Origin of the sequence: Trinickia diaoshuihuensis (genome assembly GCF_003390925.1) — a bacterium.
GTDB classification, from domain to species: domain Bacteria; phylum Pseudomonadota; class Gammaproteobacteria; order Burkholderiales; family Burkholderiaceae; genus Trinickia; species Trinickia diaoshuihuensis.
Window position 1 is genome coordinate 1 of record NZ_QUBS01000023.1, and the last position, 57469, is coordinate 57469.

The 57469-nt window shown below is 63.5% G+C and carries 53 protein-coding genes (1 of these 53 cut by a window edge); 37 read left to right on the top strand and 16 right to left on the bottom strand.

Annotated elements, in window-relative coordinates; genetic code table 11:
* A partial coding sequence (gene lpdA / locus DXT59_RS05430; RefSeq protein WP_116135909.1) for a dihydrolipoyl dehydrogenase occupies positions 1–1481 on the top strand: 1481 nt, incomplete at its 5' end.
* Positions 1482–1637: 156 nt separating this feature from the next.
* Here the strand turns inward: lpdA and DXT59_RS05435 are convergent.
* A complete protein-coding gene (locus tag DXT59_RS05435) occupies positions 1638–2219 on the bottom strand; it encodes a phasin family protein (RefSeq protein WP_116135910.1) in 582 nt (193 codons plus the stop codon).
* A gap of 628 nt (positions 2220–2847) precedes the next feature.
* Here DXT59_RS05435 and pbpG point away from each other — a divergent pair.
* A complete protein-coding gene (gene pbpG, locus DXT59_RS05440; protein WP_116135911.1) occupies positions 2848–3972 on the top strand; it encodes a D-alanyl-D-alanine endopeptidase in 1125 nt (374 codons plus the stop codon).
* A gap of 103 nt (positions 3973–4075) precedes the next feature.
* Here pbpG and DXT59_RS05445 read toward each other — a convergent pair whose 3' ends face one another.
* Positions 4076–4891 carry an IclR family transcriptional regulator gene (locus DXT59_RS05445; protein ID WP_116135912.1) on the bottom strand — a complete coding sequence of 272 codons (816 nt, stop codon included), beginning with the start codon at positions 4889–4891 and terminating at the stop codon, positions 4076–4078.
* Between the two features lie 177 nt (positions 4892–5068).
* Here DXT59_RS05445 and DXT59_RS05450 point away from each other — a divergent pair, with 177 nt between their 5' ends.
* From DXT59_RS05450 to iscX, 12 genes are all read left to right on the top strand, one after another.
* Positions 5069–5797 (top strand): (Fe-S)-binding protein, encoded by a 729-nt coding sequence (locus tag DXT59_RS05450; protein ID WP_116135913.1) that lies wholly within the window; start codon positions 5069–5071, stop codon positions 5795–5797.
* Between the two features lie 41 nt (positions 5798–5838).
* Complete coding sequence (locus tag DXT59_RS05455) at positions 5839–7251, top strand: lactate utilization protein B (RefSeq protein WP_116135914.1); 1413 nt, start codon at positions 5839–5841, stop codon at positions 7249–7251.
* 152 nt (positions 7252–7403) lie between these two features.
* On the top strand, positions 7404–7652 hold the full coding sequence (locus DXT59_RS05460; protein WP_162877958.1) for a hypothetical protein: 249 nt from the start codon (positions 7404–7406) through the stop codon (positions 7650–7652).
* A gap of 103 nt (positions 7653–7755) precedes the next feature.
* A complete protein-coding gene (locus DXT59_RS05465; protein WP_116135916.1) occupies positions 7756–8241 on the top strand; it encodes a low molecular weight protein-tyrosine-phosphatase in 486 nt (161 codons plus the stop codon).
* 118 nt (positions 8242–8359) lie between these two features.
* Positions 8360–8890 (top strand): Fe-S cluster assembly transcriptional regulator IscR, encoded by a 531-nt coding sequence (gene iscR / locus DXT59_RS05470; protein ID WP_116135917.1) that lies wholly within the window; start codon positions 8360–8362, stop codon positions 8888–8890.
* 57 nt (positions 8891–8947) lie between these two features.
* On the top strand, positions 8948–10171 hold the full coding sequence (locus DXT59_RS05475) for an IscS subfamily cysteine desulfurase (RefSeq protein ID WP_116135918.1): 1224 nt from the start codon (positions 8948–8950) through the stop codon (positions 10169–10171).
* Positions 10172–10214: 43 nt separating this feature from the next.
* Positions 10215–10631, top strand: coding sequence for a Fe-S cluster assembly scaffold IscU (gene iscU / locus DXT59_RS05480; protein ID WP_116135919.1), 417 nt, complete (start codon positions 10215–10217; stop codon positions 10629–10631).
* 18 nt (positions 10632–10649) lie between these two features.
* Positions 10650–10973 carry an iron-sulfur cluster assembly protein IscA gene (iscA, locus tag DXT59_RS05485; RefSeq protein ID WP_116135920.1) on the top strand — a complete coding sequence of 108 codons (324 nt, stop codon included), beginning with the start codon at positions 10650–10652 and terminating at the stop codon, positions 10971–10973.
* Positions 10974–11067: 94 nt separating this feature from the next.
* Positions 11068–11595, top strand: a complete 528-nt coding sequence (gene hscB, locus DXT59_RS05490; RefSeq protein ID WP_116135921.1) for a Fe-S protein assembly co-chaperone HscB — start codon at positions 11068–11070, stop codon at positions 11593–11595.
* A 120-nt stretch (positions 11596–11715) separates the two neighbouring features.
* Complete coding sequence (hscA, locus tag DXT59_RS05495) at positions 11716–13581, top strand: Fe-S protein assembly chaperone HscA (RefSeq protein WP_116135922.1); 1866 nt, start codon at positions 11716–11718, stop codon at positions 13579–13581.
* Between the two features lie 78 nt (positions 13582–13659).
* Positions 13660–14001, top strand: a complete 342-nt coding sequence (fdx, locus tag DXT59_RS05500) for an ISC system 2Fe-2S type ferredoxin (protein WP_116135923.1) — start codon at positions 13660–13662, stop codon at positions 13999–14001.
* Positions 14002–14065: 64 nt separating this feature from the next.
* Positions 14066–14263: a Fe-S cluster assembly protein IscX gene (gene iscX, locus DXT59_RS05505; RefSeq protein ID WP_116135924.1), complete on the top strand. Its 198-nt coding sequence runs from the start codon at positions 14066–14068 to the stop codon at positions 14261–14263.
* 134 nt (positions 14264–14397) lie between these two features.
* Here iscX and DXT59_RS05510 read toward each other — a convergent pair whose 3' ends face one another.
* The 5 genes from DXT59_RS05510 to DXT59_RS05530 all read right to left on the bottom strand — a co-directional run bounded on the left by DXT59_RS05510 (position 14398) and on the right by DXT59_RS05530 (position 21009).
* A complete protein-coding gene (locus DXT59_RS05510; RefSeq protein WP_116135925.1) occupies positions 14398–15132 on the bottom strand; it encodes an outer membrane lipoprotein in 735 nt (244 codons plus the stop codon).
* A gap of 247 nt (positions 15133–15379) precedes the next feature.
* Complete coding sequence (gene lysS / locus DXT59_RS05515) at positions 15380–16906, bottom strand: lysine--tRNA ligase (RefSeq protein ID WP_116135926.1); 1527 nt, start codon at positions 16904–16906, stop codon at positions 15380–15382.
* Between the two features lie 16 nt (positions 16907–16922).
* Positions 16923–18027 (bottom strand): peptide chain release factor 2 gene (gene prfB, locus DXT59_RS05520; protein ID WP_116135927.1). Its coding sequence is split into 2 segments (ribosomal slippage): positions 16923–17945 and positions 17947–18027, totalling 1104 coding nucleotides; the frame shifts between segments, so codons are not numbered across the junction.
* Positions 18028–18131: 104 nt separating this feature from the next.
* Complete coding sequence (recJ, locus tag DXT59_RS05525) at positions 18132–19838, bottom strand: single-stranded-DNA-specific exonuclease RecJ (RefSeq protein ID WP_116135928.1); 1707 nt, start codon at positions 19836–19838, stop codon at positions 18132–18134.
* Between the two features lie 91 nt (positions 19839–19929).
* A complete protein-coding gene (locus DXT59_RS05530; protein ID WP_116136000.1) occupies positions 19930–21009 on the bottom strand; it encodes a regulator in 1080 nt (359 codons plus the stop codon).
* A 129-nt stretch (positions 21010–21138) separates the two neighbouring features.
* Here DXT59_RS05530 and DXT59_RS05535 point away from each other — a divergent pair, with 129 nt between their 5' ends.
* The 9 genes from DXT59_RS05535 to ftsB all read left to right on the top strand — a co-directional run bounded on the left by DXT59_RS05535 (position 21139) and on the right by ftsB (position 31914).
* Positions 21139–22392 (top strand): lipoprotein-releasing ABC transporter permease subunit, encoded by a 1254-nt coding sequence (locus tag DXT59_RS05535; RefSeq protein ID WP_116135929.1) that lies wholly within the window; start codon positions 21139–21141, stop codon positions 22390–22392.
* Positions 22385–23134 carry a lipoprotein-releasing ABC transporter ATP-binding protein LolD gene (lolD, locus tag DXT59_RS05540; protein WP_116135930.1) on the top strand — a complete coding sequence of 250 codons (750 nt, stop codon included), beginning with the start codon at positions 22385–22387 and terminating at the stop codon, positions 23132–23134. The genes DXT59_RS05535 and lolD overlap by 8 nt, the downstream gene beginning before the upstream one ends.
* A gap of 31 nt (positions 23135–23165) precedes the next feature.
* Positions 23166–23954 (top strand): TatD family hydrolase, encoded by a 789-nt coding sequence (locus DXT59_RS05545; protein ID WP_116135931.1) that lies wholly within the window; start codon positions 23166–23168, stop codon positions 23952–23954.
* A 92-nt stretch (positions 23955–24046) separates the two neighbouring features.
* On the top strand, positions 24047–26575 hold the full coding sequence (locus tag DXT59_RS05550) for a DNA internalization-related competence protein ComEC/Rec2 (RefSeq protein WP_116135932.1): 2529 nt from the start codon (positions 24047–24049) through the stop codon (positions 26573–26575).
* 29 nt (positions 26576–26604) lie between these two features.
* Positions 26605–27408, top strand: coding sequence for an alpha/beta fold hydrolase (locus DXT59_RS05555; RefSeq protein WP_116135933.1), 804 nt, complete (start codon positions 26605–26607; stop codon positions 27406–27408).
* Between the two features lie 126 nt (positions 27409–27534).
* Complete coding sequence (locus tag DXT59_RS05560; RefSeq protein ID WP_116135934.1) at positions 27535–29193, top strand: CTP synthase; 1659 nt, start codon at positions 27535–27537, stop codon at positions 29191–29193.
* Positions 29190–30044: a 3-deoxy-8-phosphooctulonate synthase gene (kdsA, locus tag DXT59_RS05565; RefSeq protein WP_116135935.1), complete on the top strand. Its 855-nt coding sequence runs from the start codon at positions 29190–29192 to the stop codon at positions 30042–30044. Before DXT59_RS05560 ends, kdsA begins: the two co-directional genes overlap by 4 nt.
* Before the next feature lie 46 nt (positions 30045–30090).
* Entirely contained in the window at positions 30091–31374 is a 1284-nt protein-coding gene (eno, locus tag DXT59_RS05570) for a phosphopyruvate hydratase (protein ID WP_102611888.1), read from the top strand.
* A gap of 90 nt (positions 31375–31464) precedes the next feature.
* Positions 31465–31914: a cell division protein FtsB gene (ftsB, locus tag DXT59_RS05575; RefSeq protein ID WP_116135936.1), complete on the top strand. Its 450-nt coding sequence runs from the start codon at positions 31465–31467 to the stop codon at positions 31912–31914.
* Between the two features lie 10 nt (positions 31915–31924).
* On the opposite strand, the gene DXT59_RS05580 is transcribed toward ftsB, so the two are convergent.
* The 3 genes from DXT59_RS05580 to DXT59_RS05590 all read right to left on the bottom strand — a co-directional run bounded on the left by DXT59_RS05580 (position 31925) and on the right by DXT59_RS05590 (position 33927).
* The gene (locus DXT59_RS05580; RefSeq protein WP_116136001.1) at positions 31925–32275 is read right to left on the bottom strand and encodes a hypothetical protein; all 351 of its coding nucleotides are present in this window, start codon (positions 32273–32275) and stop codon (positions 31925–31927) included.
* A 118-nt stretch (positions 32276–32393) separates the two neighbouring features.
* Positions 32394–33344, bottom strand: a complete 951-nt coding sequence (hslO, locus tag DXT59_RS05585) for an Hsp33 family molecular chaperone HslO (RefSeq protein WP_116135937.1) — start codon at positions 33342–33344, stop codon at positions 32394–32396.
* Positions 33345–33402: 58 nt separating this feature from the next.
* Positions 33403–33927 (bottom strand): gamma carbonic anhydrase family protein, encoded by a 525-nt coding sequence (locus DXT59_RS05590; RefSeq protein WP_116136002.1) that lies wholly within the window; start codon positions 33925–33927, stop codon positions 33403–33405.
* A 178-nt stretch (positions 33928–34105) separates the two neighbouring features.
* On the opposite strand from DXT59_RS05590, the gene DXT59_RS05595 reads away from it, so the two are divergent.
* The 10 genes from DXT59_RS05595 (at position 34106) to DXT59_RS05640 (ending at position 43155) form a co-directional block, all read left to right on the top strand.
* Complete coding sequence (locus DXT59_RS05595) at positions 34106–34963, top strand: ferritin-like domain-containing protein (RefSeq protein WP_116136003.1); 858 nt, start codon at positions 34106–34108, stop codon at positions 34961–34963.
* Between the two features lie 61 nt (positions 34964–35024).
* Positions 35025–35909: an alpha/beta fold hydrolase gene (locus DXT59_RS05600; protein WP_116135938.1), complete on the top strand. Its 885-nt coding sequence runs from the start codon at positions 35025–35027 to the stop codon at positions 35907–35909.
* A 115-nt stretch (positions 35910–36024) separates the two neighbouring features.
* Positions 36025–36855: a 3',5'-nucleoside bisphosphate phosphatase gene (locus DXT59_RS05605; protein WP_116135939.1), complete on the top strand. Its 831-nt coding sequence runs from the start codon at positions 36025–36027 to the stop codon at positions 36853–36855.
* 105 nt (positions 36856–36960) lie between these two features.
* Positions 36961–37593, top strand: a complete 633-nt coding sequence (locus DXT59_RS05610; RefSeq protein WP_116135940.1) for an L-threonylcarbamoyladenylate synthase — start codon at positions 36961–36963, stop codon at positions 37591–37593.
* A gap of 41 nt (positions 37594–37634) precedes the next feature.
* Positions 37635–38300: a site-2 protease family protein gene (locus tag DXT59_RS05615; RefSeq protein ID WP_116135941.1), complete on the top strand. Its 666-nt coding sequence runs from the start codon at positions 37635–37637 to the stop codon at positions 38298–38300.
* Positions 38301–38304: 4 nt separating this feature from the next.
* Entirely contained in the window at positions 38305–39507 is a 1203-nt protein-coding gene (locus DXT59_RS05620; RefSeq protein WP_116135942.1) for a tryptophan--tRNA ligase, read from the top strand.
* Between the two features lie 37 nt (positions 39508–39544).
* Positions 39545–40153: a class I SAM-dependent methyltransferase gene (locus DXT59_RS05625; RefSeq protein WP_240324409.1), complete on the top strand. Its 609-nt coding sequence runs from the start codon at positions 39545–39547 to the stop codon at positions 40151–40153.
* A gap of 42 nt (positions 40154–40195) precedes the next feature.
* Positions 40196–41113 carry a 4-hydroxy-tetrahydrodipicolinate synthase gene (dapA, locus tag DXT59_RS05630; protein WP_116135944.1) on the top strand — a complete coding sequence of 306 codons (918 nt, stop codon included), beginning with the start codon at positions 40196–40198 and terminating at the stop codon, positions 41111–41113.
* Between the two features lie 113 nt (positions 41114–41226).
* Positions 41227–42363 carry an outer membrane protein assembly factor BamC gene (bamC, locus tag DXT59_RS05635; RefSeq protein ID WP_116136004.1) on the top strand — a complete coding sequence of 379 codons (1137 nt, stop codon included), beginning with the start codon at positions 41227–41229 and terminating at the stop codon, positions 42361–42363.
* A gap of 9 nt (positions 42364–42372) precedes the next feature.
* The gene (locus DXT59_RS05640) at positions 42373–43155 is read left to right on the top strand and encodes an MBL fold metallo-hydrolase (protein ID WP_116135945.1); all 783 of its coding nucleotides are present in this window, start codon (positions 42373–42375) and stop codon (positions 43153–43155) included.
* A gap of 114 nt (positions 43156–43269) precedes the next feature.
* On the opposite strand, the gene DXT59_RS31075 is transcribed toward DXT59_RS05640, so the two are convergent.
* Together DXT59_RS31075 and DXT59_RS05655 are read right to left on the bottom strand one after the other, a co-directional pair.
* Positions 43270–43545, bottom strand: a complete 276-nt coding sequence (locus DXT59_RS31075) for a hypothetical protein (protein ID WP_116135946.1) — start codon at positions 43543–43545, stop codon at positions 43270–43272.
* A gap of 229 nt (positions 43546–43774) precedes the next feature.
* Positions 43775–45016: a cupin domain-containing protein gene (locus tag DXT59_RS05655; RefSeq protein ID WP_116135947.1), complete on the bottom strand. Its 1242-nt coding sequence runs from the start codon at positions 45014–45016 to the stop codon at positions 43775–43777.
* A gap of 31 nt (positions 45017–45047) precedes the next feature.
* Here DXT59_RS05655 and DXT59_RS05660 point away from each other — a divergent pair, with 31 nt between their 5' ends.
* Positions 45048–45590, top strand: a complete 543-nt coding sequence (locus DXT59_RS05660) for an FKBP-type peptidyl-prolyl cis-trans isomerase (RefSeq protein WP_116135948.1) — start codon at positions 45048–45050, stop codon at positions 45588–45590.
* Here the strand turns inward: DXT59_RS05660 and DXT59_RS05665 are convergent.
* Positions 45567–46877 carry a hypothetical protein gene (locus DXT59_RS05665; protein WP_162877959.1) on the bottom strand — a complete coding sequence of 437 codons (1311 nt, stop codon included), beginning with the start codon at positions 46875–46877 and terminating at the stop codon, positions 45567–45569. The genes DXT59_RS05660 and DXT59_RS05665 overlap by 24 nt on opposite strands.
* A gap of 35 nt (positions 46878–46912) precedes the next feature.
* Positions 46913–49612: a DNA mismatch repair protein MutS gene (gene mutS / locus DXT59_RS05670; RefSeq protein ID WP_116135950.1), complete on the bottom strand. Its 2700-nt coding sequence runs from the start codon at positions 49610–49612 to the stop codon at positions 46913–46915.
* Between the two features lie 178 nt (positions 49613–49790).
* Here mutS and DXT59_RS05675 point away from each other — a divergent pair, with 178 nt between their 5' ends.
* Both DXT59_RS05675 and DXT59_RS05680 read left to right on the top strand, forming a co-directional pair.
* A complete protein-coding gene (locus tag DXT59_RS05675) occupies positions 49791–50174 on the top strand; it encodes a hypothetical protein (protein WP_162877960.1) in 384 nt (127 codons plus the stop codon).
* Positions 50175–50252: 78 nt separating this feature from the next.
* Positions 50253–50468: a hypothetical protein gene (locus tag DXT59_RS05680; protein ID WP_116135952.1), complete on the top strand. Its 216-nt coding sequence runs from the start codon at positions 50253–50255 to the stop codon at positions 50466–50468.
* A gap of 577 nt (positions 50469–51045) precedes the next feature.
* On the opposite strand, the gene DXT59_RS05690 is transcribed toward DXT59_RS05680, so the two are convergent.
* Complete coding sequence (locus DXT59_RS05690) at positions 51046–52176, bottom strand: DUF3800 domain-containing protein (protein ID WP_116135954.1); 1131 nt, start codon at positions 52174–52176, stop codon at positions 51046–51048.
* A gap of 1280 nt (positions 52177–53456) precedes the next feature.
* The gene (locus tag DXT59_RS05705; protein WP_116135957.1) at positions 53457–55580 is read right to left on the bottom strand and encodes a DUF262 domain-containing protein; all 2124 of its coding nucleotides are present in this window, start codon (positions 55578–55580) and stop codon (positions 53457–53459) included.
* 165 nt (positions 55581–55745) lie between these two features.
* Between DXT59_RS05705 and DXT59_RS05710 the strand changes: the two genes are divergently transcribed.
* Positions 55746–57469: the 5' portion of an AAA family ATPase gene (locus DXT59_RS05710; protein WP_116135958.1), read on the top strand. Its footprint extends 934 nt past the window's final position; only the first 1724 of its 2658 coding nucleotides appear in the window; it begins with the start codon at positions 55746–55748; its stop codon lies beyond the right edge, outside the window.

Consider the following 57469-nt stretch of genomic DNA (forward strand, 5'->3'; position numbering starts at 1 on the left):
CCGCGGCTGCGGCGCCGCAACCGGCTGCGCCCGCTGCCGCGCCGCAAGCCGGAAGCTTTTCCGGCTCGGCCGATATCGAGTGCGACATGCTCGTGCTCGGCGCAGGCCCCGGCGGTTACTCGGCGGCGTTCCGCGCGGCGGACCTCGGCATGAAGACAGTGCTCGTCGAACGTTATTCGACGCTCGGCGGCGTGTGCTTAAACGTCGGCTGCATCCCGTCCAAGGCATTGCTGCATACCGCGCTGATCACGGACGAAGTCGCGGCGCTGGCCGAGCACGGCATCACGTTCGGCAAGCCGCAGATCGATCTCGATAAGCTGCGCGCGTTCAAGTCGGGCGTCGTCAAGAAGTTGACGACGGGGCTTGCCGGCATGGCCAAGGCGCGCAAGGTCGAAGTCGTGACCGGTGTCGGCGCGTTCGTCGATCCCTATCACATGGAAGTGCAGGGCGAGGGCGGCAAGAAGATCGTGAAGTTCAAGCAAGCGATCATCGCGGCCGGCTCGCAGGCCGTGAAGCTGCCGTTCATGCCCGAAGATCCGCGCGTGGTCGATTCGACCGGCGCGCTCGAGCTGCGCCAGATTCCGCAGCGCATGCTCGTCATCGGCGGCGGCATCATCGGGCTTGAAATGGCGACGGTGTATGCGACGCTCGGCGCGAAGATCGATGTCGTCGAAATGCTCGACGGTTTGATGATGGGCGCCGACCGCGATCTCGTGAAGGTGTGGCAAAAATACAGCGCCAAGCATTTCGCGAACGTCATGCTGCGCACGAAGACGGCGGCGGCCGAAGCGAAATCGGACGGCATCTACGTCAAGTTCGAGGGCGAGCAAGCGCCGGCCGAGCCGCAGCGTTACGACCTCGTGCTCGTCGCTGTGGGCCGCAGCCCGAACGGCAAGAAGATCGGCGCCGAGAAGGCGGGCGTGGCCGTGACCGACCGCGGTTTTATCGAGGTCGATAAGCAGATGCGCACGAACGTCCCGCACATCTTCGCAATCGGCGATATCGTCGGCCAGCCGATGCTGGCGCACAAGGCGGTCCACGAAGGCCATGTGGCAGCCGAAGCCGCGCACGGCGAGAAGGCGTTCTTCGATGCGTTGCAGATCCCGTCGGTGGCGTACACCGACCCCGAAGTCGCTTGGGCGGGCAAGACGGAAGATCAGTGCAAGGCCGAAGGCATCAAGTACGGCAAGGCCGTATTCCCGTGGGCGGCGTCGGGCCGTGCAATCGCGAACGGCCGCGACGAGGGTTTCACGAAGCTGATCTTCGACGAAGAGACGCATCGCGTGATCGGCGGCGGCATCGTGGGGTTGAACGCGGGCGATCTGATCAGCGAAGTGTGTCTGGCCATCGAAATGGGCGCCGACGCAACCGACATCGGTCGCACGATCCATCCGCATCCGACGCTCGGCGAGTCGATCGGCATGGCGGCGGAACTGTACGAAGGTGTCTGTACCGATCTGCCGCCGCAGCGCAAGAAGTGATGCGTGAGGGCGCCGCTTAGCCCGCGTGGCGAGCGGCGCTTCGAATCCCGCCGTCGAATGGTCCAGCGTCGTCCGGCGCTCAATACAAAAACGGCGCGCTCCCGTGGGAGCGCGCCGTTTTCTTAATACGTCGGCGCGGAGCGGCTGCCGGACGTATTACGCTGCCGTCTTCTTCGTCGCCGCGGCGCGCGAAGCTTGCGAGGCGGCTTGTTGAGCGGCCTTTTGCGCAGCCGTGGCAGCGGCGTTGAAGTTGCTTTCAGCGATTTCGACGGCTTGCTTGGTTGCCTTGTGCACCGTTTCGTACGTCGTGTTCGCCGCCGTGATCGCCGACTTCATGACGGCGACAGCCGTTTCCGAACCGGCCGGTGCGTTCTTCGCGACGTTTTCGACGAGCGCTTGCACCTTGCGGTTCTGCTCTTCGTACTGGGCTTCCGCGACACGGGCGAACTCGGCTTGCGTGGCGGATGCGATTTCATACAGATGGCGGCCGTACGACAGAACCTTTTCGGCCACCGGCTGCGTCAGGCTGGCTTGCAGCGCGACGAACTCTTGCGCATCCTTGACCGACAGCGCACGTTGTGCGTTTTCCTGGCTTTCCGCGAGCGTCGACTTCACAACTTGCAGGTTCAGCTCGACGAGCTTTTCAATCCCTTCGAAGGCCTTGTTCGTCAAACCGAACAACGCTTCGAGGTTCGCTTTCTGGGCTGCGGCAAATTGCTCAGGTGTCAGCAGAGTCATGTTTTCGCTCCTGAATATCGACCCGGTCACGCGGGCCGAAGTGGTGGAATGGCTAAACTTGCGAGGCGCTTCTTAAGGTCAAACGTGTTTTGTGCGTCGCAGCAACGGTTCCCATTTTAGGACGGCTTGCACAAAAGTCAAGCACCTTTTGTGCATCGCACCATATCGAGAATTTCTCGATAAAACAATGCATTGCAGGTTTTTGGGGTCACCTCGAAGGAACCGTTTCCAGTGTTCTCGCTGCACCGCCGGAGGGCACCCGATCGTCTTTTTCGGCCAACAGTCAGCTTCTGTTCGCCAGCGCGCGGTGTGATGGGGGAAAACGCTGTAAACCAAACGCGGGGCTGGCGCGTTATGCCGGATCGAGCACTGCGCTCAGCGGGGCACGCCGTGAGAGGTCTGAGCGCTTGGCGCGCGAACCAATTCGCTCAAGTTTGGACAAACATCGCCGTTATGCGGTTATGGCCCTACAGGCGACGCTTCGGCTTGCGCAAGAATTGTGCACGTTCCGGGCTTCCCCAATTTACAAATTGGTTCAAGGACGGCCGATAAGTGCTTAATATTGCGAAATTTTCGCGGCTTTACTACACTTGCCGACAACCGTCTGCCACTCCTGTTTCAGAACTTCATGAAAATCGCTCTGTTTTCGTCGCTCAACGTGATTAGAGGCGTGGCGCTCGGCACGATCGTGTCCGGCCTCGCCGTGGCGACGGTTGCGACCCCCATCGACGCGTTCGCCGCTACAGACACCACGCCGGCGCATCACGTCCATAAAAAGCACGCCAAGAAAGCGGTGTCCGCCGACCAGCCGGACAAGACGGCCGCGGCCGATGCTCCGGCGAAGGCCGGTAAGCACGAGCGCGTGCGCTATACGATGCACGGACATGGCCGGCACTCCGTCATGCACCGCGTCGCCTTCGAGCCGCGTTCGCCCACGGCGGGGCAGGCCTTCGGACTGCAGGAGACGCCCGAGGGCGTCGCGTTGCGTTCGAACGTCGCGTTCGTCGTCGATCAAAACACCTCCGAAGTGCTTTTCGACAAAAACTCGACGTCCGTCGTGCCGATCGCCTCGATTTCGAAGCTGATGACGGCGATGGTCGTGCTCGACTCGAAGGAACCGCTGACCGAGCAGATCGAGGTGACCGACGAAGACCGCGATTACATCAAGCACACGAGCTCGCGCTTGCGCGTAGGCTCGGTGCTCTCGCGCGAGGATATGTTGCATATCGCGCTGATGGCCTCGGAAAACCGAGCGGCGGCCGCGCTGTCGCGCTACTACCCGGGCGGCCGTCCCGCATTCATCGCGGCGATGAATGCGAAGGCCAAAGCGCTCGGTATGAACGACACGCACTTCGAAAGCCCGACGGGACTGACGAGCGAGAATGTCTCGACGGCGCGCGATCTGGTGAAGATGATCGATGCCGCCTATCAGTATCCACTGATCCGCAAGTTCTCGACGGACCGCAGCTACGACGTGTATCCGGGTAGGGGCGTGCTGGCCTACAACAGCACGAATGCGCTCGTGCGCAACCCGAGCTGGGATATCGGTCTGCAAAAGACGGGCTTCATCAACGAAGCCGGCGAGTGCCTCGTGATGCAAGCCACGATCCATGGCCGTCCGATGGCGATCGTGCTGCTCGATTCGACGGGTAAGTATTCGCGCTTTGCCGACGCGACGCGTCTGCGCAAGTGGCTCGACGACTTTGGCGGCCAGCGCATTACCAGCGCGGATGCCGGCGGACGCGGGACCTGATCGCCTATGAGCCGGCGGCGCGCCCCATGAGGCGCCGCGCAAAGATAAAGCCCCGCCTAGGCGGGGCTTTTTGCTGGCCGCGCGGTCAACTCGCCCGCGCCGCTCAGTGCGCGTTCGATTTGCGTTGGGCTTCCGCGGCGGCGGCCGCTTCCGGGTGGTAACCGAGCGATTCGGAAATGACGAGCGCCGTTTGGCTCAATTGACCCAGCCATGAGTCTTGCAGGCGATCGGCCGGTGCGGAAAGCGACAAGCCGGCGACGAGTTTGCCCGTATCATCGTAAATGCCCGCGGCGATACACCGCACGCCAAGCTCCAACTCCTCGTTATCGCGCGCGCAAGCTTGCTGCCGGACTTGGCTCAGTTCGCGTTCGAGCCGCGCGATGTCGGTGATGCTGTTTTGCGTGTGACCGGAAAGGCCTGTGCGCATCGCATAGGCGCGTACGCGGGCTGCTTCGTCGGCGGCCAGAAAAAGCTTACCCACCGAGGTCAAATGCAGCGGCGCGCGTCCGCCGATGGCCCGCACGACCTGCATGCCCGAGCGCTCGGAGTAGGCGCGTTCGATATAGACGATCTCATCGCCTTGCCGAACCGAGAGATTGACCGTCTGCCCCGTCGCGCGGTGCAACTCGCGCATCGGCGCGAGCGCGGCGTCGCGCACCGAAAGGCGCGCTTTGACGAGGTTGCCGAGTTCGAGCAGCCGCATACCGAGCCGGTAGGTGCCAGGATCGGAGCGGTCGACCAAACGGCAGGTGACCATATCGTTCAAGATGCGGTGGGCCGTCGACGGGTGCAGCTCGGTGCGCAGCGCGAGCTCCTTCAAGCTGACCGGATCGGTGTGGGCAGCCAGGGCGTCGAGCAGGCGCATCATACGTTCGATCACCTGGATCGACGTTTTGGAGTCCTGATTCGTCTCGCTCATTGGAAATCGATTGACGCGGCAATTAATAATGAACTCATTGTATCTCGTATCGTGAAAAAAGCGAACGCTGTTCGAATGCTCCCTCGGATGACGGTCGCGCACATTTTTCGACGTTTTCCGTGGCCGGGCGGCATAAACGTCGGATAATCGACCTCGTTTCGTTCACTTGTGCCCACTATGCGAGTCGGACTGTTCGTTACTTGTCTCATCGATCTGATGCGTCCCGAGATCGGATTTTCGGTCATCAAGCTGCTCGAGCAGGCCGGCTACGAAGTCATCGTGCCGCCGGCCCAAACCTGCTGCGGGCAACCGGCCTACAACTCGGGCGAGCGGCGTATCGCGCGCGATCTCGCGGAAAAGATGCTGCGCGAGTTCGAGCAGTTCGATTACGTCGTGGTTCCCTCGGGCTCGTGCGGGGGCATGATCGTCGCGCACTACGGCGATTTGCTGCGCGACGATCCCGAGCTGATGGGCCGGTACGAACGGCTCCGTGCAAAAGTCTATGAATTGACCGATTTTCTCGTCAATGTCGCGAAGGTGCGCTTCTCGCCCGGCTCGTTCGAGGGACCTGTCACTTATCACGATTCATGTTCGGGTCTGCGCGAGCTCGGTGTCAAAGCGCAGCCGCGCGCATTGCTCGCGCAGCGCGGCGTGGCCGTTACCGAGATGAAGGACTGCGAGCACTGTTGCGGTTTCGGCGGCACGTTCGCCGTGAAATACGGCAACATTTCGACGGCGATCGTCGACGAGAAGTGCGCGAACGTTCAGGCGAGCGGCACGGGCTGCGTGGTGCTCGGCGATCTCGGCTGCATGCTGAACATCGAAGGCCGGCTGCGTCGTTCGGGCGACTCGGCCACGCGCGTGCTGCACATCGCCCAGGTGCTAGCCGGCGATGCCGAGCGCTAAGCTGACCATACAGTTCAACGAACGAACCGATCGAGCCCTCCATGCAAGTTCAATCGATGCATTTCAAAGCGCGCGCGAAGGACAGCCTGGCCAATGCACGCTTGCAGCAGAACCTGAAAAAGCTATCGACGAAGTTCGTCTCGGCGCCGGCGGCCGCCATGCACGCGATCGATTTTCCGGCCACGCGCTCGGAGTTGAAAGCGCGCCGTAACCGGGCGCTCGAAAACCTCGATGTGTGGCTGGAAACGTTCGAGCGCGAGGCCGCGCGCCGCGGCACGACGGTCTTGTACGCGGAAACCACGGCCGAGGCCGCGCGCCTCGTGGCCGACATCGCGCGCAAGCACGACGTGAAGAAGGTCATCAAGACGAAATCGATGGTCTCCGAGGAGATGCGCCTGAACGCCGTGCTCGGCGAGATGGGCGTGCAGTCGATCGAGACGGACCTCGGCGAATACATTCTCCAGATCAACGGCAACGAGCCGCCGAGCCATATCATCGCGCCCGTCGTCCACAAGGACAAAGAGGAGATCGCCGACTTGTTCGCGGCGACGCATGGGCGCACGCGCCTTACCGAGATTCCGGACATGACGCGCGAAGCGCGCGAGGTGCTGCGTCCGCACTTCCTATCGGCCGACATGGGCGTGACGGGTGGGAACTTCCTCATCGCCGAGACGGGCTCGGTCGCGCTCGTGACCAACGAGGGCAACGAAGGGATGTGCACGGTCATGCCGCGCGTGCACGTGGCGATAACCGGCATCGAAAAAGTGTTGCCCACGCTCGAGGACCTGGCGTTGGCGATGCGGCTGTTGCCGCGCAGCGCGACGGGGCAGGTCACCGCCAATTACTTTTCGCTGCTGACGGGGCCGCGCGCCGAGGGCGACCTCGACGGGCCGGAGCACATGTACGTGGTGCTCGTCGACGGCGGCCGCACGGGGCTCATCGGCGGGGCTTTCCAAGAGATGCTGCGCTGCATCCGCTGCGGCGCGTGCATGAATCACTGTCCGGTCTACCAGAAAGTCGGAGGCCACGCCTATGGCTGGGTCTATCCTGGGCCGATGGGATCGGTCCTGACGCCGAGCTATGCCGGTCTCGACAAGGCGGTCGATTTGCCGCAGGCGGCTACGCTCTGCGGCGAATGCAACGCGGTCTGTCCCGTCGGCATTCCGATCTCCGATTTGTTGCGCAAGCTGCGCGAAAAGCAGGTCGAGCGGCGCTTGCGGCCGTTTTCGGAGCGTGCGGCGCTGGCCGTTTGGGGATTCGTCGCGATGCGCCCGGCCTTGTATGCGCTCCTAGCCAAATTCTCGGTGCGCGTGCTCGAGCGCGCGGGCGGCAGCCGGCGTTCGATCGCGTATCTGCCGTTCGGCCAGGGGTGGACGGCTACGCGTGAAATGCCGGCGCCTGTCGGGCGGACATTTCGTGAGCTTTACGCGGCCCAACGCAGCCATCAAGGGTGAGCCTTATCGTCGCTCTTTCATTGTTTATGGGAACGCAACGCTGAATTCGCTATTCCCATCTTTGTCTCGATAGATAGCCTTTATAGAATACGTGCCATGGATGAGTGCGGGTGCGCGATCGGCGCGGACCCGCCGCGAAAAGGGGCACGGATATGAGAACGACAAGAACGGGCTATCTCTCTCAGTATTGGCCGGTCGCGCTGGCTATTGCGCTGGTCGTTCTGGCTATCCTTCGTGCATACGGCGGCGCCGGTGCGGCGCGCGAACCGCTCGGCGCGGATCAGGTGACCGCGGAGTTGGCGCGCACGGTGTCCTACGGTTTGATCGATGCGCGGGCGGAGCGAACCGCGTCCTCGGTGCGCCAAGTCGTCGCGCCGGCGGCCGCTGCCCAGGCATCGTGAACGGTGCGGCCCGATATAATGCCCGCTTCGGTCTGGGCCGCCGCGCGGTCCGGGGCCGCACGCCGGAGCCTAGGCTGCGGCGCCCTCGCAGCGTGATTGATTGATGAAAACAGTCTCCATTTGCTTCATCTGCCTCGGAAACATCTGCCGTTCGCCCACGGCCGAGGCGGTCATGCGAGCCCAGGTCGAAGCGGCTGGGCTCGCCGGGCGCATCGAAATCGATTCCGCCGGCACGGGCAACTGGCACATCGGCAAGGCACCCGACGAACGCGCGCAGCAAGCCGGACGCACGCGCGGCTATGACTTGTCGCCGCTGCGCGCCCGGCAGATCGCCGCGGCCGATTTCGATCGCTTCGACCTGCTGCTGGCGATGGACGAGGCCAACGTCGGCAATTTGCTGCGCGTGTGCCCGCCGGGGCGTCGCGAGCGGGTGCGTTTGCTGATGGAGTTCGCCCCCGCGGCCGCGGAGCGCGAAGTCGCCGATCCTTATTTCGGCGGCGGCGAAGGCTTCGAGCGCGTCCTCGATCAAGTCGAAGCAGCGTGCGCGGGGCTGCTGGCGCATTTGCGCGAGCGGCTCGCGCAGGCATAGACGGCGCTCATGCACCATCCGGCACCAATACCCTGTTCAATACAGGGGGATACTTGACTAAAAACGTCATGTATTTATACTTGACCAAAATCGTCGAGAATTCTGGTTTTCCGTCCCTATGAGACTCACCACTAAAGGCCGTTTCGCCGTCACGGCGATGATCGACCTGGCCCTGCGCCAGGAGCAGGGTCCGGTGACGCTAGCCGGCATCAGCCAGCGCCAGCGGATCTCGCTGTCTTACCTCGAACAACTGTTCGGGAAGCTGCGTCGCCACGAGATCGTCGAATCGGTGCGGGGGCCGGGTGGTGGTTACAACCTGGCTCGCCGCGCGCAGGACGTGACGGTGGCCGACATCATCATCGCCGTCGACGAGCCGCTCGATGCCACGCAATGCGGGGGCAAGGGTTCGTGCGAGGGCACGAAACAGCACGACGGGCACTGTATGACCCACGAGCTGTGGTCGACGCTGAACCAGAAAATGGTCGAGTACCTCGATTCCGTATCGCTGCAAGATTTGGTCGATCAGCAGCGGGCACGGGAAGGGTCGCCCGCCGTATTGCGCGACCGGCGCACCGAAAGCCCGGCCGTCGAAGCGGCGCGCGTCGTGCCGAAAGGGCCCAATTCCGTATTCAATATCGCGAGTTCGTGAGCCGGTCATCGAAGCAACGAACACGAGAAGACATAACGATTTCCCCCGGAGCCATTGATGAGTAACGAGATGCCCCACCTGCCCATTTACATGGACTACAGCGCGACGACGCCGGTCGATCCGCGCGTGGTGGACAAAATGATTCCGTATCTGCGCGAGCAGTTCGGCAACCCCGCATCGCGCAGCCACTCGTACGGCTGGGACGCGGAGCGGGCCGTCGAGCAGGCGCGCGAGGAAGTCGCCGCGCTCGTGAACGCCGATCCGCGCGAAATCATTTGGACCTCCGGTGCGACGGAATCGGACAACCTGGCGATCAAGGGTGCCGCGCACTTTTACAAGAGCAAGGGCAAGCACGTCATCACCGTGAAAACGGAGCACAAGGCCGTGCTCGATACGTGCCGCGAGCTCGAGCGCGAAGGCTTCGAAGTGACCTATCTCGACGTCAAGAGCGATGGGCTGATCGACCTCGACGTCTTCAAGGCCGCCTTGCGGCCCGACACGATTCTCGTCTCCGTCATGTCGGTGAACAACGAGATCGGCGTCATTCAGGACATCGAAACGATCGGCGAGATCTGCCGTGAAAAGGGCATCGTGTTCCATGTCGATGCCGCGCAGGCAACGGGCAAGGTCGAAATCGATCTGAGCCGCCTGAAGGTCGACTTGATGTCGTTCTCGGCGCACAAAACCTATGGCCCGAAGGGTATCGGCGCGCTGTACGTTCGCCGCAAGCCGCGCGTGCGCATCGAGGCGCAGATGCACGGCGGCGGTCACGAGCGCGGAATGCGTTCGGGCACGCTGGCCACGCATCAGATCGTGGGCATGGGCGAAGCGTTCCGCATCGCGCGTGAGGAAATGGCGACGGAAAACGAACGCATCCGCATGCTGCGCGACCGTTTGTTGCATGGCCTCACGCAGATGGAAGAAGTGTACGTGAACGGCGATATGGAGCGTCGCGTACCGCACAACCTGAACATCAGCTTCAATTTCGTCGAAGGCGAATCGTTGATCATGGCGATCAAGGATGTGGCCGTTTCGTCGGGCTCCGCCTGCACGTCGGCTTCGCTCGAACCCTCGTACGTATTGCGCGCCCTCGGCCGCAACGACGAACTCGCGCACAGCTCGATCCGCTTCACGGTCGGCCGCTTCACGACGGAACAAGACGTCGATTACGTCATCAACCTGCTCAAGAACAAGATCGCGAAGCTGCGCGACTTGTCGCCGCTGTGGGAAATGCATCAAGACGGCATCGACCTGTCGACGATCAAGTGGGCCGCGCACTGAGCGCCTGCGAACGCACACGCCAAACGAATCCAGGAGTTTGATCATGTCTTACAGCAACAAAGTTCTCGATCATTACGAAAACCCGCGTAACGTCGGCTCGTTCGCAAAGGACGACGATGCGGTCGGCACCGGCATGGTGGGCGCGCCGGCCTGCGGCGACGTCATGAAGCTGCAGATTCGCGTGGGCGCGGACGGCGTGATCGAAGACGCCAAGTTCAAGACGTACGGCTGCGGCTCGGCCATCGCTTCGAGTTCGCTCGTCACCGAATGGGTGAAGGGCAAGACGCTCGACGAAGCGCTCTCGATCAAGAACACGCAGATCGCCGAAGAGTTGGCGTTGCCGCCGGTCAAGATCCACTGCTCGATCCTCGCGGAAGACGCGATCAAGGCGGCGGTGGCCGATTACAAGCAGCGTCACGGCGTCGCGCAAGCGGCCGACGAGGCGGGGCAAGTCGCATAAGCGCATCGAAGAAGCATTATGGCGATCACTTTGACCGAAAAAGCCGCGCAGCACGTGCAAAAGTATCTTGTCCGTCGCGGCAAGGGGCTCGGGCTGCGCCTCGGCGTACGCACGACGGGATGCTCCGGCCTCGCTTACAAGCTCGAGTATGTGGACGAGCTCGAACCCGAAGATCAGGTGTTCGAGTGCAACGGCGTGAAGGTCGTCGTCGATCCGAAGAGTCTCGCGTATATCGACGGCACCGAGCTCGACTTCGCGCGCGAGGGGTTGAACGAAGGCTTCAAGTTCAACAATCCGAACGTCAAGGACGAATGCGGCTGCGGCGAGTCGTTCCGCGTATGACGCACCCGAGCCCTCCGCTCGGGCAAGAAGGCGGCGGTGGCCGCCTTTTTGTTTCTAGGCCGCGCGCGGCGCGCTATTTCGGCGATTGACTCCAATGTCCTCGATCCAAGACAGTCACTTCGATCTGTTCCACCTGCCGGCGCGCTTCGCGCTCGATTTGCAGGCGCTCGAACATGCCTACCGGACGGTACAGGCTCAAGTCCACCCGGACCGCTTCGCCGCGGCCGGCGAAGCGCAAAAACGTATCGCGATGCAGTGGGCCACGCGCGCGAACGAGGCATATCAGACCCTGCGCGATCCGCTCAAGCGTGCGACCTATCTGCTCTCGCTGCGCGCGATCGATGTCGGCGCGTCGGAAAACACGGCGATGGAGCCGGCGTTCCTGATGCAGCAGATGGAATGGCGAGAACGCGTGGAAGACGCGGGGCAGGCGCGCAACGTCACGGCGTTGATGGCCTTGCTGGACGAGTTGCGCGAAGACGAGCGCGTTCGCTTCGAGCGGCTCGGAGTGTTGCTCGATACGGGCGCCGATCAGCCGGCTGCCGAGGCCGTTCGGCAACTGATGTTCCTCGAACGGCTCGCCGGCGAGATCGCTCACCAGATCGAGCGGCTCGAGCACTGAAGCGGGACGCTGCCGCCCGATACTCGATGAGCGGCATGGGCCCAGCGCCGAGCGCGCGCAGGCAGGATAATAGAGGTTCTCGTCGCACAGGCGACGATGAACGAACCCATATAGATCAGAATGGCCTTACTGCAAATCTCCGAACCGGGCATGGCGCCCGCGCCGCATCAACGGCGGCTGGCCGTCGGCATCGACCTCGGCACGACGAATTCGCTCGTGGCCGCCGTCCGCAATAGCATCCCCGAGGCGCTGCCGGACGAGGAGGGCCGTGTCCTGCTGCCGTCCGTCGTACGTTATCTGGAACGCGGCGGCCGGCGCATCGGCCATGTCGCGAAAGCCGAAGCGGTGCTCGACCCGCGCAATACGATCGTGTCGGTCAAGCGCTTTATGGGCCGAGGCAAGAGCGAAGTCGAAGGGGCCGAAAATGCGCCCTACGAATTTATCGACGCGCCGGGCATGGTGCAGATTCGTACGGTCGATGGCGTCAAAAGCCCCGTCGAAGTCTCGGCGGAGATTCTCGCCACGCTGCGCCAACGCGCCGAGGACTCGCTCGGCGATGAACTCGTCGGCGCCGTGATTACGGTGCCGGCCTATTTCGACGAGGCGCAGCGCCAGGCCACCAAGGATGCGGCGCGGCTTGCGGGTTTGAACGTGTTGCGTCTGCTCAACGAGCCGACGGCGGCGGCCATTGCCTATGGCCTCGATCACGGCGCCGAGGGGCTCTATGCCGTCTACGATCTCGGCGGCGGCACGTTCGATTTGTCGATCCTGAAGCTCACGAAAGGCGTGTTCGAAGTGCTTGCCGCCGGCGGCGATTCGGCGCTGGGCGGCGACGACTTCGATCACGTTTTGTACCGCCACGTGTTGACCGAGGCAGGGCTGGCGCCGCAAGGGCTCGCGCCCGAGGACGTGCGGTTGCTGCTCGATCGCGTCCGGGCAACGAAAGAGGCGCTGTCCTCGGCGCCGCAAGCCACGGTGGAGGCTACGCTCTCGGACGGCACGCCGATCGCCGTCGAGGTTACGCAGACTCGATTCGCCGAGCTCGTCCATTCGCTCGTCGAGCGCACGCTGGTCCCGACCAGGAAGGCGCTGCGCGACGCGAAGATCGCCCCGAGCGAGGTGAAGGGCGTCGTGCTCGTCGGCGGCGCGACGCGCATGCCGGTGATTCGTCAGGCCGTCGAGGCGTTTTTCGGGCAGCCGCCGCTGACCAATCTCAACCCCGACCAGGTGGTCGCGCTCGGCGCGGCGATCCAAGCCGATTTGCTGGCCGGCAATCGCACGGGCGACGATTGGCTTTTGCTCGATGTGATTCCGCTTTCGCTCGGCGTCGAGACGATGGGCGGTCTCGTCGAAAAGATCATTCCGCGCAATTCGACGATTCCCGTCGCGCGTGCGCAGGAGTTCACGACGTTCAAGGACGGGCAAACGGCGATGGCGATCCACGTCGTCCAGGGCGAGCGCGAACTCGTCTCCGACTGCCGTTCGCTGGCCCGGTTCGAACTGCGCGGCATTCCGCCGATGACGGCTGGGGCCGCGCGTATTCGTGTGACCTATCAAGTCGATGCCGACGGTTTGCTGTCGGTGTTCGCACGCGAGCAGCATTCAGGCGTGGAGGCATCGGTCGTCGTGAAGCCCTCGTACGGCTTGGCCGATGACGACATCGCGCGCATGCTCGAGGATAGCTTCCGCACGGCCGAAGTCGATATGCGCGCACGGGCGCTGCGCGAAGCGCAGGTGGAAGCCGAGCGCTTGGTCGAGGCGACGCAAGCGGCCCTCGCGGCCGACGGCGAATTGCTCGAAGCCGACGAACGCGCGAAGGTCGACGCGGCGCTCGCGCGCTTGCGCGAGACGGCGCAAGGTTCGGATGCCGATGCGATCGAGGCCGCCACGAAAGCGCTCGCCGCCGAGACCGACGAGTTCGCTGCCCGACGCATGGACAAGAGCATCCGCCAAGCGCTGACGGGCCGCAAACTCGACGAAATCTAACCTGGCGCCGCGCCGCCCTACAATGACACGAGCGGCGACGCTTGCCGCTGTGCACATATAGTCAGAACGGAATCTCCTATGCCTCAAATCGTTGTCCTGCCCCACGTCGAACTGTGCCCGGAAGGGGCAGTCTTCGAGGCCGCGCCCGGCGAAAGCGTTTGCGATGCGCTGCTCGAGCACGGCATCGAAATCGAGCATGCGTGCGAAAAGTCTTGCGCTTGCACCACATGTCATGTGATCGTGCGTGAAGGCTTCGAAGCGCTTGAACCGTCGGAGGAGGACGAAGACGACCTGCTCGACAAGGCTTGGGGGCTCGAGCCTACGTCCCGGCTCTCGTGCCAAGCGCGAGTGCCGGAGAACAAGGATCTCGTCGTCGAGATCCCCCGCTATACGATCAATCACGCGAAAGAGAATCATTAACCGTCTACGATGTCAGCGCTGGCGGTTAGTGGCTAGTCATTAAGACTCTGAAGGAGGAGCAGCCATGAAGTGGACAGATGTACAAGAAATCGCGATGGCCCTCACCGACAAGCATCCCGAGATCGATCCGCAGCAGATCCGCTTCACCGACCTGCATCGCTGGGTGATGGAGCTCGACGGCTTCAACGACGATCCGAATCGGTCGAGCGAAAAGATACTCGAGGCGATCCAATTGGCGTGGATCGAAGACTCCGCCGAATGATATTTCGGCTGGCAGGGGCGAGCGGGGCGACTATCCGTTCCGTATAGGCGCAAAAAAGGCGACCCGTTCATGACTGGGTCGCCTTTTTTAATCGGCGCTGTCCGCGTTTTACCGCCGCGCAGGCCGGCGTAGTCTTAACCGGCTACGAGCGTGCCGTGCTCGATATGAACGCGCTCGCCTTGTTGGAACGGCGGCGCTTGGCGATACGTGAAGTAGCGCAGGTGGCCGTTTTCCATCCGTACGCGTACTTGGTAGTCCGTTTCGCTGCGCAGGTGTTTTTCGACCGAGTTGCCGGCGAAGCCGCCGCCGACGGCGCCGAGCACCGTCATCGCCGTACGGCCGGTTCCGCGTCCGAATTGATTGCCGAGTAGGCCGCCGGCCACTGCGCCGCCCACGGCGCCGATACCGGTGCCGTGCCCCTCACGCCGAACCGTCACGATCGATTCGACAGTGCCGCAGCTTGCGCAATACGCGCTCTGGCCGCTCGGTTGCTGCTGCGCGTAAGGCTGCTGGGCAAGCTGCTGGTCCGCGGGGACCGGTTGTCCGGGCGGCTGTTGCGCATAGGACGGCTGGCCAGGCTGGCCCGAGTAGGGCACTTGGCCGGGGGCACCCTGGGCGATCCGCGCTTGCGCGTTCGGCGGTTGTTGGCTCGTCACGGCTGCGCTCGTTGCGGGCGCCGCCGTATCGACGACGGGTTGCGATGCCACTTGCGCCGTTTGCGATTGATCGTTTTGAACGCTGGAGCTCGACGCCTTCGGAAAGACGCCCGTGATGGCCGCGGTGGCGGCGAGGCTTGCGACGATGACCGTGCCCGCGGCCACCGCGATCAGCGGGTGTAGGCGGCGCGGCGATGTGGTTGGGTTGTTCATGACGTACCTCCGTCCAGACTGAAAGAGGCCTTTCCTTGTGCGTGATGACGAGCATAGTGTCCGTCATCGGATGCAGGCCCGCGTTTCAATTTGTAACGCTCGTGGCTTATGCAAAACGAGGGCCCGGCGCGGCAACGCCGGTATTGGCCTCTCGTTACGAGGGCCGGATCGGATGGAAAAAAGCCGCCCGCGACGTAGCTGCGGGCGGCTTTTACCGATCGTTACAAACCGCTGTGGCGTCCGCGCCTCAGTCCTCGCGGCGCAGGTGCGGGAACAGAATGACGTCGCGGATGCTCGGGCTGTCCGTCAACAGCATCACGAGGCGATCGATACCAATCCCGCAGCCGCCTGTCGGGGGCATCCCGTACTCCAGCGCGCGGATGTAGTCGGCGTCGTAGTACATCGCTTCCTCGTCGCCAGCGTCTTTCTGCTCGACCTGTTTCTTGAAGCGCGCGGCTTGATCTTCGGGATCGTTCAACTCCGAAAAACCGTTGGCGATTTCGCGGCCCGTAATGAACAACTCGAACCGCTCGGTGATGCCTTCGACCGAATCGGAAGCGCGCGCGAGCGGCGAGACTTCGACGGGGTAGTCGATGATGTAGGTCGGTTCCCAAAGCTGGGCTTCGGCGGTTTCCTCGAACAGCGCCAGTTGCAGCGCGCCGATGCCCGCGTTCAAGAAAGTGGGCTGCGTCGTGTCGACGCCGAGGCGCTTCAGTTCGGTGCGCAAGAACGCCGCGTCGGCCAATTGCGCGTCGCTGTAATCGGGCGCGTATTTGCGGATCGCTTGCGTGATCGTCAGCCGATGGAACGGCTTGGACAGATCGAGTTCGCGGCCCTGATACGTGATCGTGGCGGTGCCGAGCGCATCGATCGCCGCTTGGCGGATCAATTGCTCGGTAAAGTCCATGAGCCACGTGTAGTTCGTGTACGCGGCGTAGAACTCCATCATCGTGAACTCGGGATTGTGCCGCGGCGACACGCCCTCGTTACGGAAGTTGCGGTTGATTTCGAAGACGCGCTCGAAGCCGCCCACGATCAAACGCTTCAGATAAAGCTCGGGCGCGATGCGCAGGAACATCTGCATGTCGAGCGCGTTGTGATGCGTCGTGAACGGCTTGGCCGCCGCGCCGCCCGGGATCGGGTGCAGCATCGGCGTTTCGACTTCCATGAAGTCGGCGTCCGACATGAACTTGCGGATCGACGAAATCGCCTTCGTGCGCGCGACGAACGTATTGCGTGCTTCGGGCGTGACGATCAGATCGACGTAGCGCTGACGGTAGCGCGTTTCTTGGTCCGAGAGACCGTGGAACTTGTCGGGCAGGGGACGCAGCGACTTCGACAGCAGGCGCAGCTCCGTGCAGCGCACCGACAGCTCGCCCTTGTTCGTGCGAAAGAGCACGCCGCGAGCGGCGACGATATCGCCGAGGTCCCACTTCTTGAAGGCTTCGTACGTTTGCTCGCCCACGTCGGCCGGCGTCACGAAGAACTGGATTTGCCCCGAGCCGTCGCGCACGGTGGCGAAACTGGCCTTGCCCATCACGCGCTTGAGCATCATGCGGCCGGCGATCGACACATCGAGCGCGGTGGCTTCGAGCGCGTCTTTGTCCGTTTGCGCGTATTGCGATTGCAGCTCGCCCGCATGGTGCGTCGGACGGAAATCGTTCGGGTAGGCGATGCCCGCATCGCGCAGCGTGCGCAGCTTCTCGCGCCGCTCGGCAATGATCTTGTTCTCGTCGACGGTTGCGTCGACGGTGGGGAGAGTCGATTCGGTCATGGTGTGTCCGCTGCGCTTAGACGCCTTGCTTCAGGCTCGCGCTGATGAATTCGTCGAGGTCGCCGTCGAGCACGGCCTTCGTATTGCTGATTTCGACGTTGGTGCGCAAATCCTTCACGCGGCTCTGGTCGAGCACGTAGGAACGAATTTGGTGGCCCCAGCCCACGTCGGTCTTGCTCGATTCGAGCTTGTCTTGCTCGGCCTGGCGCTTGCGCATCTCGGCTTCGTACAAGCGCGATTTGAGCATCGCCATCGCTTCGGCGCGGTTGCGGTGCTGCGAGCGGTCGTTTTGGCACTGCACGACGATTCCCGACGGCAAGTGCGTGATCCGCACGGCCGAATCGGTCTTGTTGATGTGCTGACCGCCGGCGCCCGAGGCGCGGTACGTATCGATGCGCAAATCGGCCGGGTTGATGTCGACCTCGATCGAATCGTCGATTTCGGGGTAGACGAATACCGACGAGAACGACGTATGCCGGCCGCCCGACGAATCGAACGGCGACTTGCGAACGAGCCGGTGGATGCCCGTTTCCGTGCGCAGGAAGCCGTATGCGTATTCGCCCTCGACCTTGATCGTCGCGTTCTTGATACCGGCGACGTCGCCTTCGGATTCCTCGAGCACTTCCGTCTTGAAGCCCTTGCGCTCGCAATAGCGCAGGTACTGGCGCAGCAGCATCGACGCCCAATCGCAGGCTTCGGTGCCGCCCGCGCCGGCTTGAATGTCGATGAAGGCGTTGTTCGGGTCGGCCGGGTTCGCGAACATCCGGCGAAATTCGAGGTCGGCGACGCGCGCTTCGATCTTGCCCGCATCGTCCTCGCAGGCGAGAAGCGTGTCGTCGTCGCCTTCCTCGCGCGCCATGTCGAATAGATCCTGCGCGTCGCGCAGGTCGGTATCGAGCGCGGAGAGGGTCAGAACGACGCCCTCGAGCATTTTCTTTTCCCGGCCGAGGGCCTGGGCATGCTTCGAATCGTTCCAGACGTTCGGGTCTTCGAGTTCCTTGTTGACTTCAGCTAGACGCGCGGATTTGGCGTCGTAGTCAAAGATACCCCCGTAGCTCGCCCGCGCGTCGGCGCAGGTCTGCCAGAGAGCCTTCGATCGCGTTCAGGCGTTCGGCTTCCATGTCGATCTTTTTGCTTCGTAAAAAGGAGAAATTATAGCCGATCGGGCGGGGACATCGACCGCCCGCGGGGCCGCGGGCGGGGGGCGATTGCGCATGATCGCGCGCTAGCGCGCACTGACGGCGTGTTCGACGATCATCTGCACGCGCACGACGCCGTTCCAGCTATCGGCCGCGAGCCGGTAGGCGATATGCGCGCGGGCGGGCAGCGTCTCCGTGTGATTGAACCAGATGGCTTGAAAGCGCTGACGGCCGCGCGCCAACTGGAGCTTCAGATGCTTTTCCTTGACGAGCGCTTGCGAGAGCACGTCGAACTCGCCCGAGAACGTCGGCGCCGGAAAGCCTTGGCCCCAGACAGCCGCGTCGATCATCTCGACGATCTGCGGCGTGAAGTACGCGTCTTCCAACTCGCCGTCCGTCACGACGACGCGGGCGAGGGCGTTCTCATCCAACGCTTCGCGTGCAACGGTCTCGAACGCGGCCGCGAAGCGCGGTACGTCGCGCGTGGCTAGCGTCACGCCGGCCGCCATCGCGTGACCGCCGAACTTCGCGAGCAGATTCGGCTCGCGCTTGGCGATCAGATCGAGCGCGTCGCGCAGATGGAAACCCGGGATGGAACGGCCGGAACCCTTGACGAGTTCTCCCTCGTCGTCGGCCAGCGCGAACGTGAACGCGGGGCGGTGATACTTTTCTTTCAGACGCCCCGCGACGATGCCGATCACGCCTTGGTGCCAGCTTTCGTTGAACAGCGTGATCGTCGCGCGGCCGTCGGGATCGAGCGTGGCGATTTCCTCGAGCGCCTGCTGCTGCATCCCGGCTTCGATTTCGCGCCGCTCGCGGTTCATCGCGTCGAGTTGCTGCGCGAGCTCCCAGGCGCGACCCACATCGTCCGTCGTCAGGCATTCGATGCCCAGCGACATATCCGAAAGCCGTCCGGCGGCGTTTAGCCGGGGACCCAGCGCGAAACCGAGATCGAAACCCGAGGCGTTGCGCGCGTCGCGTCCCGCCGCGCGGAACAGCGCCGCGATGCCGGGCTGCATCCGCCCGCGGCGAATGCGTGCGAGGCCCTGCGCCACGAGTACCCGGTTGTTGCCGTCGAGCTTGACGACGTCGGCGACGGTGCCGAGCGCGACGAGGTCGAGCAGCCCGTCTAGCCGCGGCTCGGCCGCGCCCCCCGCGGCGAACGCGCCGCTCTCGCGCAGCCGTGCCCGCAGCGCGAGCAGAACGTAGAACATGACGCCCACGCCCGCGATGCATTTGCTCGGAAACGCGCAGCCCGGCTGATTCGGATTGACGATGGCCCGCGCGGCCGGCAGCGTTTCGCCGGGCAAATGGTGATCGGTGACGAGCACGTCGATGCCGCGTGCGTTGGCCGCGGCCACCCCGTCCACGCTGGCGATGCCGTTATCGACGGTGATCAGCAAGTGCGGCTCGCGGCTGGCCGCCAATTCGACGATTTCCGGGGTGAGGCCGTAACCGTACTCGAAGCGGTTCGGCACGAGATAGTCGACTTGCGCGCCGAACATGCGCAGGCCGCGCACGGCCACCGCGCAAGCCGTCGCGCCGTCGCAGTCGTAATCGGCGACGACGACCATCCGCTTGCGTTGCGCGATCGCATCGGCCAGCAGGGCCGCCGCTTCGTCCGTGCCTTTCAGGTGCACCGGCGGGACGAGCCGCGTCAAGGCAGTCTCGATCTCGTCGGGCAAGCGCACACCGCGGGCGGCATAGAGGCGAGCCAAAATGGGGTGCAAGCCGTGGCGGATCAGCGCGGCTTCATCGGCGGGCGAAGATGCGCGGTTGACGATTCGAGTCATGCAAGCAAGCGGAAGAGAGAAGGCGGGCGGCCGGGCGCTTTGCGCGCGGCCGCGCGTGACGGTTGGGTTCCGCCGGGTTCGTCGGCCGCCATCATTCGAGAAGCGACGCGAGTACGCGGCGGCGCCAGAATTTGCGCAAGTCGCCGCGCTTCGCCGCGAGCGTGACCGACGCCGTGTCGCCCGCCAGCGTCAGAGCGAGTGCGCCGAGACTGCCCGCGTCGAGCGCCTCCAGCGCGGGCGCGAACCAGTCCGCCTCCACGCGGTCGAGGGCGGCTTGCCAGCCGGCCCAGTCCTGGGCGATGAACGGTGCCGCGAACGGATTCAGTTCGACGAGGGTCGTCCCGGCGCCGAGCGGCGGCATCGCCCGGAACGATCCGGGCGCCCCCGCGCTTTCGACGGCGGCCGCCAGCGCCAGCCCGCGCGTGGCGGGCGCATCGGACAGTACTCGCACGAAGGGACTGCGCACCGGCTGCGCGCTGCCTTGCGCATGCAGCCAGATCGAATTGACGGCGGGTAGGCCGCGCGCCTCGCGCGCCTGGTTGACCGGGTGCTCGAACCAGCCCATCTGAACTTCGTTCTGCAGTTTCATCCAAATGCGCGAGCGTTGTCCCGAATGGGCATCGTGCGGCAGCCAAATTTCGATGCTGCGGCCGCTCGCGCGCAGCGGCGAGGCGCCTGCAAGTTTGCCGAGCACTTCGCCCGAGAGGTACCAGCGATGTGGGTTGGGCGCCTCGACGCGCACACCCAACTCCTCGATCAACGGCTTGGCCACGGCCAGCAGCGTGGCCGCGTCCTCGTCGGTCAAATCGAGCGCCGAGGGATCGATCAAGACCAGATGGTCATGCGCGATGCGTACGTGCACGGGCTCGACGCACGCCCACTCGTCGTTCCCGGGAACGACGCCGTCGGCGAGTAGCATATAGGGCGCGAGCGGGGCCTCGTCGGTTGCGTTGGCGGCGACGGCGCCGAATTGACGGGCGACCCAGCGCTCATGCGGCAGCGTGCGCTGAAAATCCTCGCCCGCCACGCGTTCCACGAGGGTCGCGCGCGGAAGCAGTTTGTCAAGCGCGGGGCTGCGCAGCTCGTGCAGCGCGCTGGAGGCGTCGGCGGCCGCCGGCAGCGCGAACGGCAGGAGGAGATGAAGACGGTTGGAATGCATGATGGTGCGCATTGTATGGCAAACTGCGCGCTTGATCGGCTCCGCGTCCGTGGCGAGCGCTCGGGCGCGCGGCACGCGCGTTGCGAGCCGGTCGGCGCGCCGGCGGTGCGTGTGGTGGCTGCACACAATTGAAGGATTCGCTTGAAACTCCCTTACGAATGGCAAATCGGCTGGCGCTATACGCGCGCCGGCAAGCGCACGACAGGCAACGGCTTCATTTCGTTCATCGCGCTCGTGTCGATGTCGGGCATCGCCCTCGGCGTCGCGGCGTTGATCGTCGTGCTTTCCGTCATGAACGGCTTTCAGAAAGAGGTGCGCGACCGCATGTTGTCGGTGCTCGCGCACGTCGAGATTTTTTCGCCGGCGGGCTCGATGCCCGATTGGCAGCGCACGGCCCTCGAGGCACGCCGCAACCCGGCCGTGATCGGCGCCGCGCCCTACGTCGACGCGCAAGCGCTGCTCACGCGTCAAGACGCCGTGAGCGGCGTGGCGCTGCGCGGGGTCGAACCTTCGCTCGAGCCGCAGGTGTCTGACATCGGCAAGGACATGAAAGCCGGCCGTTTGACGGATCTCGCGCCGGGGCAGTTCAACATCGTGCTCGGGGCCGATTTGGCCGCGAACCTCGGCGTCTCCGCGGGCGACAAGATCACGCTCGTCGCGCCCGAAGGCTCGCTCACGCCGGCCGGCATGCTGCCGCGCTTGAAGCAGTTCACGGTCAGCGGCGTGTTCCAATCGGGGCACTACGAATACGATAGCTCGCTCGCGCTCATCAACATCCACGATGCCGAAGTGCTGTTTCGCACGAGTGCGCCCACGGGCGTGAGACTGCGGCTCAAGGATATGCAAGAGGCGCCGCGCGTGGCGCGCGAGTTGTCCCATACGCTGTCGGGCGATCTCTATATTCGCGACTGGACGCAGCAGAACAAGACTTGGTTCTCGGCCGTCAAGATCGAAAAGCGGATGATGTTCGTCATCCTCACGTTGATCATCGCCGTCGCCGCGTTCAATCTCGTCTCGTCGCTCGTGATGACGGTAACGAACAAGCAGGCCGATATCGCGATTTTGCGCACGCTCGGCGCGCAGCCCGGCTCGATCATGAAAATCTTCTTCGTCCAAGGGATCACGATCGGCTTCGCCGGGACGGCCACCGGCGTCGCACTCGGCTCGCTGATTGCCTGGAGCATTCCCTGGCTCGTGCCGATGATCGAGCATCTGCTCGGCGTGCAATTCTTGCCGCCGTCGGTCTATTTCATCAACGAGTTGCCTTCCGAGCTGGTCGCGACCGACGTGGCCAGAATCGGCGTCATCGCGTTCGTCTTGTCGGCGTTGGCTACGCTGTACCCGAGCTGGCGCGGCGCGAAGGTGCGTCCGGCGGAGGCGCTGCGCTATGAGTAACGAATTCATCACCGAGTCGCGCCGCGTCGCATCGAGCGCGGCGCAAGCCACGCAATATGTGCTCGAGGCGCGCGGCATTTCGAAGGCATTCGTGCAGGGCGGGCTGAACGTGCCCGTGCTCAATCGAGCGGAACTCAACGTGCGGCGCGGCGAGAAGCTCGCGATCGTCGGCGCCTCGGGTTCGGGCAAGAGCACGTTGCTGCACGTACTCGGCGGTCTCGACGAGCCGAGCGCCGGCAGCGTGTCCGTGCTCGGGCGGCCCTTCACCGAGTTGGCCGAGCGCGAGCGCAACGATCTGCGCAACCATGCGCTCGGTTTCGTTTATCAGTTTCACCATCTGCTCGCCGAATTCAGCGCGCTCGACAACGTCGCGATGCCGCTGCGCATCCGCCGGATGAGTTCCGACGCGGCGCGCCGCGACGCCCTTGCGATGCTGGAGCGCGTGGGTCTCGCGCACCGCGCCAAACATCGTCCGGGCGAGCTCTCGGGCGGGGAGAGGCAGCGCGTCGCGATCGCGCGCGCGCTCGTGACGAAGCCGGCTTGCGTGCTGGCCGACGAGCCCACCGGCAATCTCGACGGCGCGACGGCGGACAACGTCTTCAATCTCATGCTCGATCTGTCGGCGACGCTGGAGACGAGCTTCGTCATCGTCACGCACGATGTGGACTTGGCCGGACGGTGCGACCGGATTTTGCGTCTGCGCGACGGCGTGCTGCACGAAGAGCCGTCCGTACCCGTCTAACCTTTCGAGAGCGATCGTCGCGCCAGCCGCCATGTGGATCGATACGCACTGTCATCTGGACGCCGGCGAGTTCGACGGCGATCGGGAAGCGGTGTCGCGGGCGGCGCTGGCGAGCGGCGTCGAGCGCATCGTCATTCCGGCCGTGGCGCGCGAAAACTTCGCCGTTGTTCGCGCGCTCGCGCATCGCACGGCGGGCGGCGTCTATGCGCTCGGCATTCACCCATTGTTCACTCGGCACGCGAGCGAGGCCGATCTCGACGTGCTGCGCCGCGAGATCGAAGCGAGCCTCGCCGATCCGCGATTCGTCGGTATTGGCGAGATCGGGCTCGATTACTTCGTGCCCGATCTCGACGACACGCGTCAGCGCTTTTTCTACGACGAACAATTGAAGCTGGCGCGCGAGTTCGACTTGCCGGTCATTTGTCATGTGCGCAAGTCGCAGGATCTCGTGCTCAAGGGCTTGCGTCGATACGCCGTCAAATGCGGCATCGCGCACGCGTTCAACGGCAGCTTTCAGCAGGCGGGCGCGTTCATCGATCAAGGCATGCGGCTCGGGTTCGGCGGCAACGTTACGTTCGAACGGTCGCGGCAGATCAGGCGGCTTGCGGCGCAACTTCCGCTGGACGCGATCGTCGTTGAAACCGATGCGCCCGATATTTCTCCGTCCTGGCTTTACAAGCAACGCAATTCGCCCGACCAGGTACCGCGCATCGGTGCCGTCATCGCCGAGCTTCGCGGCATCGCCATCGATGAGCTTAGGCTAGGCACAATGGCCAACGCGCATTGCGCGCTGCCCCGTCTCGCGCTGGCCCCCGCATAATCGATCTCCTTTCGCGCTGTTGAACGTGCTGGACTCCAGGCCGCGGCCCGGGGCTGATTCGGCACGCCTGCACGCTGATCGGAGGAGGGCGAATGCGGGCGATGCTGATCGGTTTCGCGCTCGGCATCACGTTGCTGCAGCAGTGCGCGACGCTGCCGGGGCGGTGGCAATGGGCGCTGCTTGGCGTGGTACTCACGACGGCCTGCGGCGCGGCATGCCGCGCGCGGGGTTGGCATGCGCGTACCGCGCTCGCTCTCGCGGCCCTCGTCGCGGGATTCGGCTATGCGGGACTGCGTGCTCAATCGCGGATGGCCGAACTGTTGCCGAGCGCTTGGGAGTTGCGAGAACTCACCGTGACCGGGCACGTCCGCGGTCTGCCCACTCAAGGCGCGGCGTCCGCGCGATTCTTTTTTGCCCTCGATCGCGATGATCTCGATGCGGTTCGGCACGCGACGGGCGTCGAGCGATTTCCATCGATCCTCCAACTCAATTGGGCTCGCGGCCGCGGCGGCGAACCGCCGCGTTTGAAACCGGGCGATCGCTGGCGTTTGACGGTGCGGCTCAAACGCCCTCATGGTCCCGCCAACTTTCTTGGCTACGACGCCGAAGCGGCGTGGCTTGCGCGCGGCGTTCGCGCGACGGGCAATGTCGTTGCCGCGGCCGCGGCGCAGCGGCTCTCCGGAGCGGGCGGTGGAATCGGCACGGCGATCGATCGCGCGCGCTTCGCGTTGCGCGAGCGCGTCGCGCGGGCGCTCGCATCGGCGGAGCATCGCGGCATCGTGACGGCGCTTGCCATCGGCACACAAGACACGATTGCCGACGCCGATCGGGTCGTATTGCGTCGCACCGGCACGAGTCATCTGGTTGCGGTCTCGGGTCTGCATATCGGGTTCGTGGCCGCGGTGTGCGGCGCGCTTGCCGCGTGGATCTGGCGCCGTTCGTGCGGTTTAGGCCGCATTCTCGCGCGCCGCGGCGCGCGAGAATGGCCGCTGCTCGTGCCTACGCCGGTCGTTGCGGCGCTGGCCGCGGTGGCGAGCGCCGCGGGATACGCCGCGCTGGCGGGCTTCAACGTGCCGGCACAGCGTGCGTTGTGGATGCTCGTCGTGGTGAGCGCGGCGTTCTTGTGGGGGCGCGGCGTCTCATCGTCGCTCGTCCTGGCATGGGCCGCGGTGCTCGTGCTCATCGTCGATCCGTGGGCGGTGACGGCCGCCGGATTTTGGCTCTCGTTCGGTGCCGTCGCCTGCATCGCATTGACATTGCGCAGCCGGTTGCGTGTGCGCGGCGAAGACGAGGAGCCGGACGACGCGATAGCGGTCGTGCGCGCGACCGATCCGGCCTGGCGGGCACCGCTCGAGCCCTCGCAACATGCTAGGCGCCAGCGCTGGCGCCGCCTGCTTGCGACCCTACGCAGGCGTTGCTTTGACGCCGTACGCGCGCAATGGGCCGTAACCGTCGGCTTGGCGCCGCTGACGGCGTTTTGGTTCTCGCAGGTTTCGCTGATCGGGCCGCTCGCCAACGCGGTGGCGGTGCCATGGGTCAGCGTGCTGGTGGTGCCGATCGTGCTGGTCGCCGTGGTCTTGCCCGCGCCCCTCGACGCGCTTGCCTATCAATTCGCGCATACGTTGCTCGCCCCGCTGATGCGCGTGTTGAGTGCGCTCTCGCAATGGCCTTGGGCCGACGGGCATCCGCCGCAGCCGTCGCTCTGGGCACTGGCCTCGGCGCTCGCGGGCAGCGCGCTCTCGTTGATGCCGCGCGGCTGGCCTCTGCGCTGGGCCGCGCCGCTTGCTTGGCTGCCGCTCGCGTTGCCGCCGCCCTCCGGCATCGCGCAAGGCGCTTTTCGGCTTACGGCGCTCGACGTCGGGCAAGGCGCCGCGATCGTCGTCGAGACAAGGCGCCGCACGCTTCTGTTCGATGCGGGGCCGGGCGCCGAATCGACGCATGCCGGCGAGCGCATCGTCGTGCCTTATCTGCGCGCGGCCGGCATCGCCGGGCTCGATATGCTCGTCGTGAGCCATGGCGACGCCGATCACGCGGGCGGCGTGCCCGCGGTGCTCGCATCGGCCGGCGCGGCTCAGGTGATCGCCGGCTTGCCGAGCGAGCACCGCGTATGGGATGCCGCGCGCGGCGCGCTCGCCGAGCGGCTGCGCTGCGCGGCGGGCCAACGATGGCGCTGGGACGGCGTGGATTTCGAGGTGTTGTGGCCCGAGCCGGGCCCGTTGCCGCGGCGCTCGAACGAGCAATCGTGCGTGCTCAAGGTCAGCGGCGCTGATATGAGCGCCTTGCTGACCGGCGACATCGGCGCGCCGAGCGAACGCGCGCTGCTGCGCCGCGCGCCCGAGGCCTTGCGCGCGGACGTGCTGCTCGTCGCCCACCACGGCAGCCGGACTTCGTCGACCGAGCCTTTCCTCGATTCGGTCGATCCGCGCGTGGCCGTATTTCAGGTAGGCTATCGCAACCGCTTTCGCCATCCCCATCCGCACGTATGGTCGCGCTTTCAGGCGCGCGGCATCGAGCTTGCGCGGACCGATCGCGACGGCGCGGTGCGCATTGCGACGAAGGACGGCCGGCTCACGATCGAGCGCTACCGAGCGTCGCATGCCCGCTATTGGATGGACGGATAAAAGACGAACGAACCTGGAGGCAGCGACGCTTGAAAGACGTCATCCACTTTTCGCATGCGAACGGGTTTCCGGCCTCGATTTACCGGACGCTGTTCGCCGAACTCTCCGACGATTACGAGCTTCGCTACATCGAGCGAATTGGCCACGATCCGCGCTATCCGGTCACGAGCGATTGGCCGCATCTCGTCGACGAGTTGCTGGCCGACATCGGCCGGGACTACGAACGCCCGGTGTGGCTCGTCGGGCATTCGCTGGGCGGCTATCTGTCGCTGATGGCCGCGCTCAAACACCCGCAATGGGTACGCGGCATCGTCATGCTCGATTCGCCGATCATCGCGGGTTGGCGGGCGAACGTGCTGCGCTTCACGCAATGGACTGGGCTCGACGAGCGGCTCTCGCCGGCGGCCGCCACGCGCACGCGGCGCACGCACTGGCCGAGCCGGGAGGAGGCGTGGCGCCATTTTCATGCGAAAAGCGCCTTTGCCCGCTGGGACGAACGCGTTTTGTCCGATTACATCGATTTCGGTATTCCGCCGATCGCCCCGGACGGTAAGCGCGCGCTCGCATTCGATCGCGATATCGAATACCGGATCTACCGGACCTTGCCGCGCACGCTGGGCCCGCGGCTCGCGCACGGCGCGCCGGTGCCGCTGGGCTTCATCGCGGGCACGCATTCGAAGGAAATCCGCCAGGTCGGGCTCGATGCGACGCGCCGGGCCGCGCATGGCCGCATCGAATGGATGGAGGGCAGCCATTTGTTCCCAATGGAGCGGCCGATCGAAACGGCGCGGGCCGTGCAACGGATGCTGCGCACGCTGCGCGAGGCCGGATAAGCCGGCCGGCGCGCCGGGCGCGCGAGTGCGCGCGGGCTGGGGCTCGTGTTCCCGGGACAACGCACGTGTGTTCCAACTGAGGGCGGACCCTAAGGTATAATCCGTTTTTCCCGCGAGCATCCAGCGATGACCAAATTTGTTTTCGTCACCGGCGGCGTAGTGTCGTCCCTCGGCAAGGGCATTGCCGCCGCTTCTCTCGCCGCGATCCTCGAATCGCGCGGTCTGAAAGTCACCCTCCTCAAGCTCGATCCCTACATCAACGTCGACCCCGGCACGATGAGCCCGTTTCAACACGGGGAAGTATTCGTGACCGAAGACGGCGCTGAGACGGATCTCGACCTCGGTCATTACGAGCGGTTCATCAGCACGAAGATGCGCCGCGCGAACAATTTCACGACCGGACAGATCTACGAATCGGTGATCCGCAAGGAGCGTCGAGGCGACTACCTCGGCAAGACCGTCCAGGTCATTCCGCACATCACGAACGAGATCCAGGCGTTCATCGAGCGCGGCGCCGCGTCGGCCACCTGCGGCGAGCCCGATGTCGCGATCGTCGAAATCGGCGGCACGGTGGGCGACATCGAATCGCTGCCGTTCCTCGAGGCCGCGCGTCAAATGAGCCTGCGTCTGGGCCGCAACAGCGCCTGCTTCGTCCACCTGACGCTCGTGCCGTTCATCGCGACGGCGGGCGAGCTCAAGACCAAGCCGACCCAGCACAGCGTGCAGAAGCTGCGCGAGATCGGGATCTTGCCGCACGTGCTGCTGTGCCGCGCCGACCGCCGCATCCCGGACGACGAGTGCAAGAAGATTTCGATGTTCTCGAACGTGCCCGAAGACGCAGTCATCTCGGTCTGGGACGTCGACAGCATCTACAAGATTCCGCAGATGCTGCACGACCAAGGGCTCGACAACATCATTTGCGAAGAACTGAAGCTGCAGCCGAAGCCGGCCGATTTGTCGATGTGGTCGGCGATCGTCGACAAGCTCGAACATCCGAAGCATGAAGTGACGATCGGGATGGTCGGCAAATACGTCGATCTGACCGAGTCGTACAAGTCGCTGATCGAAGCGCTGCGCCACGCATCGGTGCATACGTCGACGAAGGTCAACATCGAGTACATCGACTCGGAAGAGATCGAAACGCAGGGCGTGGACAGCCTGAAGCATCTCGACGCCGTTCTGGTCCCGGGCGGCTTCGGCCGTCGCGGCACGGAAGGCAAGATCGCGGCGATCCGCTATGCGCGCGAGGCAAAGGTGCCGTACCTCGGGATCTGCCTCGGCATGCAATTGGCCGTCATCGAATTCGCGCGCGACGTCGTCGGTCTGCAAGGCGCGAACAGCACGGAGTTCGACGCGGCCACGGCCCATCGCGTCGTAGCGTTGATCACCGAGTGGTACGACCGCGAAGGGCGCGTGGAAAAGCGGACCGAGGAGTCCGATCTCGGCGGCACGATGCGTCTGGGTTCCCAGCGCTGCCCGATCAAGCCCGGCACGCTTGCGGAGGAGATCTACGGCAAGGACGTGAACGAGCGCCACCGTCACCGTTATGAAGTCAATAACCGCTACGTGCCGCAATTGGAGGCCGGTGGTCTTGTCATCAGCGCGCGTACGCCGAGCGAAGACCTGCCGGAAATGATGGAGCTGCCGCGCAGCCTGCATCCGTGGTTCGTCGGCGTGCAGTTCCACCCCGAATTCACGTCGACGCCGCGCGACGGCCACCCGCTGTTCAAGTCGTTCGTCGAAGCGGCCTTGGCCTGTCACGAAGCGCGCAAGGAGAAGGCATGAAGCTGTGCGACTTCGAGGTCGGCCTCGATAAGCCGTTTTTTCTGATCGCGGGCACTTGCGTCGTCGAATCCGAGCAGATGACCATCGACACGGCCGGCCGGCTCAAGGAGATTTGCGCGAAGCTCGGTATCCCGTTCATCTACAAGTCCTCGTACGACAAAGCGAATCGCAGCTCCGGCAAATCGTTCCGCGGGCTCGGCATGGACGAGGGCTTGCGCATTCTGTCCGAGGTCAAGCGGCAGCTCGGCGTGCCCGTGCTCACCGATGTGCACGCCATCGAGGAAATCGAGCAAGTCGCCTCGGTCGTCGATGTGCTGCAAACGCCGGCGTTTCTGTGCCGCCAAACCGATTTCATCCACGCCTGCGCGCGCTCGGGCAAGCCCGTCAATATCAAGAAAGGCCAGTTCCTCGCGCCGCACGACATGAAAAACGTGATCGACAAGGCGCGCGACGCGGCGCGCGAAGCGGGTCTGTCGGAAGACCGTTTCCTCGCCTGCGAGCGCGGCGTTTCGTTCGGCTACAACAATCTCGTCTCCGACATGCGTTCGCTCGCGATCATGCGCGAGACGGACGCGCCCGTGGTATTCGATGCCACCCACTCGGTGCAGTTGCCGGGCGGACAGGGCACGAGCTCGGGCGGACAGCGCGAGTTCGTCCCCGTGCTCTCGCGCGCGGCCGTGGCCGTGGGCGTCGCGGGCCTGTTCATGGAGACGCACCCCGATCCCGCCTGCGCGCTGTCGGACGGCCCCAATGCCGTGCCGCTGCGGCGCATGAGCGACTTGCTGGAGACGCTGGTCGCTTTGGATACCGTCGTGAAACGCACTGCCTTCATCGAGCGCGATTTCACCTGACTGCACCCGTCAAGAAAGACAAGTTACCGTTATCTAAGAGGAAATCATGAGTGCAATCGTAGATATCATCGGCCGTGAGATTTTGGATTCGCGAGGCAACCCGACCGTCGAATGCGATGTGCTGCTCGAATCGGGCACGATGGGCCGCGCGGCCGTGCCGTCGGGCGCGTCCACGGGCTCGCGCGAAGCGATCGAGTTGCGTGACGGCGAAGCCGGCCGCTACAACGGCAAAGGCGTGCTCAAGGCGGTCGAGCATATCAACACCGAGATTTCCGAAGCGATCATGGGGCTCGACGCGTCGGAGCAAGCGTTCCTCGATAAGACGCTGCTCGAGCTCGACGGCACCGACAACAAATCGCGCCTCGGCGCGAACGCGATGCTGGCCGTGTCGATGGCCGTAGCGAAAGCCGCGGCCGAGGAAGCGGGACTGCCTTTGTACCGTTACTTCGGCGGCTCGGGTGCGATGCAACTGCCGGTACCGATGATGAACATCGTCAACGGCGGCGCGCATGCGAACAACAGCCTCGACATTCAAGAGTTCATGATCGTCCCGGTCAGCCAGCCGACGTTCCGCGAAGCGCTGCGTTGCGGCGCGGAAGTGTTCCACGCGCTGAAGAAGATCCTCTCGGATCGCGGCATGAGCACGGCGGTCGGCGATGAAGGCGGTTTCGCGCCGAACTTCGGGAGCAACGCCGAGTGTCTGTCGGCCATCCTGCAAGCGATCGAGAAGGCCGGCTATCGCGCGGGCGAAGACGTCCTGCTCGCGCTCGACTGCGCGGCCAGCGAGTTCTACCACGACGGCAAGTACCAGTTGGCGGGCGAAGGTCTGCAACTGTCGTCGGCCGAATTCACCGATTACCTCGCCACGCTGGCCGACAAATTCCCGATCGTCTCGATCGAGGACGGCATGCACGAAAGCGATTGGGACGGTTGGAAGCTTCTGACGGATAAGCTCGGCAAGAAGATTCAGCTCGTCGGCGACGATTTGTTCGTGACGAACACGCGCATCTTGAAGGAAGGGATCGAGAAGGGCATCGCGAACTCAATCCTGATCAAGATCAACCAGATCGGTACGCTGACGGAAACGTTCGCCGCCATCGAGATGGCCAAGCGCGCGGGCTACACGGCCGTGATTTCGCACCGTTCGGGCGAGACGGAAGATTCGACGATTGCCGATATCGCCGTGGGCTTGAACGCCGGCCAGATCAAGACCGGTTCGCTCTCGCGCAGCGATCGCATCTCGAAGTACAACCAATTGCTGCGTATCGAGGAAGATCTCGGCGATATCGCCAGCTACCCGGGCAAGTCGACGTTTTATAACCTGCGCTAATACGCTCGCTAGTTCGTTCGTTTAGCATTGCGCCCCGTGCTGGATGTCCTTGGGACCAGCCGGGGCGATTTTGAATCCGCGGCCTTTTGAATGCGCATCGTCACCGTTGTTCTTCTCGCTCTGCTCGCGATGATTCAGTATCCGCTTTGGTGGGGCCATGGCGGATGGTTGAGCGTTCACGAGCTGCGCGGCGAATTGGCGGCGCAGCTACAAAAGAATGCCGACGAAAAGCTGCGGAACGAACGAATCCAAGGCGAAGTACAAGATTTGCAAAACGGCACGGCCGCCATTGAAGAGCGTGCTCGTTACGAGATGGGGATGGTGAAGGGCGGCGAAGTGTTCGTTCAATTCGTCTCGCCGAACGCAACGTCGAGCGTGCCGGCGACGCTCGTGCCGAGCAATACGTCCACGCGCGGTGAAGTGTCGGCCGCGCCCGTCAGCGTGGTACCGAACCCCGTTTCGCGCGAAAAGCCGAAACGCGGAGACAAGAAGCATGCCGCCGACAAGGCGAAGCATGGCGCCGACCAAAAGCGCCATTAGGCTCCACTCTCTACCACCACCAGCCAGGGTAGTAACCGGGGCTGTAGTAACCGATACCCCAGCCGCTATTCCATCCGCTATACCCACCGTAATAGCCGCCGAATGTGACGGGGGGCGAGTAATATGTCGGCGCGTAATAGCGCGTCCAGGCATCGGCTGCGATCGCTTCGTTCTGCTCGCGAATGACCTGCTTGTCGATCTCGGCGTAGCGCTTTTGCTCCTCGGGGCTGAGCGGATGCGCGCTTTCGGCCGCGCCGGGTTGGCCGGGTGCGAGCCGGCTGAGGATCGGGCCGGGCGGCGGGGCGACGACGCACCCGGACAGCGCGACGACGATCGCGGCGCCGGCCGCCCGCATCGCCATGCGGATGGCGGCGTTCGACGGCGACGGTAACGAGCGGAGCAAAGCGTTCATAAGACCAACTCCGGATGCGGACTCATACGAACTCGAGCAAGGCGCTTGGGCGCTGCGACGCCTAGTCCTAGTGGCGCTGCGACTGAATCGGCGCAACGCCGGCCGATACCTCGCTTGCCGCGAACAGTTGCGCGACATCGACAGGATCGAACTCGTAGCGCTGATTGCAGTACTCGCAGTGGATTTCCACGCGGCCTTGCTCGACGATTACGCTGTCGACTTCTTCCCGCCCCAGCAACTTGAGCATCGAACCCACGCGCTCGCGCGAGCAACTGCATTCGAAGCGGGTCAGCGTCGGGGCGAAATGCTGGACGTTTTCTTGCCAGAACAAGCGCCGGAACAGCGTTTGCGGTTCTTCCTTGAGCAACTCGTCCTGCGACAGCGTGCCGCCGAGCACGCAGACGCGCTCCCACGTGTCGGCGTCGTGCTCGCCCGTGTGCGGCACGATGCCGCCGTCGCCGGGCAGCTTTTGCAGCAGCATGCCGACGGCGCGCTCGGTATTGGCGGCAAGCCATAGCCGCGTGTCGAGCTGCTCGGAGTGGTGCATGTAGTGTTCCAGCACCTGCGCGATCGATTCGAGCGGACCGTCGGGCCCGTTCAGCGGGACGATCCCTTGATAGGGCTGTTGACCGGGCACTTTATCGTTCGGATCGAGCGTGATGACGCAGCGTCCGTGGCCGCTCGCGTTGAGCAGCTCGACGAACGAGAGGCTGCCGCTGAGCGTGGCATCGAACTCGCTGGAGATCTTCGCGGTGGCGCGCATCGTGAGCGAGGAGCTGCATTGCACGACGAGCATCTTGATCGGCCCGTCGCCGAAAATCTGCATGATCATCGTGCCGTCGAACTTCAAGTTCGCCGACAGCAGCGCGCAGGCCGCCATCATCTCGCCGAGAATGTCGCGCACGGCGTGGGGATATTGCCGGCGCGCGAGCACCTCCTGCCAGGTATTGCGCAGCGATACGATCTCGCCGCGAACCGGTGCGGCGGCGAACAAAAATTTTTGCAACTGGTCGTCCACAACTCATCCTTCAATCGTCATGCCGCCGATCCGATCGGCGGCGAGGCGGCGCTTCGTTTTAGCCGATTCGCACGAGCTGTGCCTTGAACAACTCGCGGCGATCGACATAACTCTTGGCGCTCTGGGCTAGACGTTCGACTTCCTCATCCGTCAATTCGCGGGCAACGCGCGCCGGCGCGCCTAGAATTAGCGAGCGGTCGGGGAACGTCTTGTTTTCGGTGACGACGCTGCCCGCTCCGACCAGACAGTTGCGGCCGATAGTCGCTCCATTCAAGACCACCGCTTGAATTCCCACGAGCGAGCCGTCGCCGATCGTGCATCCGTGCAGCATCGCTTGGTGTCCGACCGTCACGTCGCGGCCGATCGACAACGGACGGCCCGGATCGGTGTGCAGGACCGCGCCTTCTTGCACGTTGCTGCCGCAGCCGATCGAGATCGGTTCGTTGTCGCCGCGGATGGCGGCGCCGAACCATACGCTGGCGTTTTCCTCGAGCGTAACCTTGCCGACGATCGTGGCGGTATCGGCCACGAAGACGCTTTCGTGAATCGTCGGGGCGTGTTCCCCCAGCTTGTAGATCGGCACAATGTCTCCTTGGTCGAGCGAGGCGCGGCGGTACAATGCCGCAGCATCGGGCCCGGTCACGCGCAGGTGTCGAATCGCATATTGTAAACGGTCCGTCCATGTGCCGTCCGCGCGCCCATCCAGCGATGCCCGCTACCGTTTTCCGCTCCCGCATATTGCGCTATTAGATGCTTTATCGATGACTCGCTCCCGATCGAATCCCGCGGCTCACGACGATACCGACATGCGGCGCTCGGCGCTGGCTGCCTTGTGCGAAAGCGACCCCGGCGCTAAGGCGGAGGCCGTGGCCGCGCTCTATGAGGGGTATCGGGGCGGCGTCGCGCGCTGCCTACCCGACGTATCGATCGAGGAGCCGCCGGGCCTGCCGGGACGCCCCGGCAAGCCCGAACTCGTCGAGCCGCGGCTGCTGCGCCACCGGGGCATGCAGACCGAGGAGGGGCGGGCCGTTTTGCTGCATGCGATCGCGCATATCGAATTCAATGCGATCAACTTGGCGCTCGATGCGATCTGGCGATTTCCCGGCATGCCCGAGCAGTTTTACGCCGACTGGCTGCGTGTCGCGGCCGAGGAAGCGCGCCACTTCGGGCTTTTGCAGGCGCGATTGCTGGACTTCGGTCATCGCTATGGCGATTTCCCCGCTCACGACGGGCTATGGGACATGTGCGCGCGGACGCGCGACGACGTATTGGCGCGCATCGCGCTCGTGCCGCGCACGTTGGAGGCGCGCGGCTTGGACGCGTCGCCGCCCATTCGGGCAAGGTTGGTGCAGGCCGGAGACGAAACGTCGGCGGCGATTTTGGATGTGATTTTGCGCGACGAAATCGGTCATGTGCGTATCGGCAACGATTGGTTTCGGTACCTATGCGACGAACGCGGGCTAGAGCCTCACGCGACCTATGCGCAATTGGCGGAGACGTACCGCGCGCCGCGGCTGCGTGGACCGTTCAATTTCGATGCTCGGCGCGAGGCGGGGTTTGACGAAGACGAGCTGGCCGCGTTGGCGGCGCATGAGCCGGGGCCGGATCCGAGGCGATAAATCCGATACCCGGCTATAATCGAACGACCATTCGTTTTTTCGGTGCTCGCCGACACTGACCATGAACCACCCGCAATCCGATTTCGTCACCGTCCGAGGCGTCAAGCTCCACGTGCGGCGCTGGGGCAGCCCCGATGCGCCGACGCTGTTCATGCTGCACGGCTGGATGGACGTTTCCGCCTCGTTCCAGTTCGTCGTCGATGCGTTGGGCGGCGATTGGCAGGTCATCGCGCCCGACGCGCGCGGATTCGGTTTATCCGATTGGCCGGTGGCCGAGCGCGGCGGCGGCCACTACTGGTTCCACGACTATTTGGCCGACCTCGATGCGCTGCTCGATCACTATGCGCCGTCGGGGCAAGTCAATCTCGTCGGGCACAGCATGGGGGCGAATGTCGTTTGTTTGTATGCCGGTGCGCGGCCCGAACGTGTGCGGCGGGTGGTCGATCTGGAGGGTTTCGGGCTGGCGCCGGCGCACCCGAGCGAATGGCCCCGCCGTTTGACGGCTTGGCTCGACGACATTCGCGAGCCCGCCCGGCTCAAGACCTACGCTTCGCTCGACGAGGTGGCGGCGCGGCTGATGAAGACCAATCCCCGGCTGGCCGCCGAGCGCGCGGGTTTTTTGGCGCGCCACTGGTCCAAGCTAGGCGACGACGGCCGCTATATGCTGCTCGCCGATCCGGCGCACAAGCATCATGGGCCGATGCTGTACCGCTTGGACGAAGTCATGGCGGTGTGGTCGCGCGTCGCCGCCAAAGTGCTGCACGTGGAAGCCGTCGCCTCTCCGACCCTGGCGATGCTGGCCGGTTCGATTCCGCTTACCGAATACAAAGCGCGTTTCGCGGCGTTTCCCGACTGGCGGGAAAAGCTGATCGAAGACGCCGGCCACATGGTCCATCACGATCAGCCCGAGCAAGTGGCGGCATTGATCGAGGCTTTTTGCGCATAACGCGGCTGCCAGGGCCGGCGGCTCGGGGCTCGACCAACGCGTGCTTGGCCGAACGGCTAGGCCGCTCGTTTCGGGCGTTGCGGGTAAAATAACTTTATTACTCGATCCCGATAGCATGAACGCCGATCTCCATTGCCATTCCAACGTCTCCGACGGTCAGCTCACGCCCGTCGAGGTCGCGCAGCGCGCGTATGCCGGCGGGGTCACGCTGTGGGCGTTGACCGATCATGACGAAGTGGCGGGGCAGGCGCAGGCACGTAGCGAAGCCGAGTCGCTCGGGATGCGCTATGTCAGTGGAGTCGAAATCTCCGTCACCTGGGCGGCGCGCACGGTGCACGTCGTCGGTCTCGGCATCGATCCGGCTTGTCCGGAACTCGTCGCCGGGCTCCACGCCACGCGTAATGGGCGCGGCGCGCGGGCGCGGGCGATGAGCGACGCGCTGGCCGAACTCGGAATCGAGGGCGCATATGAGGGCGCGCTGCGCTACGTCGCGAACCCGGAACTGATTTCCCGTACGCACTTTGCCAGGTTCCTCGTGGAGCGCGGTTATGCGGCATCGACCGCGGACGTCTTCGACCGCTATCTCGGCGAGGGAAAGCCGGGCTACGTGCCGCACCGGTGGGCATCGCTCGAGAATGCCGTGCAATGGATTCGCGCCGCGGGCGGCGTGGCCGTCATCGCGCACCCCGGCCGCTACAAGTACACGCCGCTCGAGTTCGACACCTTGTTCGGCCAGTTCTTGGATTTGGGCGGCAAGGCGATCGAAGTCGTGACGGGCAGCCATACGCCCGATCAATACCGCGAATATGCCGACGTCGCGCGCCGCTTCGGTTTCGAGGCATCGCGCGGGTCCGATTTTCATGCGCCCTCGGAAGGGCGCACCGAACTCGGCAAGCTGCCGCCGTTGCCGTCCGATCTCACGCCGGTTTGGGAGCGCTGGCTCTAGCGTCTTCGCTCTAGAGACGCACGCGGCCCGCTTGCCCGTCCGCGGCGCGCCCCGAGGCCCGCGACGGGGCGCCGCCGCTCCCGCCTGCTCACCGATTGCTCGCTCATGTCCCAATTTTTCAGGATTCATCCAGACAATCCGCAGCCCCGGCTCATCGCGCAGGCCATTCAGATCGTGAAGGATGGCGGCGTGATCGCCTTGCCGACCGACTCGAGCTATGCGCTGGCCTGCCGGCTCGACGATAAAGACGCGGTGACGCGGTTGCGTCGCATTCGCGGTCTCGACGAACGGCAGCATTTGTCGCTGCTCGTGCGCGATTTGTCGGAGTTGGCGACCTTCGCGATGGTCGACAATCGGCAGTTCCGGCTCATCAAATCGGTGACGCCGGGACCCTACGTCTTCATATTGCTGGCGACGAAAGAGGTGCCGCGGCGCCTTTCGCATCCGTCGCGCAAGACGATCGGCCTGCGCGTGCCGGATCACGCGATCACGCTGGCGTTGCTCGAAGCGCTCGGCGAACCCTTGATCGCCACCACGCTGATCTTGCCGTCCGAGGACGAGCCGCTGAACGATCCCGAAGAAATCCGGGCTCGTCTCGAAAAGCAAATCGATCTGGTCATCGATGGCGGCGCATGTCCGCGCGAACCGTCGAGCGTCATCGATTTGACGGGCGAGGAACCCGTGCTGGTCCGTGCCGGACGCGGCGCGCTCGAGCCGTTCGGGCTCGTGGCGCCGTAGGCGCGGGCGGGGCGTATCCGGGTGCTTGTTACAATACCTCCATGAATCCCTCTTTGATCCAGACGATCGTCGTCTACGCGCTGCCGGTGATCTTCGCGATCACGCTACACGAGGCGGCGCACGGTTACGTCGCGCGTATGCTCGGCGACAACACGGCCTATCTGATGGGGCGCGTCTCGTTCAATCCGATGCGGCACATCGATCCGCTCGGCACGATCGCGATCCCGCTGCTCCTTTATTTCGCGACGGGCGGCGCGTTCATGTTCGGCTACGCGAAGCCCGTGCCCGTTGCGTTTCGCAATCTGCGCAATCCGCGCTGGGGAACGTTTTGGGTCGCCCTGGCCGGGCCGCTATGCAATTTCATCCAGGCGCTCCTTTGGCGTTTATTCGGCGTGCTCTTGCTCGTGGCCGGCGTGGACGAGCCGTTTTTCACGCGCATGGCCGAGGCCGGCGTCATTGTCAATTTGGTGCTCTGCGTGCTGAACCTGTTCCCGCTGCCGCCGCTCGACGGCGGGCGCGTGCTGACGGCGCTGCTGCCGCCGCGTCCCGCGATCGCGCTGGCCCGCCTGGAGCCCTATGGTTTCTTTATCGTCATGGCGCTCGTCATGACCGGCCTGTTGACGAAGATTTGGCTGCGCCCGCTCGTTTCGATCGGCTACGATGCCGTGACGACCATCCTGACTCCTCTTGCCTCGCTTCTTACCTGACACCATGTTTCCAGACCGCATCTTCTCCGGCATGCGCCCCACCGGGTCGCTCCACCTCGGCCACTACCACGGGGTACTCAAGAACTGGGTCCGGCTTCAGTCGGAATACCCGTGCTTCTTCTGCGTGGTCGATTGGCATGCGCTGACGACGCACTACGAGACGCCCGAGGTCATCGAAAAGAACGTCTGGGAAGTGCTGATCGATTGGCTCGCGTCCGGTATCGATCCGGCGCAGGCGACGCTGTTCATCCAAAGCCGGGTACCCGAACACGCGGAACTGGCGCTGCTGCTCGGCATGAGCGCGCCGCTCGGCTGGCTCGAACGCGTGCCGACCTATAAAGAGCAAATCGAAAAGCTCAAGGACAAGGATCTCTCCACCTACGGCTTTCTCGGGTATCCGGTGCTGATGGCGGCCGACATCCTGCTGTATCGCGCATCGCTCGTGCCGGTGGGCGAGGACCAGGTGCCGCACGTCGAGATGACGCGTGAAATCGCGCGCCGTTTCAATCACCTGTATGGACGCGAGCCCGGTTTCGAGGAGAAGGCGCTCGAGGCGGCCAAAAAGCTCGGCGGCAAGCGCGCGAAGCTCTATCACGAATTGCGCGTGGCGTATCAGCAAGACGGCGACGACGAGGCGCTCGAGCAAGCGCGTGCGATGCTGCAAGAATCGCAAAGCCTTTCGATGAACGATCGCGAACGCTTGTTCGGCTATCTCGAAGGCTCGCGCAAGATCATCCTCGTCGAGCCGCAAGTCATGCTGACAAAGGCGTCGCGCATGCCGGGCCTCGACGGGCAGAAGATGTCGAAGTCGTACGGCAATACGATCGGCCTGCGCGAGGATGCGGAAACCATCACGAAGAAGGTCCGCACGATGCCGACCGATCCCGCGCGCGTGCGCCGCACCGATCCGGGCGACCCGGACAAGTGCCCCGTCTGGCAGTTGCATCAGGTCTATTCCGACGAATCGACGCACGACTGGGTGCAAAAGGGCTGCCGCTCCGCGGGGATCGGCTGCCTCGAATGCAAACAGCCCGTGATCGAGGGCATCTTGCGCGAACAGCAGCCCATGCTCGAGCGCGCGCAAAAATACATGGACGATCCGTCGTTGTTGCGCGCGATCGTAGCCGATGGCTGCGACAAGGCGCGCAAGTTCGCCCAAGAGACGATGCGCGACGTCCGCGAGGCCATGGGGCTGTCGTACTCATGACCCAAGCGGGGCGCCTTCACGGCAGGGGCGGGCGGCGGTGAGCACGGTACCGGCCTCCCCGGGTGAGGGCGTGGGCGAGCCTTCGCCCTGGATCTTGCGCTGGTCGCATCTGGTGGTGCCGGGCGGCGCGGTGCTCGATATTGCCGCGGGTGGCGGGCGGCATGCGCGCTGGTTCGCGGGCCGGGGCCATCCGGTGGTCGCGATCGATCGGTCCCAGCCCGCGCTCGCCTCGCTGAGCGCGGTCGCCGGCGTCGAGGCCGTTTGCGCCGATCTCGAGGACGGCAGCCCGTGGCCGCTCCCAGATACGAGGCGTTTCGCGGCGGTGGTCGTCACGAACTACCTACACCGGCCGCTCATGCCGCGACTCTCGCAATTGTTGGCGCCGGGCGGGGGGTTGCTCTACGAAACGTTCGCGCGCGGGAACGAGACGCTCGGCAAACCGTCGAATCCGGCGTTCTTGCTGACGCCCGGCGAGCTGCTGGACGCCGTTCGCGGCCGCCTCGTGGTCGTCGGCTACGAGGACGGTTACGTGGCGCTGCCGCGGCCCGCTTTCGTTCAGCGCATTTGCGCCGTAGCGCCGGCGGCACCGTCCGGCGACGGTGCGAGCGCGGATGCGGCGCTCGCACGTTACGATTTGGCCGGCTAATCCGCTACAATCGCGCTTTCACGTTTGAATTCATGGCGTTTCATGGCTAACGGCACATCCAGCGGCACCCAAGGCGGCCTGCGCATTCGCGGCAGTATTCCCGCGATCGTCACGCCGATGCTCGAAGACGGCGGGCTCGATCTGCCGGCGTTTCGCAAGCTGATCGACTGGCATATCGACGAAGGGACCGACGCCCTCGTGGTAGTCGGCACGAGCGGCGAATCGGCCACGTTGTCGGTCGAGGAGCACATCCTCATGATCAAGACGGCCGTGGAGCACACGGCCGGGCGTATCCCGGTCATCGCGGGTGCGGGCGGCAACTCCACCGTCGAAGCGGTCGAGCTGACGAAAGAGGCGAAAGCCGTCGGCGCGGACGCCACGCTGCAAGTCGTGCCGTACTACAACAAGCCGACGCAAGAGGGCATCTATCGCCATTTCGCCAAAATCGCCGAATCGGTCGACCTCCCCGTCATCTTGTACAACGTGCCGGGCCGTACCGTCGCCGATATGTCGAATGAGACGGCGCTGCGCCTCGCGCAAGTGCCGGGCATCATCGGCATCAAAGATGCGACGGGCAACGTCGATCGCGCGGCGCAGTTGATCAAGGCGGCGCCCGCGCATTTCTCGATTTTCAGCGGCGACGACCCCACCGCGATCGCGCTGATGCTGCTCGGCGGCCACGGCAATATCTCGGTGACGGCCAACGTCGCACCGCGCGCGATGAGCGAGTTGTGCAAAGCGGCGCTCGCGGGCGATGTGAAAACGGCGCGCGACATCCACTTCAAGCTGCTTTCGCTGCACAAGCACCTGTTCATCGAATCGAATCCGATTCCGGTGAAATGGGCGCTCGAGCAGATGGGGCGGATGAAGGGCGGCATTCGGCTGCCGCTTACGCCGCTCGATTCGCGGTGCCATGAGACGGTACGCGCCGCGCTCGTGGAAGCAGGCCTGCTAGCCTAATAGGGCCGAGCGGGCAGCGACGCGGCCGCATCGGATTCATTGCATTCATCGACCTCGATATCGCGTCCGAGTCTCACGCTCGGCGCCGTCGGTTGCGCATCACGAAGGACCTCATGAAACGTTCCGCTTTCTCCATCCATGCCATCCGCGCAGCGGCGCTCGTGCTCGCGATTTCCTCGCTCGCGGGCTGCGACACGCTCAACGATTGGTTCGCCTCCGACCGCGTCGATTACAAGGCAATCGGCTCGGCGCCGCCGCTGAAGGTGCCGAGCGATCTGAACGAAACCAAGGTGCAGCCGCAGTACACGGCACCGCCTGTCAGCGCCGCACTGGGCGGCGCGCCGACGCGTAACGTCACCGTCGCCGGCAATTCGAGCGAGGGTGTGCCTACCGCGCAAGATCCGTTCGGCATGCATATCGAACGCGACGGCGATCGTCGCTGGCTCGTCGTCGACGGCCGTTCGCCCGAGCAACTGTGGCCGCAGCTCGAGGAGTTCTGGAAGAACAACGGGTTCGCGCTGAAGTCCGACACGCCGGCTACCGGCATCATGACGACCGATTGGGCCGAGAACCGCGCCAATATCCCGGACGACTGGTTCCGCCGCACGATCGGCCACCTCATCGACTTCGCGTACTCGTCGGGGACGCGCGACAGCTTCCGTACGTTGGTCGTGCGCGGGGCCGACGGCTCGACCGATATTTCGATCACCCACAGCGCGCTCGAGGAAGTGTTGACGGGGCAGGACAAGGACTCGTCGCGTTGGATCGAGCGTCCGCGCAACCCGGTGCTCGAGGCCGTGTTCCTGGCTAAGCTGATGGAGCAGTTCGGGCTAACCGACGCGCAGTCGAAGCAGTTGCTCGCCGACGCGCGGCCCGCTTCGGCGCCCGCCACGGTCGCCATGAACGCCGGCGCAACGACGCTCGATCTGGCCGACCGGTTCGATGTCGCCTGGCTGCGCGTCGGGCTCGCACTCGATCGCACGAATTTCACGGTCGACAATCGCGATCGCGAAAAAGGCGTTTACTACGTTCGTTATGCGGACTCGACGGCGGAGCTCAAGCGCGATGGCCTATTCGGCAAACTGTTTTTCAGCGGTGCGCCGAAGCAAAAGACGGGCAAGGAATTCCTCGTGAACGTTCGTGCCAACGGCGCAGGCACCCAGGTATCGGTGCTCGACGCCAACGGCCAGATCGATGCATCGCCGGACGCCAAGAGCCTGATCTCCCTACTGCATGCGCAGTTGAACTGACCTCCCGCCATGCGCTTTGCTAGCCTCGGCAGCGGTAGCGAGGGCAATGCCCTCGTCGTCGAGGCCGCCAGTGGCCAAACCACCACGCGTGTGCTGCTCGATTGCGGGTTCTCCGCAAAGGAGCTCGAGCGGCGCCTCGCGCGGCTGCAATACGGCGTCGATGCGCTCGATGCCATTCTCGTCACCCACGAACATAGCGACCATATCGGCAGCGCGCTGACGCTCGCGCGCAAGTGGTCGTTGCCGCTCTATATGAGTTGGGGCACGGCCAAGGCCGTCGGAGCCGATAGCGCCGACATCGATCTGCGCGTGCTATGGGGCGACGAGACGGCCGCCATCGGCGATCTCGAGGTGCGGCCCTACACGGTGCCTCACGATGCCCGTGAGCCGCTCCAATTCGTTTTCTCGGACGGCGCGCGTCGCTTAGGAGTCCTGACGGACGTCGGCACCTCGACGCCGCATATCACGGCCATGCTGAGCGATTGCGATGCGCTCGTGCTCGAATGCAATCACGATGCGCGCATGCTCGCGACGAGCCGTTATCCGCAATCGCTGAAAGCGCGCATCGGCGGTAACCACGGGCATTTGAGCAACGATGCGGCCGCGCAGATCTTGGCGGCGTTGGACAGGACGCGGTTGACGCACGTCGTGGCCGCGCATTTGAGCCAGCAAAACAATCTGCCCGAACTCGCTCAGGCGGCGCTCGCCGGCGTGCTGGGTGCCGCGGCCCAAGAGGTCATGGTCGCTTCGCAAGCGCTTGGATTCGACTGGCTCGATTGCGGCGCGGGGTAGGGAGGCTTACGGGAAGGCCGACAGGCGGTTCGTATCGGCAATCTATCGACAATCGATGGGCAACAAAAAACCGGCGCGAGGCCGGTTTTTTGTTGCCTTTCAACGGGCAGATGCTTACTGGCTTGCGCCCGAAGCAGGAGCAGCGGCCGAAGCGCCAGCGTCCGAAGCGGCAGCGGCGTTCGAAGCGGCAGCGCTTGCGTCGCTCGCAGCAGCCGTGGCCTCGCTAGCAGCAGCTGCTGCGCCCGAAGCAGCGTCCGAAGCGGCAGCGGCGGGAGCCGAAGCGGCAGCAGCGTCGCTAGCCGGAGCCGATGCGTTTTGGTCGCTGCTCTTGTTGCACGCAGCAAGTGCAACAGCCGCCAACAGGGATGCTACGAGGAGGGATTTCTTCATGATCACGTCCTTTTATGGTTAAAGGTAAGCAACAGCGCGAAATAATACCGGTAATGTGCTCCAACACCAACCTAGGCCGCTGGTGGGATGCACTTCAGAGCGTGAATCTTCCCCACGGCTTGGGCGGAAATTATATGCACTTTCGTACCGACCGTCGACAAAGCAGGGTCAATACGTTGCCTTTCTCATACAGAATTTAACCGTAATCGATAGGTTAGGGCGGCCAGCTTCATGAAATTGCGCCGACTCGAACCCAGCCGGCACGATACCACTCGTACAGCAACGCTGTCATCGATCGATCGGCCGAGAGTGTTACAAAGCGTTTCCCCTCGATGCGCCGGACATCGGCCAATTCGCAGAGCCATTTGCGGCTGCTTCCGAGGGCCGACTCCTCGCCGTTGATAAAGTAGGTTCGCTCGCCATACAGGAGCGCCGTCTTGTTGTCGAGCCGGATGCCCGACGCTTGCGCGCGCCGGATGAATGCCGCTTCGCTAAGCGGCCGATCGGGCGCATCAAATACCACCTGCGCTTTGGGCTCGCTCAGATAGCTACCGAGGAACGAGACCAAATCGCGCTCAGTCCATCGGACCTTCGCAAGGATCGCGCCAAGCTCGGCGATCATGGCGTCGGGCAGCTTGGCCGGATGGGCTACGGCGCTTTGCCGCGGATCGCGATAGAGCCGCTCGCCCGCTTGCGAACGAGCGGCCTCGCCGCGTTCGGCCAAATAGTACAAAAACTGGCCGATCAGTTCGTTCGCGGAAGGCGCGCGAAAGCCGATGGAGCAGGTCATGCATTCGCCTTCGGCGATGCCGTCGTGCGCGATATGAGGCGGCAGATACAGCATGTCGCCGGGTTCGAGCAGCCATTCCTCGTCTGGCTCGAAATGCTGTAAAACCTTCAACGGCAGTCCAGGTTTTAACGTCAGGTCGCGCTGAGCCGAAATGCGCCAGCGGCGCTTGCCTTGCACTTGCAGCAGGAAGACGTCGTAAGAATCGAAATGCGGACCGACGCCGCCGCCGTCCGTCGCATACGAGATCATGAGATCGTCCAGCCGGGCGTCGGGCACGAAGCGGAAACGCTCGAGCAGGGCGCGCGCGCGATCGTCGTGCAGATCCACCCCTTGCACGAGCAGCGTCCATGCGCGGCGCTTGATGCTCGGTAGCGCATCGCGATCGAACGGGCCGTGTTCGAGGTTCCAGCGACCGCGCACCTGCGAAATCAAGCGCGCTTCGGCGTCGTCCTTGCCGGCGAGTTCGAACAGCTCATCACGCGAAAGCGGGGGCGTCGCGCCCGCGATCGCGCCGCGAATCAAAAGCGGCTTTTTCTGCCAATAGCGCCGCATGAATTGCGACGGCGTGAGACCGCCTAGCAGCGGCGTCGGCACGTCGGGGGAAGGGGGCGCGGCAAGCGCCACGGAGGAGGTGGACGTGGCGGCCGTACCGGCCCGATCGTCGAGGGGCCGCTTGGGCATCGTATAATGGAACCGTATTTTGGAGACTCGAATGAAAATCGCAAAGAACACCGTTGTTTCGGTCGCTTACAAGCTCTCGGATGCCCAGGGCAATCTGATCGAGGAAAGCGACGAGCCGATGGTCTATCTGCACGGCGGCTATGATGGCACGTTCCCTAAAATCGAGGAAGAGCTTGACGGACACGAGGCGGGCTTCCAGACGCAGATCCAGCTCGAACCTCAAGACGCGTTCGGCGAATACGATCCCGAACTCGTGAAGATCGAGCCGCGCAACCGCTTCCCCGAACCGCTCGAAGTCGGCATGCAATTCGAAGGCACGCCCGAGGACGGCGACGACGAGATGGATTCGCTGATCTACACGGTCACCGATCTGGCCGAAGACAAAGTCGTGCTGGACGGCAATCATCCGTTGGCCGGCATGGCCTTGCGCTTCGCGCTGACGGTCAAGGAAGTGCGTGAGGCCACGGCCGATGAGATCGAGCACGCGCACGTGCATGGCGCCGAGGGCATTGAAGTCGTCGACGAAGACGATGACGACGAGGAAGGCGCGTCAGGATCCCCCACCCTGCACTGAGTAGGGCGTCGCGCCCTCGGGCGCGCGCGGAGCGCTCGCGGCGGAAGCGGGCGATGCGGGCGATGCGGGCACCGGCGGTGCCGATTGTAGCGCCGACCCGCCCTGGGCCGCATCGGGCAGCAACGGCGGTTCGGGCTGTGGCGCCGGCGGAGCCGATGCAGGCGGCGCGGGCATTACATATTGAATTCCCGGCAGCGGTTCGATCAAGGTGCCCGGATTGCCGGTAGCCGAGGCTGGCGCCTGCGTGGTGGCCGGCGGTGCGACCGATGGTGCGGCGGCCGGCGCGGGCAGCGACTTCGGTATCACACGCACGCTTACATGAAACGGAGCGGGCCGCCCGTAATTGACCTCCAGCGCGACCCATTGCGTCGTCGCATCGCGCGGAGCGATTGCAATGCGGGTTAAGTTCGCGACCCGATCGCCTTTATCGTTGTACAGCGGTTGATCGATGGCGAAGCCCTTCGCCGGCGTTTGCGCGTCGTGATGGATTAGGACGACCGGGCCGCGGAACGTACGCGCTGCGTTCACTAACGCGCGCTTGAATTCGAGGTAGCCGTCCGGCTTTCGGCGGCGTGCGAACCGCAGCCACGCAAACCGGTCCGCGTGTTCCTCGTAGCGCGAGAAATCCGGGTCCGCTTCCACGAAAACGACCAGCGCCTTTGCATGACGCCGCTTCGCGTACTCCGCCGCATGTTCGAGCCAGAATGCGGAGGCGATCGCGCGATCGTCGAATTCGCCGTTGCGTCCCCCGGCGTCGGAGTAATGGTTGTTGCCCCCGACAACGTTCAGGCTCACGAAAACCGTGTCCTCGGCTTCCCACCGAACGTTTTCACGAAACGCGCGGAATCGGGCGACCTCGCTCTCGCGGGTCAACGCGAGCGTCGGTTTGCCGAGCGATGCGCGATCCGAATAGAGCGTCTGCCGCAGAAAATCGAGCCGTTCCGCTGCGTCGTAGCCGCCGCCGGCGGCACTCGCGCAATCGGCCCAATCGTGCTGCCCAGGGACGACGACGACCGGTATCGCCGAGGCCTCGAGCAATTGCTGACGTCGCTCGAACAGCGAGTCGGCACAACGCTCGTCGGCGCCCTTGATGTTGCCGTCGTAGACGACGAACGACAGGCGCTGGTCGAGCCCGATCGCTTCGAGCAGACGCTGAGCCGACGCCTCGCTCGCCGCGCTCTTCATGACGCCCGAGATGACGGCGAACGAGAAACGCGTCTCGACCGCCTGCGCGGGGATAGCGAACGCGAGGGCTAGGCCGACGGCCGTCAGGCTCCGTCGCGCCAATTGCCGTAGTTGCGCATGCGCCCGCCGGCGCCGTGTCACCGCTCGATCTCCCCGACGCCGCGCGCGTTGGCGGCCGTGGCCAGTTCATGCAACTCGTAGATCAGATCGAGCGCCTCGCGCGCGCGTAGCTCGTTCGGATCGATGCCTTTGAGGCGCTCCAGTGCCGGGTGCTCGACGAGTGCGCCGCTATTTGTCCGCGTATCGCTGAAGTCGTCGGGCGCGTCTTCGGCATAGGCGGGGGCGGCGAACAAATCCAGTTGCGGCGTGGCCCGCGTGACCGACTGTTGTTCGAGATGCGCCAGGTGCTTGCGCGCGGCGCGGATCACCGCCGGCGGCACGCCCGCTAGCTGCGCGACCTGGAGCCCATAGCTTTGGCTGGCGGGACCCTCGTCGACCGCGTGCAGGAACACGATTCCATGCCCATGCTCGACGGCCGACAAGTGCACGTTGGCCGCTTGCGCGAATTCGGCCGGCAACTGGGTCAACTCGAAGTAGTGCGTCGCAAAAAGCGTATAGCAACCGTTGGCGGAAAGCAGGTGCCGCGCGATGGCCCATGCGAGCGCAAGGCCGTCGAAGGTCGAGGTGCCGCGGCCGATCTCATCCATCAGCACGAGGCTTCGCTCTGTCGCGTCGTTCAGAATCGCGGCCGCCTCCGTCATCTCCACCATGAAGGTGGAGCGGCCGCCGGCGAGATCGTCCGCGGCGCCGATGCGCGTGAAGATTCGATCGATCGGGCCGAAGCAAGCACGCTGCGCCGGCACGTAACTGCCGACGTAGGCCATCAACGCGATCAATGCGGTTTGCCGCATGAACGTCGACTTACCGCCCATGTTCGGGCCGGTGATCAAAAGCAGCTTGCGTTGAGCGTTCAAACGGCAATCGTTGGCGACGAACTGTTCTACTTGCGCCTCCACCACGGGATGGCGTCCTTGCTCGATTTCGATGCCGCCGTCATCGGTGAAGTCGGGCGCGACCCAATTGAGCGTTTGCGCGCGCTCGGCGAACGCCGCGAGAACGTCCAATTCGGCCAAAGCGGCCGCCACGCGCTGGCAGTCTTCGATGAACGGCAGCAACGCTTGCAGCACGGCGTCGTACAGAGCCCGTTCGCGGGCGAGCGCGCGCTCTTGCGCCGATAGCGCCTTGTCTTCGAACGCCTTCAGTTCGGGCGTGATATAGCGCTCGGCGTTCTTCAACGTTTGCCGGCGCCGGTAGTCGTCAGGGACCTTATCCGTTTGGCCGCGCGTGACCTCGATGTAAAAACCGTGGACCTTGTTGTACTCGACGCGCAGATTGTTGATACCCGTGCGCGTGCGCTCGCGCGCTTCGAGATCGATCAAGAATTGCCCGCAGTTCTCCGAGATATCGCGCAGCTCGTCGAGGTCCGCGTCGTAGCCGCGTGCGATGACGCCGCCGTCGCGCACCATCGCGGCGGGCTCCTCGGCAATCGCGCGCGTGAGGAGATCGACGCAACCGGCCGGTGGTTCGAGGCCCGCCCCGATGCGTTCGAGCGCCGGCGTGCCTGCCGCCATCGCGATGGCGAGTTCGCGCAAGGCGGGCAACGTCTTGAAGGTATCGCGCAGGCTCGACAAGTCGCGCGGCCGCGCCGAGAGCAGCGCCAGCCGGCCGGTGATCCGTTCGACGTCCGCGATCTTACGCAGGGCGCCGCGCAGCATGTCGAGGCTTGCGCCGTGCGGCGCATCGAGCAGCGCGCCGATCGCTTGCTGGCGCGCTTGCGCGATCACGGACGCGCGCGGCGGATGGTGCAGCCAGTGACGCAATAGGCGGCTACCCATCGTCGAGCAACAGGTGTCGAGCAGCGAGCACAGCGTCGGCGATTCGCCGCCACGCAATGTTTCCGTGAGTTCGAGGTTGCGGCGCGTGGCGGGATCGAGACCGATGTATTCGGTCTCGGTTTCCACCTTCAGACTGCGCACGTGACGCAATTGTTGGCCCTGTGTCGAGGCCGCGTAAAGCAGGACCGCGCCCGCTGCGCCGCACGCGCTCGTGAGCCCTTCGGCGCCGAAGCCGTCGAGGCTTGCAACGTTCAGTTGATCGCACAGCCGTTGCACGCCCGATGCGACGTCGAAGTGCCAAGCGGGTACGCGCGTGAGGATCCCGCTGGCCACACCCGGTATTGCCTCGCTGGCGCCGTCGGCCACGAGCACTTCGGCCGGACGAATGCGCTCGAGCGCGGCGCCGGCTTCGCCGGGGGCGACTTCCGCCAGCCGCAGCGCGCCGCTCGCGAGATTGAGCCAAGCGAGACCGATCGCCGTCACGACGCCGCGCTTGTTATGCGTGGGGCAAGCAGCGAGCAGATAGACGTCGCTTTTGTCGGAGAGCAACGCGGCATCGGTCAGCGTGCCCGGCGTGACGATGCGCACGACCTTGCGCTCGACGGGCCCTTTCGATGTGGCCGGATCGCCGATCTGTTCGCAGATCGCGACCGACTCGCCGAACTTGACGAGCTTGGCGAGGTACTGCTCGACGGCGTGATAGGGCACGCCCGCCATTTTGATCGGATTGCCCGCCGAGGCGCCGCGCTGCGTGAGCGTGAGATCGAGCAGGCGCGCGGCTTTCTCGGCGTCCTCGAAGAAGAGCTCGTAGAAGTCGCCCATGCGGAAGAACAGCAGCGTGCCGGGGTGATCGGCTTTGATGCGCAGGTACTGCTGCATGTAAGGCGTGTGCTTCGCAAGGGCCTGGTCAGACACGGCTTCGATGCTGGATTCTGTTTTCATTCAATGAGTTGCTGAAAAACGTGTTCGGACATTTGCAGACATTCGCTCCCATTTTTCGCCATGTTCCCCGCTGTCAAGGGGGAACGAACGGGGACCTTTAGCGGCCATTCGTTGACTATACTTCGAGCACAGTCCCCCGGCCATAAGCCGAACGGCCAAAGCCATATAAGGAAAGGGATTGGCGGCAATCCGCCAGTCCCCTTGCTCGTGGCTTTTCATACATTCGAAGCGAACAGCAACCGTGAAAGCAGACCTGAACTTGGCGCTAGTAAAGCGTCTGAAACTCGGCGAAAGGCCGGTCGGCGTCAACTCGAAGGGCGCCTTGGTGTTCGAAGCGAACGTCGAAAACAAGCCCTACATTCTATGGGATTCGAACCGGGATGCGCCGCCTGGATTTGGGGTCCGCCTCGAACAAGCGATTCTGAGCCGCGCTCCGAACGTCTACAATGCCCTCAAACCGATCGACTGGCCGCCGCTTCCGGCGCCAGAACCGCACGTGTACGCGCCTCCAAAGCCGCGCTCCGGCCGTCCGCCGAAAGCGAGCAACGCGACGGCCGATTGAGGGGCGGGCGCCAGCTCCGACGGGATTGGCATGTGAAGAGGTGACCGCCTGCGCAACGAAATCAATGGGGAGAGGGTCATGCCGTTTATTGACGCGGCGTTGAAAACGTATGAGATCCTGGCAGCGGTTCACATGCTGCCTGACCAGGCGGCGCTCACGACCACAGAGGCCGCTCTCTTTTTGCGCCTGTCGCCGAAGAGCTTGGAGCGAATGAGGTCGAAGGAAGCGGCGCGCCGTATGTTCAAGCAGGCGGCAGGGGCGCGCGCGGTGGGAACCAGAAATGCCTTTACCTGAAGAGTTCGCTGTTGGCATGGCAGCAAGCCAACCAAATTTCGAACGTGATGGAAGCAGCGGTCAGGAAGGGCCAAGCGTTCAAGACGATCTTCGACCTTGTTGCCGACGCTCCGTTCTACCTCGATGCGAATGGACGGGTTGCTGGCGCCGCCGAGGACACTTCGTTGAGCGTGGTCATTGAGCGACTGGGTTCGGACGTGTGGAGTTTGCTTTGGCTGCCTGTGGTCGAGGCGGGACGAGAATGGGCGGACTTGGCAGCGCACCAGAACCTTGCTCGGGAGCTAGACCGTTCTGGCTGTGGCAGAACGGAAGATCGCGGCGGCATTAGAGGCGAGCGGCATTGGCTCCGCGATCGGGGGCGACATTGATGGTCAGGCTTCCGTGCAAATCAACACAGTCGAATCAAAAATACCAAGCGATCCCGATGATGCCGACGCTCCGCATCGGACTCTTAAGCCGCCAAAGCCGCGCTACCCACGCAAGCGAGCCAAGATCACGCGGCTCTAACTGTCGGCTAGCGTTGTCGTGTGGGCAGACGGCGCCACCAACCTTGCTTGCCATCGACGGTGATATGCCATCAAAGCAAATGGCGCATGGGGCGAAGGTCGTGCATGAAGGTATCGTTCTTCCACTCGCTGTCCATGGCCGTCGAACGAAAAATGAATGCGTTGCTGGCGTCGTCCGAAGTATCGATCAGTTGGCGCAGCAGGCCGAAATTTTCGGCCTGCGTCTCCCTCCACGAGTTCTTCCGTTTCACGAGTTCAGGGAGCGGGTGATCTTCCACAAAGCCTTGATATTTTCCCAGGAATCCGGTTACCACGTCAGCGATTTGAATGCCCGGTTCGCTTTTCGAATCGGCGAAGCGGAAGCTGATTTCTCGATCCCCGTCTTTGAACGTCGTATCGTTCAGGCTTTTTTCAACCTGGATTTCGCGGTCGAAGATATGGATGGCATTTTTGAAGAGCACTACGGGGCGCGTGTAAAAGGTGTGAAATCCATCGATCAGCATGCTCTCCTCGTTGTCGACGAGGCAGGCTAGCTCAGGAAGCGACGCAGATCTTCCGATCAAGGTCTTCAGCATGAGTGCGGACAGATTGTCGTTCTCGGGGCTGCGCGCATCCAGGAAGACGCTGATATCGGTGATGAAGTCGGCTGTTCTTTCCGGCTGGATGTCGGGATAGCAATGTCGCTTTAACAGGGCCAAGAACGAAGGCTTGTCGAGATTGGCAAGCCGGTAGATCTCGTTCTTCAAAGCCTGATGGTGCGGGTGGTAGCTTCCGAATCCGTCTTCCGACAAGATCGCGTCGATGATATCGACGATCGCCCAATAGATGATGTTGATGCTGGAATAGTGAATCATGATCCCTTGGTCGATGATCCAAGACAGGACAGACTGCAACTTTTTCGACGCGAGAACTTGCTCGAAATCGCCCTTAGCTACATGGGCAAACTTGATCTCGGGGGCGTTGTCCTGCATTCGCAACTTGGCGCGCAGGGGCTCCAGGTCGGGAAAGACGCGCCCTTCCTCGAGGACGATGCCGCCGAGCACAAAATTCTTGTGCTCGGAAATGTTGGTGCCGTCGTCCGTCAAATAGAGCTTTCGAATGTTGTTTGTCTCGTCATAGTAGAACGTGAACTTGTCGTCGGCCCGCCGAAGTTGAAAAGCGCCGATCATGATTTCCCGCATGGCGTTCACATCAAATTCCATGATGCGTATCTCCTGATTCGCCGCCGTGGGCGTTGCCGCAATGAGGTCTCGTGCCTGGTGGCGTCCGGTCGATCGACGAGCTCAACCTATGTGCATGATACAAGCGGAACTTGCGGCCAGGATCGATCGAAAATCTATTGTCGGCGCATTGCATTGCTGATACGCTGAACCAATTCCCAGTTTGCTCACGAGGGAATCGGTGGGCGCATTTCCCAGAGCCAGACGCTTGGTTTTGAAGTGGCGTAGTCACCTTATCAGACAGGTTGCCGTCTTCGCGAACGGTCGTTGAGATTCTACGCAGCGATAAGAACAAAAAGCGCGTTCGGCCACAACCTTTACAACGACGAATGGCCACAAGTTTTGTGACCGTTCTGGCCATATCAAGTCGGTCGACCGCGGGCGGAGCATAGCCCTCGGTCGCGATATCAATGCAATGTGCGGCGCGCCCATCGGTCGTCTTGGCGAACAGGCGAGCGGCTGAGGGCTTGATCTGCAAGCACGCGCATCAATCAAATGTTTTTGGTTCCGAGCGGGGCGGGTGCGCGTTGTCGGTGCTCTGGTCCGTTATGTCTATTTTTTGGAGTGACTTGCCATGCGTGTTGATTTGACCGACGTATGCGACGCCGTTAGCAAATACTGTCTTGCTGTCTGGCGTCAACTACAACCGCCGCCGGCAAAGGTAATTGTCGCTGGACAGTCTTGCTGTGCGAGAGCGCCCGCGTGACGGCGATAGGTGCGACGAACTTTTGGATGCCCTGAGGCAGTGCTTCCAGGGGTTCTTTTTTGAGGGTGATACGAGCGAGGTTGATGTGGAGAACGTGAGGTTCGCAAACGCGAACTCGGACCTTGGGCTGGTGAATGATCGGTGGAAGGTCGGAATCGATCTCCCTGATGAATCCGATCCCGATGGGGCGATGACGCGACATTGGTTCACGCCGAATGAGGAGGGCGACTCAAAATGCCGAAGAAATTTATAGATCCTACGCAGCGGATCACGGATGAACTCACGGCCTATCTTGGTCAGCGGTTTCCGGAGATGAAGGACGCGCAACTCCTTGTCGACTACTCTCACGACAAGGCGGGTGGCTATGGCGCGTATGTCCAATTTCTCGTTGGAACCCGAACGTGGTCGGCGGTCTGTGAATACCGCGAGGTCGGACGAACGCGCGAGTATCGCTGGCATTGCACTCGGGATTGGCGCGACTGAGATTAACATCTCGCAAATGGAGCGCAGTTGAGGCCGGCATGGTGCGAGGGAGGCGCCATGCCGAGCGTATGGATCACAGCTTGTAGTCTTTCATCATCCCAGCGACCAAGGTTTCCCCGCGGGCCAGGATGTGGTCCGTGCCCCATGTCTCCGCCGTCGCCAGAGACAGCGTTTCGCGGTTCAGTTTATACGGCAACTCGTTCAGCACCATCCCGTTCTTATAGCCGATGCGGGCTCGCTCGCCGGCCACCGTTATGGTCGTCATCTTTTGTTTGTCCGCGAACGGCGAATCGGAGAGGTTTGAGTTGTAGGCGGACAGTGTGAGATTGCCAAGCAGGTGAGCATGCTCGTCCTGTATCGTCGCCGCCTCGTCGGCGTTACCGTCAGCGAGCAATTGGACCCATGCGCGTTTGAGCGGTGTTCCTTGGGGGAGCACGTGCTCGATGGTCCAAACGTATCGTCCCTTTTCGTCGCGACGCCAGAGATCCACATATTGCTCGCGCGTCATCCGGGTTTCGGCGTAGCGGCACAGGAGATACCGCGCCATGCCGGGGTTGAACCAATACAAATGATCTTCAAGCGCGGCTTTTAGATCGTCGTCTGACGCCGGAGCGTCGCCACGGGCACCGTTCATCATCGCGCCGCGCACGAATTCATACGTGATCGGCTCTGGCACGCTCGCGGTTTCCGCTTCGCACTTCCCAATCAGATCAATGAATATCGCGTCCAGCCGGTTCGTCGCTGGCTGGTTCGTGAGGTTGCGGCGAACGAAGAAACGGGCGAGGAAGTCGATTATTTTGTCGACCTCTCCAACTGCGCATTTCTCTTTGGCCTCGCGATCGAGAAGGTAGAGCAAGAACTGATAGCTCGGGCGAGCGCCGGCACGCACCAGGTTGAGCAGTTTTTCGCGTCGAGCATCGGCGATATCCGCATTCTCCGGTTGTGTGATCGCACCATAGAAGGTCGCGCGATAGGCAAGGTCATCAAGAAGGCGCTGCGCGTCGATCTTGATGAGCTGCTCGAATATCTCAATGAGCTTGGATTTCGTTGCTCTGTTCGCCCCGGAGACCCGGCGGCCTGGTTCGAACTGGAACGCGTTGTAGAAGTGGCGCAGATAGGTTTCGTGCAAACTCGTATCGGGGCCGAGCTGCTCGGTCATGGCAGACCAAATTTCGAAGGCTTCGTCGATGGCTCCTTGGTTCTGCCGCTCCAACGTCGCCAACATGGCGTTCTTGATGATGTCCAGAGCTGAAAGCGGCACGCCACGATTGTTGATGGCCTCGAAGAGGCGGAAAGCGTCCGAGTGACTCGCGACATTGATGTGGATGAAGATGAGCGCGTTCACGCGACGCGTTAGCTGGCGCAGCGACGGCGCGTCGTCAGGAATGGCATCGGCGAAGAATCGAAGGCACTTGGCCAGTCGACGATTCCCCCAATTCCGGGGCTGCCGAAGGTCGAGCGCGGGCACGACGCCATAGTGGGCGAGAGCGTAAAGATAGTCCTCTCTATTCGCGTCTTGCGTAGAGGGAAGCAGTCGACAATAGTAATCCGTGCGGCCCCTGCGGCCGATGAAAAAATCGCTGGCCGCCGTCTGCGCCAGCGGCAGCAGAAGATCCTCTTTCTGATGGCGGCGCTCGCGAACGAGCTTTCTGCGGAGATCTGCGGCGGTGTCTCCCAGGTCCTTGAGATCCTCCTCGTCGAGATCGGATTCGTCTCCCTTCCCCGACTCCGCCGCAACAATGCCGTCGAGTTTCGCCCACAACACGGTCAGCAAGCACGACAACGTCGTGAGTCGTTGCTGGCCATCGACAAGCTCGAACAACCGCGGCTCGCCTGGGGCGCCTGAGCTTACGTCGATGCAGATCACGGAGCCCATGTAGTGGCCGTCCGATTCGTTCGCATCGTCGTTGACGTCGTCGATGAGCTGCTGCCAGTCGGCGGTGGCCCAGGAATACGGGCGTTGGTATTTCGGAATTCGATAGCTTTCCTGCGTGCCCTCGATGGTCAGAAGCCTGCTTAGTGGTTGTTTTGACGGTTCCATTTCTTCGTTATGCCCGGTCTCGCGTTGTTGATTGATTGCCACCCCGTTGCGCGCGTCGTAGGCGTCCTTGCCAAGCGCGCCAAATCGGCGCTCGCCACCACTGAAATTTAAACGACTGCGGGGCCTTTGGGGGAATAACGGCGCGCAAATTGCCATCTTGAATGGTCGCGACGCGACCTCCTTTCAATTGTCCTTCTGCGGAAGCAGGCGATGAAACGACGCGCCGGCATGTCCGTTATACGGGTAAATACGGTGGCGCATCGAGGCCGCCGCGTGAGTTAGCCGGACTATACTCGTCCGAAAAAAACGACGGGGGCCGACATGCTGATTGGAAAAATCGCGGAATGGGTATTTACCCAGTCGCCGTGGATGCGTGACGCTGCACGGCGGCTTTTCCTTAATGGTCGCATTAGCGATCAAGACTTCGATGATTTGCTCGCGCTGATCAAGTCGCAAGAGGGGATCGCCGATCCAGACGGTCGCGTGCCGCAACCGCTCACGCTGGACATGATTCCGACGCCTGGCACCCCTGAAAGCGCCGTCACTTTGCTTTCGCTGCGAAACTTAAGGGGCGTCAACGCCATCGCGCCCGATCAACGGATCGATTTCGCGCCCAACGGAATGACGGTCATTTACGGTGGAAACGGCGCGGGAAAATCCGGTTATTCGCGAGTGTTGCGCAAGGCGTGCCGTGCGAGGACCACTGGCGGCCCGATATTGGGCAACGTTTTTGTCGCCGGAGCGAGAATCGCCCCGAGCGCGGAAATCGATATTCGGCGGCCCGGCTCCGACGTAGCCGAAGCGATTTTATGGCGCCAAAATGAGCCGGCTCCACCCGAATTGGCCGCGGTCGCGGTGTTCGACTCTCATTGCGCGAAGGCTTTCACCGACGCGGAGGGGGACGTTGCATACACGCCTCGCGGACTGGATGTCCTAGCCGGACTCGCCGCGCTGTGCGGGCGCTTGAGATCTCGGCTCGAGTTCGAAGCCAACGCCATAAAGGCGTCCTCGATGTCGTTCGCCGACCTGCTCGGAGAACATGCTGCGGGGCGATTGCTTGCGCAATTCGAAAAGAAGTTCGCGACGGCGGCGTATCGTGACGAATTGAAGAACCTAGCTTCGCTGTCGGAGGCTGAATTGGCCGAGATCGAGCAACTGGCTGGGCACCTCGCAGAAGCGAATCCGGCCGCGCGCGCGGTCGAGATCCGGAGATTGAAGACGCGCGTCGAAGCTTTCGCGCTCCAGTGGGAAGAATGCGAAGCGGCGCTCTCTGATGAGAAATCGAGTGCTGCCCTAAAGCTCGGCTTAACGTCTCTGGATGCAGACGCAGCGGCGAAGCTGGCGGCGGAAGCTTTCGCCGCCCAAGGTGAAATGTTGTCCGGCACCGGCTCGGAGCCATGGCGGCAACTGCTGTCGGCCGCGCGTGATTTTTCTATGCAATTGGCGTATCCGGATCACCCGTTTCCGCATGTCGACGGCGCACAGTGCGTCTTGTGCCAGCAACGCCTAGATGGCGCAGCGGCTGAGAGGCTCCGTCAATTTGAACGCTTCGTGGAGCAGGAAGCGCAGAAGCAGGCAAACAAAGCGCGGCAAACGGCTGCCGCTGCGTTCAAGGCCATGGGGCGCGTTGACCCGTCGTTGCTTGTGACGGATAAGCCGCTTCTCGATGAGATCGAGGCGAACGGGACCGGCTTGCGGGATCGCTTGATTGGTGCGAGCGGCGGGCTCGTCGAGCGCAAACGAAGTTTGTTGGCGGCCGAGGTGGCGCGGGAGTTCAAGATCGAGCTCGCGCCGATCGATGCGGCGTCTGCAGACCTGCGCGCTCTCGCGACCCAGCTTAACCAGAGCGCAGAAGCGTTCGAAAAATTGGCCGAGGCGGACGCCAGGAAAAAGACCGAGCAGCGCGTTGCCGATCTTCGATCGCGACGAGCGCTCGGCGAACGCATCGACCAGGTCTTGCAGGTGGCGGAAGAATTGACGCTCAAAAAGGCACTGCTGTCAGCGCATCGAGCGGCGGACTCAGGCCCGGTGTCCAGAAGGATGCA

Excerpts from the sequence above, each read along its gene's own strand:
- DXT59_RS05595 (WP_116136003.1), top strand. The coding sequence starts at position 34,106 with ATGACTCGCTCCCGATCGAATCCCGCGGCTCACGACGATACCGACATG.
- DXT59_RS05640 (WP_116135945.1), top strand. The coding sequence starts at position 42,373 with ATGCGCTTTGCTAGCCTCGGCAGCGGTAGCGAGGGCAATGCCCTCGTC.
- hscB (WP_116135921.1), top strand. The coding sequence starts at position 11,068 with ATGTCCTCGATCCAAGACAGTCACTTCGATCTGTTCCACCTGCCGGCG.
- DXT59_RS05530 (WP_116136000.1), bottom strand. The coding sequence starts at position 21,009 with ATGCGCACCATCATGCATTCCAACCGTCTTCATCTCCTCCTGCCGTTC.
- DXT59_RS05600 (WP_116135938.1), top strand. The coding sequence starts at position 35,025 with ATGAACCACCCGCAATCCGATTTCGTCACCGTCCGAGGCGTCAAGCTC.
- lolD (WP_116135930.1), top strand. The coding sequence starts at position 22,385 with ATGAGTAACGAATTCATCACCGAGTCGCGCCGCGTCGCATCGAGCGCG.
- DXT59_RS05680 (WP_116135952.1), top strand. The coding sequence starts at position 50,253 with ATGCCGTTTATTGACGCGGCGTTGAAAACGTATGAGATCCTGGCAGCG.
- DXT59_RS31075 (WP_116135946.1), bottom strand. The coding sequence starts at position 43,545 with ATGAAGAAATCCCTCCTCGTAGCATCCCTGTTGGCGGCTGTTGCACTT.
- DXT59_RS05550 (WP_116135932.1), top strand. The coding sequence starts at position 24,047 with ATGCGGGCGATGCTGATCGGTTTCGCGCTCGGCATCACGTTGCTGCAG.
- DXT59_RS05615 (WP_116135941.1), top strand. The coding sequence starts at position 37,635 with ATGAATCCCTCTTTGATCCAGACGATCGTCGTCTACGCGCTGCCGGTG.
- fdx (WP_116135923.1), top strand. The coding sequence starts at position 13,660 with ATGCCTCAAATCGTTGTCCTGCCCCACGTCGAACTGTGCCCGGAAGGG.
- DXT59_RS05560 (WP_116135934.1), top strand. The coding sequence starts at position 27,535 with ATGACCAAATTTGTTTTCGTCACCGGCGGCGTAGTGTCGTCCCTCGGC.
- DXT59_RS05435 (WP_116135910.1), bottom strand. The coding sequence starts at position 2,219 with ATGACTCTGCTGACACCTGAGCAATTTGCCGCAGCCCAGAAAGCGAAC.
- dapA (WP_116135944.1), top strand. The coding sequence starts at position 40,196 with ATGGCTAACGGCACATCCAGCGGCACCCAAGGCGGCCTGCGCATTCGC.
- iscR (WP_116135917.1), top strand. The coding sequence starts at position 8,360 with ATGAGACTCACCACTAAAGGCCGTTTCGCCGTCACGGCGATGATCGAC.
- DXT59_RS05455 (WP_116135914.1), top strand. The coding sequence starts at position 5,839 with ATGCAAGTTCAATCGATGCATTTCAAAGCGCGCGCGAAGGACAGCCTG.
- DXT59_RS05610 (WP_116135940.1), top strand. The coding sequence starts at position 36,961 with ATGTCCCAATTTTTCAGGATTCATCCAGACAATCCGCAGCCCCGGCTC.
- DXT59_RS05510 (WP_116135925.1), bottom strand. The coding sequence starts at position 15,132 with ATGAACAACCCAACCACATCGCCGCGCCGCCTACACCCGCTGATCGCG.
- iscA (WP_116135920.1), top strand. The coding sequence starts at position 10,650 with ATGGCGATCACTTTGACCGAAAAAGCCGCGCAGCACGTGCAAAAGTAT.
- lysS (WP_116135926.1), bottom strand. The coding sequence starts at position 16,906 with ATGACCGAATCGACTCTCCCCACCGTCGACGCAACCGTCGACGAGAAC.
- DXT59_RS05465 (WP_116135916.1), top strand. The coding sequence starts at position 7,756 with ATGAAAACAGTCTCCATTTGCTTCATCTGCCTCGGAAACATCTGCCGT.
- eno (WP_102611888.1), top strand. The coding sequence starts at position 30,091 with ATGAGTGCAATCGTAGATATCATCGGCCGTGAGATTTTGGATTCGCGA.
- DXT59_RS05690 (WP_116135954.1), bottom strand. The coding sequence starts at position 52,176 with ATGGAATTTGATGTGAACGCCATGCGGGAAATCATGATCGGCGCTTTT.
- hscA (WP_116135922.1), top strand. The coding sequence starts at position 11,716 with ATGGCCTTACTGCAAATCTCCGAACCGGGCATGGCGCCCGCGCCGCAT.
- mutS (WP_116135950.1), bottom strand. The coding sequence starts at position 49,612 with ATGAAAACAGAATCCAGCATCGAAGCCGTGTCTGACCAGGCCCTTGCG.
- DXT59_RS05445 (WP_116135912.1), bottom strand. The coding sequence starts at position 4,891 with ATGAGCGAGACGAATCAGGACTCCAAAACGTCGATCCAGGTGATCGAA.
- DXT59_RS05620 (WP_116135942.1), top strand. The coding sequence starts at position 38,305 with ATGTTTCCAGACCGCATCTTCTCCGGCATGCGCCCCACCGGGTCGCTC.
- DXT59_RS05450 (WP_116135913.1), top strand. The coding sequence starts at position 5,069 with ATGCGAGTCGGACTGTTCGTTACTTGTCTCATCGATCTGATGCGTCCC.
- iscU (WP_116135919.1), top strand. The coding sequence starts at position 10,215 with ATGTCTTACAGCAACAAAGTTCTCGATCATTACGAAAACCCGCGTAAC.
- DXT59_RS05580 (WP_116136001.1), bottom strand. The coding sequence starts at position 32,275 with ATGGCGATGCGGGCGGCCGGCGCCGCGATCGTCGTCGCGCTGTCCGGG.
- kdsA (WP_116135935.1), top strand. The coding sequence starts at position 29,190 with ATGAAGCTGTGCGACTTCGAGGTCGGCCTCGATAAGCCGTTTTTTCTG.
- DXT59_RS05460 (WP_162877958.1), top strand. The coding sequence starts at position 7,404 with ATGAGAACGACAAGAACGGGCTATCTCTCTCAGTATTGGCCGGTCGCG.
- DXT59_RS05655 (WP_116135947.1), bottom strand. The coding sequence starts at position 45,016 with ATGCCCAAGCGGCCCCTCGACGATCGGGCCGGTACGGCCGCCACGTCC.
- recJ (WP_116135928.1), bottom strand. The coding sequence starts at position 19,838 with ATGACTCGAATCGTCAACCGCGCATCTTCGCCCGCCGATGAAGCCGCG.
- DXT59_RS05605 (WP_116135939.1), top strand. The coding sequence starts at position 36,025 with ATGAACGCCGATCTCCATTGCCATTCCAACGTCTCCGACGGTCAGCTC.
- DXT59_RS05545 (WP_116135931.1), top strand. The coding sequence starts at position 23,166 with ATGTGGATCGATACGCACTGTCATCTGGACGCCGGCGAGTTCGACGGC.
- iscX (WP_116135924.1), top strand. The coding sequence starts at position 14,066 with ATGAAGTGGACAGATGTACAAGAAATCGCGATGGCCCTCACCGACAAG.
- DXT59_RS05705 (WP_116135957.1), bottom strand. The coding sequence starts at position 55,580 with ATGGCAATTTGCGCGCCGTTATTCCCCCAAAGGCCCCGCAGTCGTTTA.
- DXT59_RS05660 (WP_116135948.1), top strand. The coding sequence starts at position 45,048 with ATGAAAATCGCAAAGAACACCGTTGTTTCGGTCGCTTACAAGCTCTCG.
- bamC (WP_116136004.1), top strand. The coding sequence starts at position 41,227 with ATGAAACGTTCCGCTTTCTCCATCCATGCCATCCGCGCAGCGGCGCTC.
- ftsB (WP_116135936.1), top strand. The coding sequence starts at position 31,465 with ATGCGCATCGTCACCGTTGTTCTTCTCGCTCTGCTCGCGATGATTCAG.
- DXT59_RS05475 (WP_116135918.1), top strand. The coding sequence starts at position 8,948 with ATGAGTAACGAGATGCCCCACCTGCCCATTTACATGGACTACAGCGCG.
- pbpG (WP_116135911.1), top strand. The coding sequence starts at position 2,848 with ATGAAAATCGCTCTGTTTTCGTCGCTCAACGTGATTAGAGGCGTGGCG.